The sequence below is a fragment of the Microcystis sp. M061S2 genome (genome assembly GCF_020245605.1).
Classification (GTDB): domain Bacteria; phylum Cyanobacteriota; class Cyanobacteriia; order Cyanobacteriales; family Microcystaceae; genus Microcystis.
In genome coordinates this window covers 1-57250 of record NZ_JADBUP010000058.1, presented here as the reverse complement: position 1 = coordinate 57250, position 57250 = coordinate 1, and the positions used below count along the sequence as shown (strand labels likewise).

Below are 57250 nucleotides of genomic sequence, written 5' to 3'. Positions count from 1 at the left end.
CCATTGATGAACATCTTTACACTGTTGATGGAGATAGCAAACTCCTGAAAACTCTCCGCAATTCCGACCTAAAAAAATACACCGAATCGATCGAAGCCGATTATATTTATCATGCTTTTATCGCCCCCAACGACCCCGACTATAGCAAACAGTGGAACCTAAGGGGAATTAACATCGAACGCGCTTGGGAAGAAAATCACGGTGAAGGGATCACCGTCGCCGTTATTGATACAGGTGTATTAATAGTTCCCGATCTGCGAGAAACCGAGTTTGTCGAAGGCTACGACTTCGTCAACGATCGCGGCAATGCCGAGGACGATAACGGTCACGGAACCCATGTAGCGGGAACAATTGCCCAATCGACCAATAATAACTACGGGGTGGCCGGCATCGCCTACAAAGCCAAAATTATGCCCCTCAAGGTGCTTTCCGGGACGGGTGGGGGAACCGTGGGAGATATTGCCGAAGCGATCCGTTTTGCCGTCGATAATAAAGCCGATGTCATCAATATGAGTTTAGGGGGTGGAGGCGAAACCCAAGTAATGAAAGAGGCGATCGAATATGCCTATAGTAAAGGTGTGGTAATCGTCGCCGCTGCCGGTAATGCCGATGATAATTCCGCCGCCTATCCCGCCCGTTTTCCGCACGTTATCGGCGTTTCTGCGGTAGATGCCTCCGGAAATAAAGCCCCCTATTCTAATTTCGGGGCCGGAATCGATATTGCTGCCCCAGGCGGCTCCGATACGGGTAAAATTATCCAAGAAACCATCGATCCGGCTAAGGGAGGGGAACCGGCGTTCCTCGGTTTTCAGGGAACCAGCATGGCAGCCCCTCACGTTGCCGGCGTGGTAGCTTTAATCAAGGCTGCGGGAATTAAAGAACCCAATGCAGTTTTAGAGGTTTTGCAACAGTCGGCCCGTAAGATCAATGATGATCCCTTTAATCATTTTGGGGCCGGACAATTAGACGCGGGCAATGCCCTACAATTGGCCCTGAAAGGACAGATTACTTTCCGGGATTTTTGGCGTTGGTTGCGCGATAACGGTTATCTCAATCCCCGTTTCTGGATTGATGGCGGTGCGGTGGCAGTTTTACCCAAAATGGCTATGGTTTTGGGTTCTTATCTGCTTGCTTGGTGGCTGAGAAGTTATTTTCCCTTCTCCTGGAACGGATTTTTGAATGCTGGTCTAATTTTTGGCAGTTCTGGCTTATTTTTCCTCAGAGGTCTTTATATCTTCGATTTACCCCAATGGCCTTTCCGAGTGATGGGGAGTTCTCTTTCCGACCTAGGAGGTGTTATTCAGGGAAGTTCTGCCCTTAATCCGCTTTTTGCTAGTGTTATCCTGCCCTTTGTCCTGATTGCTCTGCTTTTGAGTCATCCCCAAGCCAAATGGTTAGCAGTGGGGGTAACTTTAGCCATGGCGGTGACTTTAGGTATCAGTGCTGTTATCCATCCTACTCTGATCTGGTTAGGTTCTGGTACGATCGCTCAGGCATTTTTGGGCGTAAATGCGCTTTTATGTCTCAGTTTAGGTTATTTAGCCCTAAAAAGTGCTACTTCATCCCGATACGCTTAAACAGGGGTTACAATAGGACAACAAAGGTGATTTACCGATAAAAACCTCTTTGGTTTTGGTATCTTCCTTTTGTTTTGCATTGAGTTCTCCTACAACAGCAGCCTCGGACATTAACCGAGGTTTTTTCTTTATGGTGTATCTTAGTTTCTAAGGGTTTTTTGGGAATTCTCAATGCCTATGCCGAAAGTTTTCGCCAATATCCCCTCGAATCATCGAGTTTATCCATTGTCTCTTTTCTCAGGTGTCTATCGTGTCAAATCATAAAATTCTCGTTATCGATGACAGTAAAGTGATTAGGATGCGCGTTCGCGATATGTTACCAGAGGGTAACTTTGAATTTCTCGAAGCTAAAGACGGATTAGAGGGCTATAATCTCATCCGTACTGAAAACCCGAATTTGATTATTTTGGACTTCCTTCTCCCAAAAATGAGCGGTTGGGAGGTGTTTCAGCAAATTCAAAGCGAAGATAATCTCAAAAGTATCCCCCTAGTGTTAATGTCGGGACGGAAAGAGGAGGTAGTAGAGAAAATCCCCGAACCTTTCCAGCATTTTGCCTTTATTGAGAAGCCTTTCGACCAAAAACAATTGCTACAAGCGATTAAAGAAGCGATAGCCAAGGCAAAACAGTATTCTCCCAAACCAACAGTTTCTAGCCCGAAACTAGAGGAACTCACCGGGGATTATAGCACCGATATTCAGACTCTCCATGCCCAAATTGCCCAAATGCAAACAGAAATGGAAACTATCAAGAAACAAATGTCTCAATTAGTGGCTTTTATTAAGAAAAAACTGGACTAGAACTATTCCTACCGATTTTTTATAACTTGGGTAAGCAGTTATTCTTATCGGGCCGTGCTAATCTCTGGCTAATCTCCTATCCCTTTTAAACAAGATTTAGTATAATATGAAGTGGTATTTATTTAGTGAGTGACTAAGTTATTAATTAACTGATAACTAATTATGAATTGGCAAGAAATAGCAGGTAATTGGGTTTTTCTCCCTCGTCGTCCCCGGGGTATCATTCACTTTTTAGGTGGGGCATTTGTAGCGGCGGCCCCGAATATTACCTATCGTTGGTTATTAGAAAGTCTTGGCAATTCAGGATACGCTATTGTTGCGACTCCCTTTGTTAATACCCTCGATCACAAATCGATCGCCCGCACAGTTTTAAACCGTTTTGATAATATTATTGAACGTCTGCGCTGGAATCATAGTCTGTCCCAAGGTTATCTCCCCATCTACGGATTGGGTCACAGTATGGGGTGTAAACTACATTTATTAATCGGTAGTCTCTACGAAGTGGAACGGGCGGGAAATATCCTCATTTCCTTTAATAATTATCCCATTCGTCGAGCTATTCCCTTTATCGAACCTTTGCAAATTGACACCACTTTTAACCTCGAATTTACCCCTTCCCCCGAAGAAACAAACGAGTTAATTTTCCAAGATTATGCCATTCGTCGCAATCTTTTAATCCGTTTTCAAGACGACACGATCGATCAATCTCTGGTATTAAATCCCCTGCTAAAAAAACGCTTTAATGATTTAATTACCCTGCGAACTCTCCCGGGCAATCATCTCACTCCCTTGAGTCAAGATGTCAGTTGGCAAACCGGAGAAGTATTTACTCCCCTCGATGCGATCGGCCAATGGTTAAAACAGGGACTTGCCCGGGATAATTCCCGTCTCAAAGATGAGATTCTCCAGTGGTTAAATCCCGTCCTTCCGGCCTCTCGTTAGCTTTCCTCTAGATTAATCCCCATTGCCCGTAATTGCGCCTCTATGCGGGCTAATTTTGCCTCAGCCAATTCGGCCCGTTGGCGTTCCTGTTGGGCTTGCTGTTCGGCTAATTCAGCCTTTTGCTTGATTTCTAGGGTGGTCAAAAACCGGGAGCCATCGGGATAAAAAATAGCTAACTGGGGACTCTCCAGTTGAAAACGAATCTGTAGAAGCGGACTCTGCCAATTATCGAGCGCGGGAATCATCTCCAATTGATCACCCCTGCGCCACCAACCCTGTAGATAATTAGCATCGGGATCGTAGAGATAATATTCTTCTACGCCAAAACGCTGATAAAATTGCCATTTTCGGCGCATTTCCGCTTTAGTGTTGCCCGGAGAGAGAATTTCAAAGACTACCTGCGGCGCAATCTGGTTCTCTAACCATTGCTTATAGGAACCTCGATCGCCCTTGGGTCTGCCAAACACCACCATAGCATCCGGCGCTTGACAGGTTTTATTATCCCCCTCGACGGGATACCACAACAGATCGCCGGCGATAAACACATGGTCATTCTCTGCGAATAAACATTCGAGATTTTCCTTAATCGTCACAATCCAGCGAAATTGTTTGGTATTATCGGCCATCGGTTTACCGTCACTATCGGGATAGATAATCTCCGAGTCAGAGAAAGATATCGCTTTTACCATCGTTCTACTCCCTAGTGTACTAGCTATTTAGTATAGCGTTAAATTCCCTGACGAAAGAGGGCAAAAGCCGAGGTATAACCGTGTAAAAAAGTGCGACCGGCCACCGGCCCGATTTCTCCGTTGCAAAAGAAACCGGCGAGGGGAACATTGGCGAAATAACGCTGAAAAAGACCCGAATCAAAGTCCGGTTGTTCGTAGAGATTTTCCCCGCGACCGAGACAGGAAAAGATTAAAGCACCTAGTACCTCTGAACTAGCGAGTTTTTCTTGGGGAAAAGCTTGCAAAAGTAATTCTAAATCTAGGGCGGAAGTCTCGGCATCGCGCAGGTGAAATTGTACCCGCTGCCCCGGACGAACTCGATCGCCAATTGCGATCGCACCTTGGCGAGGATCTACTCCCAAAAGATTGCGAATTAAGAAATCCCCGGGCCGCAACTGCATTTTAAACTCATCCCTAGCAATACCGATAAAAAGGGAGTGTTGCGCTAATTCACGGTCTTTTTCCCTCAAGGAGGCAATTAAATCCCGCAGTAGATTTAAAGGTGGTTGCGGAGTCCCATCGGCCCCTTTACCGGTCATGGAGATGATAATATTGCGTTCTCCCTCACTCACCTGATAAATCGGTCCGATGGGACGACAACCCTGGGCGACGATAGTTTCGACGATAATATGGCCAGAAAGGGCGATTCCTACGGTTCCCTGACGATAGAGATAGCTATTACGCGGTTTTTGTTGATCGTGGTAGAATAGACCCCCAGAACGTTCAATCATGCCACCACTGACTAAACCGCCGATTTTGGCCGAACCGGGGTAGGCAAAATCCAAACCCTCTAACAGATCATTGATGCGACTGGAAAAAGGATCGGCTAAAAGGATAAATTGGGGATTTTTAGCCGCTTCTACCCCTAATAATTCTGTCCAACTAGAGGGGGAACTGTCGAGATCGGGCATTTCCGCCGCTTCGATATAGAAGGGCTGCACTTCCACATCGGGCAAATGGGCGACGGTGAGACTTAAAGCTGGACTCGCTTCGATTTCTCGCGCTTTTTCCCTCTCACCCATGCCGACAATCCCCGCCCCACCGCAGCCGATCAGCACAGGAACGGGGAGTTTATCCAAGATTAAGGGAACTAAACGGGGATAGTCGCTGGCATAGGCAGAAGAAATAAAAATTATGGCTAAATCTGCCGATCCAACTAACTTATCTGTCACTTTTTCCACTACCTCCGTCACCGCCGCTTCTAGGGAGGGACGGGTTGATAGGGCATTAATCCACTCGATGCGATCGCTCATGTTTCTTGACCCCAAATTTGGTCTCAATGGTCAAAGATGATCATCTTAACAATAAATTAACCTAAAAATCCTATCCGCGCCCCTAGATGTGGGGATAAATTGTAAAATTGTCATGACCTGAGCCAATAGGGACGCAGGGGATTGTCAGTTATTTTAATCATATTTAATCTTAAAATAGAGAATTGTCCCCGCTAAGATAAAAGTAACAAAATTAGCGACGATAATCGGTTTGCTGCTCACATAAATCCCGTAGATTAGCCAAAGAAAAACCCCCAGACAAAAGCAAATAAACATAGTTAGGGACAAGTCCTTAGCCGAACGATAACGCCAAGTTTTAATCACTTGGGGTAAAAAGGAGACAGTGGTTAATATTCCCGCCACGATCCCGATTAGTTCAATAATATTCACCGCTTATCCTCTTGGCTTAGTTTCTCTCATTTTAAACTGTTGACTATCTAAATTACGCCTGACTTGAAAGAGGGTGTAGGGTGTGGGGTGTGGGGTGTAGGGAAGGAAACCTCTTTCATCTGTGGGGGTGAAAATTTTTTCATCAGGACTGACGACCGACGACCGACTCCTAACCTCACCAACAAACTTTTTCAGCAGACCCTACTTATTGAGCGATTACTATCACTGAAGTGCCGATTTGTACCTTTTCAAATAAAGCCTTTATATCTCGATCGCGCATCCTAACGCAACCGTGGGAGACGGCCCGGCCGATGAGATTTTCTTGGGGTGTACCGTGAAAACCGATAAAATTCGCGCCATCGGTCCAAAATCCGATCCAACGCGCCCCTAAAGGGTTGTTTTTTCCCGATGGCACCAGTTGCCCGGTGAAAGGATGTTGCCAGACTGGTTCCCGCACCATCTGAATCACCCTAAATTGTCCCGTCGGGGTTTCCCAACCCCGACGACCGATCGCCACTGGGTAAGAAGCGATTATTTTCTGTCCTTGGTAAACAAAAACTCGTCTTTTTTTTAAATTTAGCAGCAAACGAGTTTCCGTTCGAGTTACCGTGGTTGCGGGAAGGGAATTCCCCAGACTAATCGGGGGATTGAGCAAAAATTCCCCTATTCCTAGACATAAACAGAGAATCGGCAGCAAAACTCGCATCTGATACCAGCAAAGTCAAAATTTTTTATCCGTATTCTAATCTGATTGTCAGGATCTCAAACCAAAGTCGATATGGTGAGTGCGGGAGGGAAAGATAAAATCGGAGTCGAGTTGGGCTAATTCGGTTACACTAATCCATAGCTGGAATATTAACTTTTGTAACTATGACCGCCGCTATTGCTCTCGATCGCGTTTCTAAAATCTATAACAATCTCCCAGTAGTTAACGAGCTTTCCTTTGCCATCGAAAAAGGGGAAATCTTTGGTTTACTCGGTCCCAACGGTGCGGGAAAATCGACGACAATCCGCATGATTATCACCCTAACCGAAGCAAGTCAAGGAGAAATCGCAGTGGCGGGGTATGATGTGAAAAAATACCGCGATCAGGTGAAAAGAAATATAGGGGTAGTCTTGCAACAGATTAGCGTTGATGGGGAATTAACCGTCTGGGAAAATATGGAATTTCACGGCCGGATGCACCATATCCCCAATCCCCAGAGACAGGAATTAATCGATCGCTATTTAGATTATGTCAGTTTAAGCGATCGAAAATCTGCCCTTGCCAAAACTCTTTCCGGAGGGATGAAACGACGTTTACAGATTGCTCGCGCTCTTCTTCACGAACCAAAAATACTCTTTCTCGATGAACCGACTGTCGGTTTAGACCCCCAAAATCGTCGTCGTTTGTGGGAAGTAATTCGCGATTTAAACCGGCAAGGAATGACAATTTTATTAACCACTCACTACATGGAAGAAGTGGAATTTCTCTGTCAGGATAACGCCACGGGAAACCCAGGCAGAATTGGCATTATGGACGCGGGCAAATTAATCGAATTAGGAACTCTAACGGATTTTCGCACTAAGTATGGCGAGGGCTTAGTTATCAAACAAGTTGGCGATAAAATCGATTATAAATTCTTCCCCACCGTGGCTGATGCCAATGCCTATCTCGACACTTTGAGCGATAAAACTGGAGTAATGTGTCGCCCTTCCAACCTCGAAGATATCTTTGTGGAACTCACGGGACATCAATTAGATTAAATTCTTGGTTTGGCTGTTAGGAAGTTGTTCAGTTATCGGTTTTTGACTCTGGTTTTTCTGAGATTAGCTGTGTTTAAATCGGCATTTCTTGACTTTTAAGCTAAGACGCATTTAAACCGCTTATTCTTAGATTATCCGAACCTCCCCCAATCGCTTTACTGTTGTCTTTTGCCTCTTGCCTCTTGCCTCGTCTCAACAAGCAATTTAAATTACGAACAGCTTATCTGATGTCTATTTTATTGGCAAACCTGCTAGAGTCTAGGTCAATTAGCTGAGGCTATCCCTAAAAACCGAGTTCAACCCTAAAAAAAGAAGTTTTTAGCGGTTTTTAAGCTTCTTGGGTCAGATAAATGGCCCAGGGAGGGAACTTTTTCCCGAGAGGGAAAGTCGTCGGGAACTGGATAAAAACTAGAGTCCCCTTTCGCTCGATAGACAAAATTGACGGTAATCGTTTAGAATAGAGCACTGAATACTGACGAGATGACAATTATCCCTATGACCGATCTCCAGACAAAAACTAGATGGTCAACAGCGCGGCGATATTACGAGTTGCTTAGTGTTTTAGTGGAACGTAATCTCAAGGGACGCTATCGGGGTTCTTTTCTGGGGGTTTACTGGTCCTTGTTAAATCCCCTGATTATGACTGCACTATACACGGCAATTTTCGGCACGGTTTTCGCCTCTTATTTTGATAATTCTATAGTTAACTATGTCCTAGCGGCTTTCACTGGTTTAGTAGTAATAAATTTTTTTAATGCTTCCACTAACCAAGCTTTACCTAGTATCGTTGGTAATGGCAGTATTCTAAATAAAATTCGTCTGCCGGTTAGCATTTTTCCCGTTTCCATGGTAGTGGCAAATATTTTTCAATTTGCTATTAGTATCTTTCCCCTTTTGGCTATAGTAACTCTCTGGAAATCTCAAAGTTTACTTAATGTAATTGCTCTGATTTTTCCCGTGATCGGTCTTTCTCTGGTTTGCACGGGAGTGGGTTTCTTTATCAGTACCCTCTACGTTTTCTTCAGAGACTTACCCTATTTTTACGAAATTGTTTGTTTTGTCGCTTGGATTAGCAGCCCGATTTTCTATCCCCCAGAAATTATTCCTCCTTCCGTACAACCATTCCTCCTATTAAACCCATTATTACCGGTAATCGAAAGCATTCGCCAATTGTCCCTTTCCCCCGGATTACCGGATTTTAGTTTGATTTTTCAATCTCTACTCGGTGGGATCATCATCTTAGGAATTGGTTGGACTTGCTTCCGACTCTGGCGACATTTATTTATGGATTTATTATAAATGACAGAAGTAATTCGACTCGATCAAGTGTCTCTCCAAAGACGTACTCAAGAAGAATTCTCCTACGATCTAAAAAGGACAATCTTCTCTATTCTTGAAGGTAAATATCGTCAACCGGCCAAAAAATTAGTTCTAGATGATATAGATTTAGTCATTAATTCTGGAGCAAAATTAGGTATCATTGGAGCTAATGGCGCAGGAAAATCTACTCTCTTAAAAGTCATTTGTGGTATTCTGGAACCGACAAAAGGACAGGTGAGAGTCAGGGGACAAATTGCCTCTCTAATTGAATTAGGAGCGGGTTTTGATCCAGATTTACCGGTAAAAGATAATATTATTCTCTATGGGGTAATGCTGGGATTTTCTCGTCAGGAAATGAAGGAAAAAACCAAAGACATCCTTGACTTTGCTGAGTTAGAAGAATATATGGGAGCGCCGGTGAAATCTCTTTCTTCCGGGATGGTGGCTCGTTTAGGATTTGCGATCGCCACGGAGGTTCACCCCGATATTCTTATTCTTGATGAAGTCCTTTCCGTCGGGGATGAAAGTTTTAAAAATAAGTGTAAACGACGTTTAAAAAAATTCTGGAATTCTAACGCTACTATTTTAGTAGTTTCCCACGATTTGACTTTAATTCAAGAGTCCTGTGACCAAGCAATTTGGCTGAATAAAGGCCAGTTGCAATCTCAGGGTACACCAGAAGATGTAATCAAGTTTTATTTGGATTCTGTACATCAAAATGAAGTTAATTTTTAATTAAGTAGGTAATCTCAATTAATTCTTAGATAGCCATAATTTATCTACGTTTGACTTAGTCGAAAACGCTGTAACAAAATAAAAAACCTCGGTGTCCAGCCGAGGTAGCGCTAAGTTATGTAGGAGAACTCAAGCAAATCTGTCAATGGGGCAAACCCAAACCCCGAAAACTTTTTTAAGCTAGTCAGCCCAGTTTTTTGCCGTTGTCTCGGACTCAAGGAATCATCTTCTGTCCTATACTCTTCGAGACAATCTGAACCGGCTTGCTGTCTTGGCTATTTTGCTTTAACTTTTAGTTCATGTAAATAAATGTAACAATATTTTTACGAATTGTAAAGAAGAATTGACAAAATAAAACTTATATGAAGTATAAGCTGAGTTAATATTTTTCGCCGATCGAAGCTAGGGAGGTAATATATAGGGAGATTGGTTCACTAGCATGACAAGGTGTACCCAGAATGTCCTATTTGTTTTTGTTACCACTGTTCACCGCTGCCTTGGCTGCCTATTTCTGGCAGCAGTCCAGTGATGAGATCGCTTATCTGGCCAGTGCCGCCACGGTAATTAGTTTAGTGTTGAGTCTGGTTTTGGCTCCTTGGCAGATTCAGCTATTAATTCTCTTGACAGTTGTGATTGTCGTCACCTTTTTATGGCAAGGACGAGAAGAGCAAAAGAATGTCCCCGTCCCCACTCCGGAAAGCGCCGGCGAGAAAAAGTATCGTGGTGCCACCTATATCGAGCCAACAGTCGCCGAAGCTCCTGTCAAGGAGCGAGGGGGTAAATATCGGGGTGCGGAGGTTAAAATCACCAATAATCCCACGGTGGCCAACCCAATTCGCTCCTCATCTCTCAAATATCGCGGCGCCGGTTCGGCAAACAAAGACCAGTAATCAGTAATCAGTAATCAGTTATCAGTTATCAGTAATCAGTTATCAGTAATCAGTTATCAGTAATCAGTTATCAGATTTGAGTTTTAATGAGATGCACCCCACTTCCCAATTCCCAATTCATAATTCATAATTCATAATTTATAATACCCACTTATCTACTGGTCTTGAATATAAAGCTGATTATTTTTGAGACAATTGTATGCCTTTTGTAACTCGATTCCCAGATAACCGATATGTTCGGGAATAATTGCGGGATTGGTAGCGGCAAGCTCGCGGATTAATTTGAGGGGATTTTTGCCTTGATAACAAGCGACAACTTCCCCACTGCCGGGGGTAGTTTGTTGGACAAGAATTTGTTCTTTTTCCACAGAAATCAAAAAGTTACCGCTAGGGTCAAAAAAGTCGCGCTGATTGACAATCTTATCGTACTGGGTGGCGATTAATCGTTCGACATTCTCCCAAGTATCATCGTATATATGGGCCGATTGACTAATAGTAATTAATGGACCCAAGGTTAAATTATACTGGGAGCGTTGATTGATTTCTTGGCAAATATGTTGCTGTAAAGCACGCAATCCCATGGCATTTGCTGGCCAAGCGGCAAACATATCATTACTTCTAAATATTGCGGTGAGAGACAATTCATTTTCCACCACTCGCACCCAAATATGATTTAAACAGGGACTACCTCCCTTTTCGTGGTCTTTCACATCCCAAAGGGACATAACTGCACTAGCTGCGTCAATTTCTGAGATTAATTTATTAATAACCTGTTCAATTTGGTCTCGTCCAAACCAAGAGCGCAATCTTTGACCGTAGGTGTATTTAACTCCTTGGTGTATAGGAGAATCATCGAGAATTTGTCCGATATATTCGGTAAGAAAAGCTCTATCTATAGGCAAATAATTAGGTTCAGGAAAATAAAAGTCTGGGGGTTCATCGGTGACAACGGCCATTAGGTCAATTAATTCTTGCCATTTACCATCATATCCTGTCGGTCTAATTGTGCCAGTGGTTTTAATCTTTTGGAGAATTTTTACCCAAGTTTCGGCAATAGTTTTTCCTTCAATGCGATGACCGTATCTTGTCCCGGGTAGGAGAGAAGGAAGATTTTCTGAGATAGGAAAGGTTAATGGTTCTCCCCAAGTTGGTAAGGGAGATTGTTCTGCATAATTTTTGACAGTTTCAATCGCTTCTGGGATGGATTTAACTGGTTGGTATTGAATTGATTGACGTAATTTTTCGAGAATTTCTCGGTCAATTTCTTTGTCAATATATCCAGTGGTAGAAGAATTAATTAGCCAACATTCTTTACCTGTGTCACTTTTTCCTAACTGGAATCCTTGACTAAAAAAATCTAGCAAACATTGACAGCTACCGGAGTTCTTATCTTCCTTAGTCGCGTTGAGAATAACTAAGTATCTAACGTGGGGATTTGCTATTAAGTTTCTCAGCAGGGGACTAATTCCTCTGGTGGGACTATAAAGATTACCAATCACCGCGTATTGGTCGGGATTTAAATGTTTAGCAAGGGACTGTTTTACTGTCCATCCCGTGATAATTGCTGTTTGGCCGTGACCGCAGATTAATTGATTGGGTTTATAGTGGGGTTGGTAGGTGAATTTTGTTAGTGAGCTTGTCGAACTAGGGGTGGTTTCTGTACTAAGCATGGATTTAAATTAATCGTTCAAGATAATTAATAATATTTCGGTGAAGGTTTTCTATTGTATCACTGCCATCCAGTTGTAAACAATTATCTTTATATTCTTTAAATATCTCGATAAACATCTGACGAACTTTCATTAATTTTTCTTGTTTTTCGTACACTTCTGTGATGGCTCTGTTTTTAATTCTTGCTAGAGAAATATCGGGAAGAACATCGATATAAATAACTAAATCTGGATTGGGAAAATGTTGATTTAACTGCCGAACAAAAGCAAATTCTTCGGGATTATTGCAATTGTAGGCCAGGGAGGAAAAATAATAACGAGTAGTGATAACGTGGGTTTGTTCTTGCTGAATAAGTTGAAAAACGCCATCGTGATCATTATATAAGTGATCATGGCGATCAGCTGCAAATAAATAGGCCATTTGTCGGTCAAATTTATTTTGATCTTGGATAGAAATAAGATTAGTTTGCATTATTTCTCGAATCAAACGACCGATGACTCCCTCGGAAGGTTCCGGACTTAAAACTGCTTTTTCCCCTCGCTTTAAAAAATATTCTTGTAAGAGTTTTGCTTGGGTACTTGTTCCCGATCCGTCAATACCTTCAAAGACAATAAACTTCGGTTTCATAATTTAATCTTCCTTCTCGATCTAATTATCTAAATAATTGTTTTAGCCAAGTTAACCAAGATTTTTTCGGGGGGATTAATTGCGTCATTTCTCCGATAATCTCTCCCATACTTCCCCAAGCATAAATATTTTTATTGAGGGATTGTATGGTTAAATTTTCTTGTAAAGCTAAACTGATAATACTAATCATTTCTGCTGCTTGATTACCGACTATTTGCGCTCCCAGTATTTTACCATCTTGTCGGTAGATTAATTGACAAAATCCCGTGGTTTCTCCCCAGATTTGCTGTGGGACTATATTTTTAATTGGATACTTGATCATCTTTACATCCTCACCATAGCTCTCCTGGGCTGCTTTTCCAGTTAAACCCACCCAAGCAATAGCAGGATCAAAAGCAATAAATGAGGGAATTTGCTCGGGATTAAAGTTAAATTTTTCTCCCGTGAGCAGATGCTTGACTAACCCAAAAGCGGCCCGGTGATTTAAAGTAGGATCGGGATAATTATTTCTGAGCAAATTTAGGGCATAAATGCGGGAATTATCGGTTTGTAATTGCTGATTAACCCTAATTAATCCCTCCTCTAGTTTAACTCCCACCCCGGCCAAATTTAATCCCTGTTCATTGACTTGATAATTACCGGCAAAAATGAGATCATCGACTTCGATAATACGATTGCCTAATTGTAACCATTTTTGACCCTCGATCGCTTTCACTTGACTAGGACAATAGCTGGGTAAAATCTTAATTCCTTCCGCTTCTAAAATAGCAGTAACTAAATGGGAGATTTCCCGATCAATATCCGGCAGTAGATAACTATCCTCGATAATTAAGCTAATTTCTTTCCCCAAACGTCGGAGAATTTGGGACAAACTCACAGCCATGCTGCTGTTACCAATAATCGCTAAATGTTGTCCTAAATTGTCTAAATTTGGCTCTTGCCAAAGGGTTTGAGCGGTAAAATAATTAACCTCATCTAAGCCGAAAATTTTCGGGACTTGCGGATAAAAACCAGTAGCGATAAGATAGTGTTTAGCCAACAATTGCCGACCGTTAACCACGAATCCTAAATGGGGCAGCCGGACAAATTCCCCCCCACCCAGGATCACATCTATTCCTTCCGTGGCTAATCTCGCTAAAGAATGATGTTTATTAATAGTTTTATCTACTTCCTCTAGCCATTGCCGCAACCGTTGCCATTGGGGATAAATGGTCGTTTCTTGCCAATGATTGAGCAGTTTATAGAGATGGATAATTTGGCTGTACCCCTTGCTAAAAATGTCCTCAGATGCCTCTAAATTGCCGCTAGAAGGCTGTTGCACTAAAGCCACCCTTTTTTTGAGGTGAACAGCCAACAAAGCCGCTTCTATCCCCGCAGGAGTGGCACCGATAATTACTAAGTCGTAAACCACAAATATTCGGTCGTCAGGAATCGGAAACTTAACACTTAAAACTCAAATCTGATAACTGATAACTGATAACTGATAACTGATTACCGGCGCCGGTCTTGCAGTTTTTTATAGACATCTCGCAGGGGGACTTGATGATAGGCGAGGGCGACGAGGGTATGATAAAAAAGATCGGCCACTTCTGCAGCAATAGCATCGCCATCATTATCTTTGCAGGCCATGACCACTTCTGCCGATTCTTCGCCGATTTTCTTGAGAATTTTGTTATCTCCCCCAGCCAAAAGTTTACAGGTGTAGGATTCCGGATGAGGATCGTCTCTGCGATCGCAAATTATCTTAAACAATTCCGAGAGGGTGTCGGCCGCTGGCGGTGATTTTTGCCAATTTACTTGATGAAAACAGCTTCTTTCGCCGGTATGACAGGCAATATCACCGATTTGCTCAATAGTCAGTAAGATAGCATCACTATCGCAATCGTAGCGAATTTGACGCACCTTTTGGATATGGCCAGAAGTAGCGCCCTTGTGCCATAATTCTTGACGAGAACGACTCCAATACCACGCTTCCCCAGTGGTGAGGGTTTTTTCGAGGGATTCCCGATTCATCCAGGCCATCATTAACACTGTAGCATCAAGATAGTCTTGAGCGATCGCCGGTACTAAGCCCTGGGGATTATAAGCGATTGCGTCGAGGGGAATAGCGGAGAGTAAAGAGGACATCAGTTTTTTGCGGTCAAGAATTATGCTGGGATAAATTACCCAAAGCTTAATTATATAGCCTTGAGGAATTCCCCTAAATGGCCGCACAGAATTACACTGTACAATACTCTAATTTTTCCCACCCTAGGGGCTAATTGCCTTCGCCAGGCATTGCCTTGGCAGGGAGGGCCGACGCCATACGCCCCGACAGAAGCTGATTAAAAACAAAAATCAGGTCAAGACCTGCGTTATAATCAACGCGATAAGAAAAAGCTAAAAGCTAGAAATCCCCATAGGGCATCTAACCTTTAGCTATTCTTGTTCAACGTCACAGTTATCAATGTGTGCAAGACATTGGTAACTGTTATTTTTGTTTCTTGAAGCGGGAAACCAATCCTAAACCACCCACTGCCAAAAGTCCGAGGATAGTACCCGGTTCGGGAACGGATTGGTGGAAAGAATTTTGTAATTGGAACAGACCTTCAGTGGGGCTACCAGTATTATTTAGGGTATTTGTGACGGTCAACAGTTTCTTGGGGGCGATAGGGTAAAAACCGACAGCAGGATCCGCTGAGCCGTTAACTGAAACTAAGACATTAGGTACCTCAACAAATGTCTCGGTTACAGTCCCGTAGTTGGATGATACGTTTGAATCTAGGTCAACCCCGACAATAAACTTGTTGGGGTCAGTCACCTCGATTGTATATGTGAAAGACCCGGAACTAATATTGGGATCAGGGGAACCCCCAGTCGTGGCATCGTATATGAAATAATAATGATGGCCCATCCCCATCAGCTCAACATCATCCAGCGGATCAGCCCCAAAGTTATTGTGCGAGACGTACTTAACTATTTTGTCCCCAGCAGCAAGAGGAGTTCCGCCCGTCCATTGCGCCCAAGTTAACATGCTGGCGGCACTCGCATTGGTAGCGGTAAGCACCGCGCCGGCGAGAACCCCGATGGCTAGAGAGCCAGAAGCAAAAGTTTTGGTTAATTTGTTTGTTGTCATCATAACTGAATTATCCAGCGTTAATTGTGTGTACTATAGCCATCAAAAGAATTTAGGCAAGGGTTAAGCTCGCTGATAACTTTTTGTTTGACTTAACAGAACTATAGCGAAACTTTTCAAAAAAAAACAAGTGGTTTAGAAAACTTTTTTTGGCAACATTTATCTATTTTTTTGTCCAATTTATAGCAGTTTTTTTCTCAAAATAACTACCCAGAAGTTGACAAATATACCCAAGCTTTTTGGTGAAAATTGGACAAATAAACAGGCTCTAGTTCAAAAAAAATCTCTCAAATTGTTACAAAACTTAATCAAGATAGGTACAATGTATAAAATTTAACAGTTTTAATGATCAACACTGGAGTTGCAGAAGAATCAATTCCCTGACGGGAGAAAACAGGGCGAAGGCAATTCATCCCTACAGCAACGTCTTTTTAGTCCCATAAGAATGTCACCCCAAAACCCCCGGACAAACTAAAGTTTTAGAAAGACCAAAAATCCCCTTCACTACCTCTATCTAAAGGGGGATGATTAATTTTCCTAACTCATGGATAATCACTGGTGGAGTCTAGTAACATTATGAACGTGGACAACTGACTGTCTAAAGTTGGACAAACTTACCTCGATAAATTTCTTTAATTAAAACCGGGTTCTATATTATGAATACCCTCATTACTATTCGAGAAGCCTCGGATTTGCTTGGAGTTAGCATTAAAACCCTCCGGCGCTGGGAACAACAGGGTAAAATTGCCTCAATTCGTACCGTTGGCGGTCATCGCCGATTTCGACGGGGAGATATCTTACAATCTGTACAAGAAACTGGATTTATTGTGGGCTATGCTCGTGTTAATCGACCTGAACAAAAACCCCAATTAGACACCCAGATAAAAGCGTTAGAAGACTTTTGTAGTCAGCAGGGTCAACCCTTTGAAATTCTCACCGATATCGGCGACGGAGTCAGCCACAATCGCCCTAATTTTATGCGTCTAGTGAAGATGATTTGTCACGGTGAGGTGAAATCTCTAGTTTTAACCCATGCGGAAAGTGTGAGTCGCTTTTGTCATGATTTTATTTTGGGTTTGTGCAGTCTCTTGAATATCCAAGTCATTCTCCTCAATCAACCCCATGAATCGATTGCAGCTGAGGATTTAGTGGACGATCTGCAAGCCCTCGTCACCATCTGTTACAATCGTCTGTACCCACTACATAACCCGGATCATCGGCAATTAATAGAATACCTAGGGGCGCTTAAGAATCTCCCCCCGGCTTAAAATTATCCTTGGTCTGGGTTTCTCATCCCTCTTTTTAGTTGTCTGATGCCGCCTCTACTGTTCCCCGAACAACGGCCAAAAATAGTAATATTTTAGCTGACGGCTAACGGCTATAATAACTCTACATTGACGGCAAATGAAACTAGAAACCACGGCGATTAAACGGATTCTCGATGCTAACCTTGACCGCGCCAGAGAAGGACTGCGAATTATCGAAGAATGGTGTCGTTTTGGCTTAGATAATCCCGATTTAGCCCAAGAATGTAAAGAAATGCGCCATCAATTAGCTAGTTGGCACTCGATCGATCTTAAACGACATCGGGACACGGCCGGCGATATCGGCAGGGATTTAAGCCATCCCAGGGAAGAAATCCGGGAGACTGTCGAGGGACTGCTGCAGGCCAATCTGGCTCGCGTACAGGAGGCTTTTAGGGTTTTAGAAGAATACGGTAAACTCTATGATCTAGAGCTAGGGATAGCCTGTAAACAGCTGCGCTATCGGGTTTATCAGCTAGAGAGTAAACTATTAATCTCGCCACCTCTGGAAAAACTGAAAGCATCTCCCCTCTATTTAGTCACTTCTCCCGCCGAAAATCTGCTAGAAATCGTCGAATTAGCCCTAAAAGCAGGTTTAAAATTGGTGCAGTACCGCCATAAAACCGCCGCTGATACCATTCGTTTAGAAGAAGCTGCTAAACTCTGTGAGTTATGCCACCGTTACGATGCTTTGTTTATTATGAACGATCGCGTCGATATTGCTCAGGCCATTCATGCCGATGGTGTTCATCTCGGTCAAGAGGATGTACCGATTTCCCTAGCGCGGCAATTTCTCGGCCCGACGGCAATTATCGGCCGGTCCACCACTAATCCCCAAGAGATGGCCAAAGCAATCCAAGAAAAGGCCGATTATGTGGGAGTCGGGCCGGTTTATGCCACCCCCACCAAAGCGGGAAAAACCCCCGCAGGATTGGAATATGTCCGTTATGCGCGGGAAAATTGCCCTTTACCCTGGTTTGCGATCGGTGGTATTGATAGTAGTAACATTAAAGAGGTTTTAGAGGCAGGAGCGCAACAGGTAGCTGTAGTCCGGGCCATCATGGAAGCGCAGCACCCCGATGTGGTGACACAACAATTATTAACCCAATTAAAGTAGGGTGTAGGGTGTGGGGTGTAGGGAGGGGGAATTATGAATTATGAATTATGAAGTGGGGTGTGGGGTGTGGGGAGAAAAAAGCTGCCTCCTGTCTCCTGTCTCGACTAGGAAATTAATTTTGCACGACTACTTATCCAAATCCATGTCAGAAATAACCTTGCAAATTAACGGCAAAACTCAAACCTGTTTACCTGCAACTAAACTAGGGCAAATGTTAGAAAATTTGGGCATGAATCCTCGGTTAGTTGCGGTGGAATATAACGGGGAAATCCTCCATCGTCAGTATTGGGAAAACACGGAAATCAAGGAGGGGGATAAATTAGAAATTGTTACTATTGTCGGAGGGGGATAAAATAATCAACAATCGACACTTGAGGGGAAAAAACTTGTTAGTTATCGGTTTAATGAGTGGCACATCGGTGGATGGTATCGATACCGCTTTAGTGGAGATTAGCGGTACAGTGGAATCTCCACAGGTGCAGTTATTAGCAGGGGAAACCTACCCCTATTCCCCCCGATTACGCGAGACAATTTTACAAGTCTGTGGGGGAGAAAAGCTATCTATTGAAGCTTTAGCCAGCTTAGATGATGATATCGCCGCAGAATTCGCCCGTGCCGCTTTAAATATCCAAAAAGAAGCCCCAAAAGCCCAATTAATCGGCAGTCACGGTCAAACCGTTTTTCATCGACCCCCCAAAAACGATCGCCTCGGTTACACGGTACAATTAGGACGGGGAGCAGCGATCGCAAAAATCACCAGTATTCCCACCATTAGTAATTTTCGCGCTGCCGATATCGCCCAAGCTGGTCACGGTGCGCCCCTAGTGCCGAAAATTGACGCTTATCTGCTTTCTCACCCCACTAAAGCCCGCTGCGTCCAAAATATCGGCGGTATTGGCAATTTAACCTATTTACCCCCCCGACAAAGGGAAAATTGGCAGCAAAAAATTTTCGGTTGGGATACCGGCCCCGGCAACGTCCTCATCGATTTGGCCGTACAATTTTTGAGCCAAGGACAACAAACCTACGACCATAACGGTCAATGGTCGGCCCAGGGTCAACCCTGCTCCGAATTAGTTCATAAATGGCTACAGGAGCCTTATTTTCAACAATATCCCCCTAAATCCACCGGCAGAGAGTTATTTAGTCCCGCCTATCTAGCCCAATTGCGCGAGGATGCCCAAGCTTATTCCCTCAGTGATGCCGACTGGTTGGCGAGTTTAACCGATTTAACCGCCATTTCGATCGCCCACAGCTATCAAACCTTTTTGCCAGAAATGCCCGCGGAAGTGCTGCTCTGCGGTGGTGGCGCTCGTAATTCCTACCTGCGCCAACGACTCCTAGCACATTTGGGGTCAAATGTCAAGCTTTTGACCACCGATGAGGTAGGATTAAATAGCGATTTTAAAGAAGCGATCGCTTTTGCCCTTTTGGCCTATTGGCGCTGGCACAATTTCCCCGGTAATTTACCGCAAGTCACGGGGGCAAAAGAGGCGGTTTTATTAGGAGAAATTTATCTATGAGCAGCATATATGAAATATTTTCAACAATTCAACGCCAAAGGGTCAGCGATGGGCAAATAGTGCCAATTTTAAGCGATTGTGCCGACTACAAACGTCTTTTAATTCTTGTTTGGCCGCAATTGGGAGATTTTGACAGTCTCGAATATGCTTGGTGGTTAGAAAAAGAGGCAGCCCTTTGGCAAAATGCCGGGATCACCATTCGTGCCATCGGTATCGGCGATCGCAATTCAGGTTTAAAATTCGCTGAATATACGAAATTTCGGCAAGATTGGCTTTTTGTTGACCCCAAAGCTGAATTACATAATTTATTAGGACTGTATCGGGGTTTATCGTTAAAATTACCCAGATTTTCCCCCGGACAAAATGCCTGGTTAAATCTAATTTTGATGTGTGCGGGTGTGGGTAGTCCGGGGACTCTGGCCGAAGTGCTGCGGGGTTATCGTGGCGATCGCAAAGCCCCCCAATTAATTGCCGAGGAGGAAACAATACAAGCGCGGCCTTTACCACCTTTCCAGGGTTCCCTATTCAATCTTGCCGGGGGTCAAGGTTTTCAGCGACCTTTTGAATTAGCCACCCTGAGACTCCGTAATATGGGTCAAGTTTTGGGCAATTGGTCAACCTATGTCCCCGATAGTAGTTATCTCACCCAACGGGGAGGGACTTTTTTATTTGATAGTCAAGGAAAGTTACTCTATGAGCATCGAGATGGAGGTATCTTAGGCTTTGCTGAGAATATGAGTTATCCTCTCGCTTTTTTGCGGGATTAAGCTTTTTTCTTCTCCATATATAGATTTTCGATTAAATGATACCAGTCCAAAATTTTAATCCTTTCCTGTTTCTCACCGATTTCAGGGAATAATTATCACAATAACCCTTTTGTAGGGCTTTTTGTTTCCCCATCGGGAATTATCATCTTACCTTGGCAGACCAGAACTGATGCACCACCCACAGAAACTTCCGTAATTTTACGGTTGTTTTTCTGGAACTTTAATTGTAAACTGCTGGGTCTGCCCATTTCCACCCCTTGGATTATTGTCCATTGATTCATCCCTTCCCTAGAAGATTCTAACCCCCCTAGGTAGCCCGCTAAAGCGGCCACAGCCGAACCGGTGGCGGGATCTTCCATAACTCCCAAACCGGGGGCAAACATTCGGCCATAGAGACGAGATAGGGGTGATTCTGGGTCAAAACAGCAGACAAAAAGGGAATTAGCGGGGGATTGACCTAATAATGATGACCAGAGAGTTAGATTTAGTTTTATTTTCCCTAAAATGTCTCGATTTTTAACGGGGATGAATAAAAAAGGGAGACCACAGGAAAAAGACCGGGGGGGATAACCGGGTAAGAAATCGGCAACGCTTAGGGAAAGAATCGCCGCTAAATAATCGAGAGCATAAGTGTCCGTCACTAATTCTGGCAATTGTGCCACTTTTAACTCACTATAGACCGGTTTTTCTCCCTCCATGATAATTTTCACCGGTACTAAACCGACTCCTTCCTCTAGATAAATCGTGGTTTCTTGGTAGGGGGGAATAGCACCGATTAGGGCTAAAATATAGGCTGTGCCGACGGTAGGATGACCAGCAAAGGGTAATTCGGTACTGGGGGTGAAAATCCGGACTTTTTTAGTGCCTTGGGGCGTTTCTGGCGGAAAAACGAAGACTGTCTCCGAGAAGTTAAATTCGGCGGCGATTTTTTGCATCTGGGTGCGGGTTAATCCAGATGCTTCCGGAAAAACCGCCAAGGGATTACCGCCAAAAATGCAATCGCTAAAAACATCGGCGGTATAGTAGGAATAGGTAGGCACGCGGGGGATAGGGCAACAGTTATCGGAGAATTTTTTGATCTTACAACTATTTTCACCTCTGACCGCCCCCCGGTTGTCTGTCTAGGGATAGATTCTCCTTGTCAGTCCTGTTAGTCTTTGTTGACTAAGAAATAATGAAAATACAGAGTTTTTCCTAAAGATAAGGCATATCTTGAATCGTCTCGGAGTCTCCTAATAACTGCTATAGGCTCTATTACTTATTCGGTTCTAATCTGGCTAATAAACTGACTAACTTATCTCTGACGGAATTGTGGGTGTATTCGTCTTCAGGGTGAGGTTTTTGATGGGGTTTTTGAAAATAGGGACGTTCCCCGTATAATTGTCCCCATTTCACATCGACTCGGTGTACTAATTCATAGAGTAATTCTTGATTGTCTAAAATTTCTTCTAGGATTAACTCTAAAGCTTGAACGGGATTATCTAAATTTTGACTGACTTTGGTTAATTCTTCATCGACGATAAGCTGTAAAATTATCTGCAAAGCTCCCGAAGAATCCCCTAAATTAGCGGCAATAAATTGTTTAATCTCTGTGGTAACTTGCACCAATTTGGGGACGGGAGATTCCCCTTTGAGGAAATCCGCCCCCTCTTGAGCGATAAAATCTGCTAGGGTAAACTCGCGCCTTTCGATGATATCTTGGGAAAAATCCGGTTCTTCAGGGGTCATAAACTAAAAAGATTAGCGATAATAGACTCTAAGACTTATTGTGACATTTTTAGGAATATCTATGGGCATCGATCGCAGAGAGTTTCAGCACCGTCGTCAGCAAGTAATGGAAAAAATCGGCCATGGAACCGCAATTTTTCGCAGTGCGCCCATGGTGGTCATGCACAATGACGTAGAATACACCTATCGTCAGGATAGTGACTTTTTTTACCTGACAGGATTTAATGAACCGGAGGCGGTGGCGGTTTTAGCACCCCATCACCCCGAACATCAGTTTATCCTGTTCGTACAGCCAAAAGACCAGGAAAAAGAAACCTGGACCGGCTATCTCCACGGTGTGGAAGGAGCAAAGGAGATTTTTGGTGCTGATGAGGCCTATTCTATCGAAGAATTGGACGAAAAATTACCGCAATATCTCGAAAAAGCCGAACGAATTTATTATCATCTCGGCCGGGACAAAACTTTTAATACAAATGTTCTAAAGCACTGGCAAAAATTAATCGCCACTTTTCCCCGTCGCGGCACTGGACCGACTGCTTTAGAGGATACTAATTTTATTCTCCATCCTTTGCGCTTACTGAAAACCGAGGCCGAATTGGACAATATTCGCCAAGCAACCGCTATTTCAGCACAGGCACATAATCGGGCCAGAGAATTTACCAAAGTTGGTCACTATGAGTATCAAATTCAAGCGGAAATTGAGCATACTTTTCGTCTAGAAGGGGGTATGGGTCCTGCTTATCCTTCTATTGTCGCTAGTGGTGCTAATGCCTGTATTCTGCACTATATCAACAATAATCGCCAAGTACAAGAAAATGAGCTTTTGTTAATTGATGCCGGTTGTGCCTACAATTACTATAACGGTGATATTACCCGCACTTTTCCCGTTAATGGTAAATTTACCCCCGAACAAAAAATTATCTATGAAATTGTTCTGGAAGCTCAATTAAAGGCGATTGAAGTGGTAAAAACCGGTAATCCTTATAATCTTTTTCATGACACAGCCGTGAGGACAATTGTGGAGGGATTAGTAGATTTAGGGCTATTGGTCGGCGACATTGATGAGATAATTAAAGAGGAAAAATATAAGCCTTTTTATATGCACAGAACCGGCCATTGGTTAGGATTAGATGTCCATGATGCAGGAGGTTATAAAGTTAACGAAGAAACTTGGCAAACTTTGCAACCCGGTCATGTTTTAACCGTGGAACCCGGTATTTATATCGCCCCCGATATTAAACCGGCTGAAGGACAGCCGGAAGTGCCGGAAAAATGGCGAGGTATCGGTATCCGTATCGAAGATGATGTGTTAGTTACTGCCACAGGAAATGAGGTTTTAACTGCAACAGTTCCCAAAAAAGTTGAGGATATCGAATCTTAAGTAAAAAGCTAGGTGTTAAAAATTGTCAGTTCCCCCCTAACCCCCTTATTGAGGGGGGATTAAAGGCAATATCTATCCTCAAAAAGGAGATTAAATTAAGTTTTTTTTAGAGATTATTATGGTTGCTACCCAACAAAAAATATATACCTTTGCGGAATATTTAAATTATCAGGAATCCACAGATAATAAATACGAATTATTTAACGGAGAATTAATTTTTATACCTCCCGCTAGTGGCTTTCATGCTTTGATACTTAGATATATATTTAAGGTGTTAGAAAGGGAAATAGAGAGGCTACAATTAGACTGGCAAGTTATGCCCGCTACGGTGGGAATTCGCACCGATAAAGCTAAATCGAGAATTCCAGACTTAATGATTTTAACTGCTGAACAATGTCAAGAGATTAGAAATATGACCACAGCAGTGATTGAATTTCCTCCCCTGTTAGTTGTAGAAATTGTTAGCCCCAATAATGCCGATGATGACTACCGTTATAAGCGTTCAGAATACGCAGTGAGAGGCATTCCTGAATACTGGATTATCGATCCTATGGCTCTAAAAATATCGGTTTTAAACCTAATTTCGGGATTTTATGAACTGGCAGAATTTAACAACGAAGATAGAATAATATCGGTGACATTTCCCGATTTAAAATTAACTCCTCAAATGGTTTTTGAATAGTAAAATCTCGGCTGGAGGTTATCATGATTGCTACCCGACAAAAAATATATAGCTTTGCAGAATACTTAAATTATCAGGACTCCACAGATAATAAGTACGAATTATTTAACGGAGAATTAATTTCCATGCCTCCCGCTAGTGGCTTTCATGCTTTAATTCTTGGCTTTCTTTATGATTATTTAATGGCAGAAATTAAAAGATTAAATCTAACTTGGAAAGTTATGCCCGCTACGGTGGGAATTCGCACCGATAAAGCTAAATCGAGAATTCCAGATTTAATGATTTTAACTGCTGAACAATGTCAAGAGATTAGAAATATGACCACAGCAGTGATTGAATTTACTCCCCTGTTAGTTGTAGAAATTGTTAGCCCCGGTAATGCCGATGATGACTACCGTTATAAACGTTCAGAATATGCGGTAAGAGGCATTCCTGAATACTGGATTATCGATCCTATTACTCTAAAAATATCGGTTTTAACCCTGATTTCGGGATTTTATGAACTGGCAGAATTTCACAACGAAGATAGAATAATATCGGTGACATTTCCCGATTTACAATTAACTCCTCAAATGGTCTTTGCCCAGTAGCATTATTAACGATTATGACTATTCCCTTAGAAATCCAACAACGCTGCCAACAACTAAAAACAGAACTACAAAGAGCCAGTTATGCTTATTATGTTCTTGATGATCCTTTTATACCCGATAGCGTTTATGATCAACTTTATCGGGAATTAGAAGACCTAGAAAAGCGTTATCCGCAATTAATCACCCCCGATAGTCCCACCCAAAGAGTCGGGGATAAAATCTCTAGTCAATTTGTTTCTGTTCGTCATAATATTCCCCTGTATAGTCTCGAAAATGCCTTTAACCTCGAAGAATTAAATAAATGGGGCAACCGTTGGCAAAGATATATAAATGAAACCCAAGACACGGAATATGTGTGTGAATTAAAAATCGATGGTTCCGCGTTAGCTTTAACCTACGAAAACGGCTTTTTCGTCAGAGGTGTTACTAGAGGGGATGGAGTCACTGGCGAAGATATTACCCCCAATGTGCGGACAATTCGCTCTATTCCTTTACGCTTAAATATAGACAATCCCCCAGCAATTGTGGAAGTGCGCGGCGAAGCTTTTTTACCCCTCGATACCTTCGATAAAATCAATCAAGAAAGAGAAGAAAAAGGGGAATCTCTCTTTGCTAATCCCCGCAATGCGGCAGCGGGAACCCTACGACAATTAGATCCGAAAATAGTTGATAAAAGACGCTTACAATTTTTTGCCTATACCCTGCATTTAGACGATAACCATATCACCACTCAATGGCAATCCTTAGATAGATTAGAAACCCTGGGATTTCTGGTTAATCCCCACCGTCAACTCTGTCCATCCCTGCAAGAAGTGGCGCAATACTATCAAGATTGGCAAGAAAAACGTCATCAATTAGCCTACATGACCGATGGTGTCGTAGTCAAAATCAACGATTTACAGCGACAAAATCGCTTAGGATTCACTCAAAAATTCCCCCGGTGGGCCATCGCTTTAAAATATCCCGCCGAAGAAGTCCCCACGGTAGTTAAAGATATTATCGTCAATGTGGGACGCACCGGTGCGGTTACACCCATGGCGGTGATGGAACCGGTACAGGTAGCAGGAACCACCGTACAAAGGGCTACTTTACATAATAGCGATCGAGTGGCCGAATTAGATATCCGCGTCGGTGACACGGTAATTATCCGCAAAGCGGGGGAAATTATCCCAGAAGTGGTGAGAATCCTGCCCGAATTGCGTCCTAGCCAGACTGTACCCTTCCAGATGCCCACTAATTGCCCTGAATGTCAATCTCCCCTAGTTCGTCCGGTGGGGGAAGCGGTGACGCGCTGTGTCAATAGTTCCTGTCCAGCGATTTTGCGGGGAAGTGTAGTACATTGGGCTAGTCGCGATGCTCTCGATATCCGGGGATTAGGGGAAAAAGTGGTGATTTTGCTGATTGAACAGGGATTAGTTACCGCTATTTCTGACCTCTACAGCCTCGAAAAAACGGAAATTGCCAAATTAGACCGAATGGGCGAGAAATCCGCCTTAAATTTGATTACAGCTATGGCTCAAAGCAAAAATCAAAGCTGGTCGAGGGTACTTTATGGGCTAGGAATTCGCTATGTGGGCAGTGTTAACGCCAAAATTCTCGCCGAAAGTTTTCGGACAGTGGAGGAGTTAGCTAACGCCAGCGTGACTAATTTAGCCTCTGTCTATGGTATCGGTGAAGAAATCGCTCAATCGGTCTATGATTGGTTTAGAATCGCCGCTAATCGGGATTTAGTCGCTAAATTACAGGCTGCTGGTTTACAATTTGCCGCAGCAGCAAAAACCACCACCACTAAAGCGACTTTAGCAGGGAAAACCTTTGTGATTACTGGCACTTTACCAACTCTCAAACGGGAGGAAGCGAAAGAATTAATCGAAAAAGCCGGGGGGAAAGTGACGGGTTCTGTGAGCAAAAAAACTGATTATTTAGTGCTAGGAGAAGCGGCGGGTTCTAAGCTAGAAAAAGCCCTAGAATTGGGCATTACTCAGCTAACCGAAGCACAATTACTCGAATTAATCGGGGATTAAATATAATTATTTGACGTTAAAAAGACTTGTTCTGAGAAAATATTACAGAAGCAAAGTTAAATAATTTTACATACCATTTAGAGGCAAATGTAATTGTTTATATTCTATAGAGGAGTTAATCTTATGAGAGCTTTTATCTCGTGGTATAGTTAATGTATTATATCTTCCCTTTTCTAGCAATCGAGTAAAAGTAAGCCAAGAAATCACCCTAGAACGATAATCTCTAAGGGTTTTATCTTTGGGTCGTTTACCAGAAGTAGAAGTACAGATACTAGCAATAATTTCTTCTACTCGCCAGGGGGTTATTGACTTATGAATTTCTAATTCTTTATAGATTTCTTGTATAAGAATATGTTTTTTGAGGGCGAATGATAAATATTGAGAAATATCATCTTCTCCTTTACCTATAAGCTCTCTTGCCGCTAAGATTTTTTTCTCATGATTGATGAATATCATGTCAAAATTTTCCAAATCCCAAATAAGACTATTAATTGTTGTGTCTCTTCGTTCTAATTTTTGCTTAAGTTCTTTTTTGGTTATACCTTTGTAGCCACTTGTTTGAATTATTTTTAATGCTTCGATTACTGTAGTAATTGAATTTCGTACCATATAAGTTGATAAGGAAGGTTTATCTACTAGAAATTCTAAACTTAGAGATAAAGTTAGCTGTTCGTATTTGGGTTTGTAATTATTATGCTCTTGTTTTAGTAAAAGGTTCCATTCATAACGAGTAATAAAGTTTTTTACCGACCAAAGAGATAAATTTTGTTTAGTAAAGACATATTTTTGGGGAGATTGAGTAATAATTGCATCAACTGGTATGGCCAAACCACACTCTACTTCGATGGCTGATTCAATATCTGAATCGTATTGACGCGCATTCTGAAAAATAGTAGGTGAACCTTCACAGATATGAAATCTAGACTCCAGAAGATTAATCAATTTATCAGCATCTTTTGATGAATTCATACTGCTCAGGGTATAAACCCTTTGAACGCACGGCCTAGTTATATAAAAAATTATTTCTTGAGATTGATGGGGACTTTTAATAACCTCCCAAAGCTTCCTACCCGACTCACATGATTTATTACCTGTACGATTAAGCAATATTTCTGTGATTAAATCTTGGTCAATTAAAACTTTCATTAGTTACACTCCTCTCTACTGATATATTCGGAGTTAACTTTTTTCTCTATTACTTCAACAGGATTTTCAGTACCCATAAGTTTAAATAAATCATCTATTTCTGGGATATTTGGATGAGTAAAACTATCCAAATCTACTGAAGTATTATCGATTAACTGAGCAACAGCATCAAGATAATCATTAAGTTCCATTTTGTGAGCTTGGGCAAATAAATTAAGGGTTTCTACCTTTGTTCCTTCCCCCTGTTCAATGCGTCTCACTTGGCGCTCGGATACTCCTATAATATCTGATTGTCGCAGTTGATGCTGTTTGCGTAAAGAGGCAATCGCTCGACCAAAAATCTGATCATGTTCTAATTTAATCGCTGCAAACTTTTGTTTTGCTTTTGGTTCAATCACACTCAAAAAAGCCTCTACATCAAGATGAATGTCCACGACTGGCCAATGAATATAACTACCATCTTCTGCTATAATAAACTTCTCTCTTTCTTCTAGAGGAATACGCTGTAAAGCTGGCATAGATGCAAAGGGAATTTCTAGCTCATTGAGATCACAGCGACTGATTAATAAACTTTCCCCAATAACTAAAGCTGTGGCGATTAAATGCTCTTGCGCTCCCCAAATCCAAGCATTAATTACCCTTGTCGGTAAAATAAAATCTCGATAAACGAGGGTATTTCGCAGGGTGCGTAAATTGGCCCGTTTAAATAGTTGCGGCAAGCAGATAGAATCAATGTCTGCTCGGATAAAAAGACCTCGCAGATGATGTTTATCATTAGCATTTCTGGCAATATCTGTCACTGCTTTTAAACTGGTCAAAGAAGTACAAATAAAGATGTTTTTTAAGGAATCAATATTCTTTAAATCTGGTAAAGAAAGAATTTGCACAGATTGAAACTCTGGCAAGAAATTATAAATTTCTTTATCTTCAATTATAACAGTAATTTCTGGCTTGTTTAACATGATTAATTCCCCTAGGTACAGACTTTTACCTCCCATTCAATCAGGAGCGCAGAACGATTGGCTAAAACGTGGTCAAGAATTTGCTTTTTTTCCTTACTAGATATTTTGGCATTGGCGGGCCATTTCACCTGAAAATTTAGACCATTTTCTTGATTACAAAGTAAGAAAAAAACTCTAATTTCCCATTGGCCCGGTTTACGAACATGAAAATGAGGTGGCAAATGATCGTGAGAATTGAAAAACAGATCTAAGCCATCTAAATTAAAGGATTCCACCTTGCCCAAATCTTCACCTCGCCTACCTCAACTCTGGTCACTTAATGCTATTATACACTTAACCAGACATTTTGTCCCTAAATTCTGAAATATAATGTCTGCTTAACCTAGAACGATCAAAGCGTTAGATTAGAGAGAGTCCTTTTTTGAGAGATATTTAAACCTGATGGTCTGGCCTTTTAAACCGAAAACCCGCAAACAAATCGCTCGAATAGAAATTACAGGTGCAATTGCCTCCGATACCCGCAAAAGGGTCTTAAAAGCCCTAGAAATCGTCAAAGAAAGGCAATATCCCGCCCTACTTCTCCGCATTGACTCCCCCGGGGGAACCGTGGGGGATTCCCAAGAAATTTATGAAGCATTGAAGCGGTTACAAAAAAACACGAAAATAATCGCTAGTTTTGGCAATATTTCCGCCTCTGGCGGCGTTTACATCGGTATGGGGGCCAATTATATTATGGCTAACCCCGGCACGATTACCGGCTCGATCGGTGTTATCCTGAGAGGGAACAATCTAGAAAGATTGTTGGATAAGGTGGGAGTTTCGTTTAAAGTGATTAAATCGGGCCCTTATAAAGATATTCTCTCCTTCGATCGAGAATTAACTGATGAAGAAGAAAGAATTCTCCAGGATATGATCGATACCAGTTATCAGCAATTTCTGCAAACCGTCGCCGGAGCGAGAAATTTAGATGTCAATCAGGTGAAAAGTTTTGCCGATGGGCGCATTTTTACCGGTCAACAGGCGTTAGAATTAGGAGTGGTTGATCGCCTGGGAACCGAGGAAGATGCCCGACTTTGGGCGCTAGAATTGGCAGGATTACCCCCAGATAAAACTAAATGTCAGACTATCGAAGAACCGAAACCCCTGCTCAGTCGTCTGACGGGCAATCGTTCCCAAATACCCCCAGGATTACAAAAAACCCTACAGCGTCTAGAATTTGAATTGGAAGTTAACGGACAACTATTGTGGTTATACCGCCCCTGATGGCTAGATTAAAGTCGAGAAAAAGGGCGCGTTAACCCCTAAAATTGACTCATCAGGATTAGCGGAGGATGACAATCGTGCAGTGGAAGATTCGAGCCATTCGGGGAGCAACAACAGTAACAGCTAATACTATTGAAGCTATACGAGAAGCAGTAACAGAACTCCTCGAAGCGATCGAAATCCACAATAGTCTCGATCCCGATGATATTGTTAGTATTATCTTTACGGCAACTCAGGATTTAGACGCGATTTTCCCCGCTGCTATCGCTCGCGAACGTCCCCATTGGCAAAATGTCCCCCTCCTCGATGTGCAACAGATGCACGTCGCTGGTAGTCTGGACAAGTGTATTCGGGTAATTCTCCACGTTAATACTCCCAAACTGCAAAGCGAAATGCAGCACGTCTATCTGCAAGGGGCGAAAAATCTTCGCCCCGATTGGCAGATTTCTCCAGTAACTATTAATCGCTAAAATTTTCGATAACTGACTAAATCCCCATTTCCGACAGCCAACTCAAAATTAATTGATTGACTTTTTCGGGATGTTCATCGTGGGGACAGTGACCGGCTTTGGCAATCGGATAAAATTGGGTATTATTTCCCATTTTAGCTCTTTCTTGGTAAATTACCGAACCAGCGATCGGTGTCCAAGGGTCATCCTCTCCCCAGAGTACCAATAAAGGGCGATCGATTGGCGGTAATAATTCCTGGGGAGAAGGTCCGGGGGGTGCTGTCAACACCGATGCAAACACTCCCCACGCACCCGCATCACAGGAGGGTTGATAGAGAATTTCGACTAATTCCTCGGTAATCGCGGTATGGTCGCGATAAACCTGTTTTAAGGTGTTACGGATGCGATTTTTCTGCCTTACCTGTTCAAAAATAAACTTTCCTGTCACGGGAGAACTAACTAAACCGGTAAAGGCAGCCATGATTAAACGCAAAGGGAAATTTAATTCTTCGGGACGATGGTTTAATCCTCCAGCACAGTTAATAATTACTCCTCCGGCAGTGATTTCGGGAGATTCTGCCATCAGCATTAAGCTAATCAGTCCCCCGATGGAATTACCGACAAATACGGTCGGTTTTGCGATTTTTTCCCGCCAAAAGTCTTGTATTTGCCGCAGCCAAAGGTTGAGACTATAATCTAAAGCGGGCTTATCCGCACCCCCAAATCCCAAGAGATCTAGGGCATAGACTTGATAGCCATTTTCCGCTAAAACGGGGATATTTTTGCGCCAATGACCGATAGATGCCCCAAAACCGTGAATTAATACTAGGGGTTGTCCTTCTCCCCGCACGGTGTAGGGGATGGTGTGACCTTGCCATGTCCAAGACAATTGTTCTAAGCTAGTCGCAGTGATCGGAGATTGTAGTGCCATTGTATGAAGTTTTATTAAGTGATATTTAAATTATAGAGTAAAAATCAGCCGAGAATTTATGCCACAACGCCAGACTTTTACCAATAACTCGATGGCAATTTCCTATTTACAATGGAGCGATCGAGGTATGCCTCTATTATTATTGCACGGCATGGCGGATCATGCTTTGGTTTGGTCAAGTTTGGGCGATTATTTACGCTCAAATTATCAAGTTATTGCCCCAGATTTGCGGGGACATGGGGAAAGCGGTAAACCAGCAACGGGTTATCACTTTCAGGATTATATCAGCGATTTAAGGGCTTTAATTAATCATTTAGGTTGGACGCAAGCACATATTTTAGGTCATTCTTGGAGTGCTAAAATAGCGGCAATTTGGGCAACTCAACAGCCGGAAGTATTTAAGAGTTTAATTTTAGTCGATCCCTTTTTTATCGATAAAATGCCTAATTGGATTAGGATAACTTTTCCAATTCTCTATCAAGTTTTGCCCTTTTTAAAGATTACTCGCTCCTTTGATAGTTATCAGAGCATAGAAGCGATCGCTCGTCAATTAAAACAATATAAAGGTTGGTCAAATTTACAGCAAGAGGTGTTTAAAAATGCCATTGAACAAAAAGCGGATGGCAGTTGGAGCAGTAAATTTACTTTATCGGCACGCGGGGAAATTTTTGAGGATGTCATGGGGTTTGCTGGATTAACTAAAGCTTTAGATATTCCCAGTTTATTAGTCCTTCCCCAACAGGGATTAAATCGCACTGCTTGGCAAATTCAATCCTATAAAAAGTATTTAACTTCTCTAGAGATTAAAAAAATACCGGGTAATCATTGGGCATTTTTAGGGGAACCTGAAACTTTTAATCAAGCGGTGGCCGAGTTTTTATCTGTTCAGGAAAATGACGATGTTTAATTAGAAGGTAATTGAGTTAATTTTAAGCTGGATTACGCTGCCCTAAGTAGGTAGGTATTAAAAACTTTCAGCTCCCCCCCTTATCAAGGGGGGATTAAGGGGGGATTAAACCTAAAATCCATTTTTAATTTAATTATAACCAGCTACTTAACACCCTAAGTTTATATAAATTTCTTCGGCAATCTTCCTGCTACCTCCAGATTCTCCCACTCTAATTTTGCCATTCTCTAAACATCTGTGTAAATAACGAGAATCTGCCAAAATATCGATAATTTTAACCGCAGCATTTTTAAATAAATTTACCTCCGTGGGTTTCTTTCCAATAGTTATTACCGATTCCCCTAATAAGCGCATTTGTGCCTCAGCAAAAGGGTAGGTAAATTGGGGGCCAAATCCCGGTATTTGTAGGACAGGTTTTCCTAATCCTACCGCTTGTTCTACTGCTGTCCCCGCCATGGCTAAACAAGCGTCACAATGGTGTAGAATATCGGCAAAAGCATCACGATAACAGCACAATAAAGCCCCATTTTTCTCTAATTTTCCCGCTCCTAAATAATGCCATCCCTCTTGTTTAGCCAAATTTTCTAAGTCGGTTTCTCTGATACTAGGAACAATAGCAGCCCGAAACTGCATCGGTTTAATTTTAACTATTTCCTCACAGACTTGTAACTGTAAAGCCAAATTACTCAAAGCTTCGGGTAAACGACTCCCCGCTAATAAAGCAATCATGGGAATTTGACTATCTAATTCTAAATCTTTACCCGTTGGTGTTAAGACATCCATAATCGGATAACCAGCAAAAATCGCTTTTTTAATACCCCGATTTTGTAAATCTGTTGCTGTATATTTATCCCTAGTAAAAACCCTTAAACAATTCTTCGATCTTAAACATAATTCTGTGAGTAAAGGTAATTTAATTGTGCCTTCGTAATAACTGGAAGTAGAAACAATAAAAGCCACAAAAGGACGACCAGTTAAACGAGCGATCGCAATCGGTACAATATCCCCCACTGCTATCAATAAATCACAATTCTTGCTAACTTTAAAAGCTGCCTGAATTTGTTTAATAGTTAGACCAATTAATCCCGCACCAATATCTTTAATCCAATTAAAAGGATTAGTATAAATAATTCCCCCCGATGGCATAGTGGCAGTGGGGGCAATAATTGGTACTGGCAATTTTTGATAAGCTTTTCCCTCTCCCACTAAAGGCAAAGCAGCTATAGATAATTGGGGCTGAATTTTTTGTAATTCCCCCACAATTAAACTAGCATTTAAATCCTCGCCATGACCATTACTAAGAAATAAAACCTGTTTAAGCATCGATTTGGTATCCTCTCTATTCCCTTGCCGCCAAAGAAACCGCCACCGTCACCGATTTGGCTTCTATTTGCTTGCTGACTAGCAAAGTCTCGCCCATTTTTAAAGCGGCAGCCTCAGCAACGCTAGGAGTTCCCCCTTTCTTGTTGACAATGGCCGAGGGATTGGGGACATTAATATCTCTCAACTCCTCGGCAGTAAAGGTTTTTAGGGGTAATCCTTTCTCCTGACAGTAGGCAATTAAACCCCGTTCATCAGCTTTGATGTCAAGGGTGGCGATACCAGCAATAGCGGCTAAAGAGAGGTGATAACGCTGAAAAACAGCCCTAATTGCCCTATCTATGACCGCTTTCTCCGTCCCACGGATGCAACCTATGCCTAGCCATAATACTCGTCCATGCCATTGCACTTTTGCCCCGGAAGAATCGGCGGGTGAGTGGAAAGCAGGGGAAGCGCCAGTCATCATCGGTGTTGCCTCTAATTGTTGCGGGATTAGGGTTGCCAACGGGGAGAATCACCTTGGGGCTGTTTGGTCAGCTAAAAAACATTAAAGAGAGCGTTTGTAAATTTACAAACAGTCTCTATGGATTCTTTCTCCCCGCTCCCCAATACCTTTTAAACAGGATTTAGTTTAATACATCTGTGCTACTAGGGCGCAGATTCTGCGCCCTAGATACCTTACTATCCTAGCGGGTTAAGGCCGCGCCTCTTGCGTATAAAGTGCGGGCATAATCGGTCCAAGTACCCTGGCCCCAATAACGGAAACAACTGGTTTGCACGAGCAAATTATAAAGCAGTGCCTCCAGATAATCTGGCCGTCGGGTAAAACTAGGATCCGCCTGTACTAAAGGATCATATTTCTCGTGGAATTGAGCGCTTAATTGGTTCATCGGTTCGAGGACATTTTCGTAACCGCGCACCCAACTGAGATCATTTGTCCAAGATGCCCCATCCATGCTAAAACGGTGGTCGGACTGTTTTAACTCAGCGATCGCCTGTTCTACCGCTTCCGGGGTAGCGGCATCCGGATTAACTCGCTGCCAGATTTTATGCTGGTGTACGGCTTGAATTGGGGGATAATCTTGGGGATTAACGCCAGCAGCCTCGATTAACTCCAGATATTCCGTACCGTTAAATCCTGCCACACTGGAACCCCCCTGCATTTCCCGCCAAGGATTGGGAAAATCGCGAGGAAATTCATTCATCATCACGCCACCATTTTCACCGTCGGCAATCTGGGAACCTAGGGAAGGAACCCAAACGCCGCCGATTTGCTGTTTACCGCGGCATTTAGCCTCGTGGTAGGGTTGCATTTGGGCAACTAATTTGGTGTCGGAACCCTGGGTTTTAATCAAAGCAGTAATCGCAATCACTTCACCGCGAGAATTACGGGCCACCAGGCGATTAGGAATATATTTTTGTTCCTGACTCAATCCCGAACCGTCGAGATTTTCCACCGAGTGTTCCTGTACCAATAACCAACGATAGCCGCATTCTTTCAGGGCTTTAATATACTCGTAGAGGGTATCGGGATGGTTAGGAAGGTGCATTTCCGGGGGAGAGAACCCTTTGACTCGTTTCAGGGCATCTGGGCCAAAAATCGAGGCAAAATAGGTTTGCCACGCTTGCATCTGTAATTTTAGATCAGGAATCGGTGTGGAAGGAGCCACCGCATGACTCCACATCGTCCCCAACCATTCCACATAGGGTTGATATTGACTGTTACAGGTGATTAATTTGAGTTTATCGAGGATATCCTGCCGTCCCATCTGCACCAAACCCCAGAGGAGATTGCCGGAATAATCGAGCATAATCCGGGGATTACAGCCTTCCGCCACCAATTCCGGGATAAAATCGCCCATGCGACTGTAACACCAAGCAAAAACACTGGCATTATGGTTATCGCCATCCCCCTGATTCTCGAACATATGCTGGAGATTGCAGATTAATTCCCCGTTAACACCCGCCGGGATAGTGGGTTGGTGCATATGCAAGGCACAGGCAAAACCAGCCTTAATATTGTCTAATTTGAGATTTGTTGTCGGTAAAAAGATCGGATCATCGTGATTGACAATCGCTGCGATTTCCTGTTCCCAACCGCAAATAGTTGGTAGTCCGGGGCGTATTTCCGTGATAGGGTTCGATTTCGATGATACGGGTGTAGCGATCATAATTTTTCAGGCGAATAGATTGAGAGAGTTTGTCCCCACTCTCCCAGGGACAACTTTTTTTTACTGGCAACAGGTCACTCCTGACTGTTCACTGCTAACTGAGCTAAGAGTGCGGACTTGATCCTATCCCATTTATACTGAGAGTACCCCCTCTCCAGACACAAGCCTTCGTAACTCGTTAAAAATCAAGATGATTCTTTACTGAACTTAACCGATCCTCGCACTATGATCCAAACAACTATCCGCCCTTTTACCTGTAACTTTTAACCATGTTCTCGGCGACTACCGAAATTCTTGTTATCCTCTTCCTGATCCTCCTCAATGGAGTCTTTGCCCTCTCGGAAATTGCCATTGTCTCGGCCCGCAAAGTCCGTTTAGAACAATTAGCCAGAGATGATCGAAGGGCGGCGGTGGCCTTAAAATTGGCCAATGATCCCAATCAAATTTTATCTACGGTGCAGATTGGCATTACCCTAGTGGGAATCTTTGCTGGGGCCTACGGAGGAGCGAATTTATCAGTCAGTGTGGCGCAATTATTGGCGCAAGTTCCCGTTTTAGCCCCCTACAGTCAAGCTTTGGGATTAGGATTAGTGGTGTTAATTATTACCTATCTATCCCTAGTGGTGGGGGAATTAGTGCCGAAACGGTTAGGTTTAAGTAATCCTGAAAAAATCGCTATCCTCGTTGCTGATCCTCTCAATAGGTTATCAAAAATTGTTTCGCCCATTGTCCATCTTTTGAGTCAATCGACTAATCTGATTCTCGGTTTGTTGGGGATTAATACTAATAACAATGATTCCCCAATTACGGAAGAAGAATTGAAAATTATGCTTAAACAGGGAACCGCAGCGGGAACCTTTGAGGAAGCAGAACAGGATATGGTGGAAAGGGTGTTAGGATTGGGCGATCGCCGAGTAAGCCAGATTATGACCACGCGCCCAGATATTATTTGGCTAGATTTGGAAGATAGTGCCGAAATTAACCGCCAGAAGCTAATTGAGAGCAATCATAACCGTTTTCCTGTGTGTCAGGGCAGTTTAGATGAGGTTTTGGGGGTAATCGAAGTCACAGACTTATTGGCAGATTGTTTAACCGGTGAAAGTTTCGACCTGACGAAGGATTTACAACAGCCGCTTTTTGTGCCGGAAAGCACTAGGGGTTTAAAAGTTTTGGAATTGGTGCAGCAAAGTGGTCATCATATTGCCTTGGTAGTGGATGAGTACGGGGTGATTCAAGGATTGGTGACGCGCAAGGATATTTTAGAGGCAATTGTCGGCGATTTACCCCAATTAGATAATATTGAAGATGCTCAGATCGTGCAGCGGGAAGATGGTTCTTGGTTGATCGATGGCACAGTGGCGATCGAAGATTTTAAAGAATTATTTGAAATCAGTGAATTACCCGGGGAAAAACAGGGCAATTATCACACTTTAGGGGGTTTTATTATTACCCATCTTGGTAGGATTCCGGGGGCTGCCGATCATTTTGAATGGCAAAGGTTGCGTTTGGAAGTGGTGGATATGGACGGTAATCGTGTCGATAAGGTGTTAGTCACGCTCTTGTTGGATGATTTGTAAGTAATTGTTAGTAAACATCTAGATTTTTTCAAGCTTGTGAAGACCGATACAATTTTTTATCAACTCTTGCAAACCTTTCCGGGGTTAATTTTTGAATTACTGGGAGAATCAACCCAGAAAGCTGAAAATTATCAATTTTCCTCCCGAGAAATCAAAGAATTAGCGCGTCGTTTTGACGGTATTTTTTTACCGACCACAGCAGCACCGGAACTAATTATTTACTTTGTTGAAGTGCAATTTCAGGATAAAAGTGATTTTTATTGGCGATTTTTAACAGAAATTGTCATCTATCTCAATCAGTATAAACCCGTTCAGGATTGGATAGCTGTAGCTTTATTTGCCTCCAGGAATCTGGATAATAACTTTCCCTATCAACTGCGGGGATTTGAGATAACGGGACAGATCAGACCTATTTATTTAGATGAATTAATCGATAATCCGGATCCGTCTCTGGGTTTAGGAATTATTCAGTTAATCGTCGCTACACCCCAATTAGCACAGCAACGAGGAAAACCACTTTTAGAAAAAGCGATCGCTGAAATTGATGATCTAGTTTTCCAGCAAAAAGTTGTAGAATTAATTGAAAGAACCTTAGCCTATAAATTTACTAATCTTAGTCGCGCGGAGTTAGAAGCTATGTTCGGATTAGATGATCTCAGACAAACTCGACTTTATCAAGAAGCTAAAGAAGAAGGTCGTGAAGAAGGTCGTGAAGAAGCTAAAACTGAAGCGATCGCTGGTTTACTAGCTTTAGGTTTAAGTATAGAACAGATTGCCGCTGCTTTGCAATTAGAATCTACCAAAGTACAAGAGACGGCAGCAAGATTATCCCCCCCGAATTAGAGGGGTAAATTATCCAGTTTCTCCCCGATTTTACCCTATTCATTCATATTACGATAGGTAGCCACTGCCGAGGGAGAAATGCGATTGAGATAACGGAAAATCCAATATTTTAAGACTGTATCCAAGATCACGGGAAAAGTGGCGATAAAGAGAAAATTAAACTCGCGATTTTCCGGTAAACCGAAATGACGACTTAACCCTTCTAGGATCACTTCCCAACCGTGGGGAGAGTGGAAACCGACAAATATATCGGTAAAGAGAATAATTAAAAAAGCTTTAGCTGAATCGCTAAGATTATAGAGAATGCCATCAAGAAAAGACTTGACAATCTCGATTTCCCGACGACTAAAAGCGATAACAAAACCAAAGGCAATCAGGGAACAAATATCGGCGAAAATATTAGCGATCGCATTTAAACCTCGTTGGCGAAATTCTTCACTTAGTACCGCCGCTTTTTTAGTAATTTCTCCCTCGATTTCTTCGTTAGATAATTTGGGTGCTAAACCAATCATACCTCGAAAATGTAAAGCTTCCTCAAATCTTCTCAATTCCGAAAAAGCTTCTTCTTCTAAATCCTGATTGATAAAAATAAACTGTTCCTGTTCTTGGAAATATTTATTAACCAAGGGGGTGATCAGGAAAGTTTTGGTTAATTGCTGGGTTAATAAAGGAACAATAATTAACAGTAAAATAAACTTGAGAGAAATGGCTGTTTTATAACGAGAATTGCGAAATTTCTTTAAAACTGCCTCCTCCGATTCCTCCGCTTGCGGATCGATTTCCTGCTTAATGCGATTAAAAGTATTGACAAAAGAACGGGGTAAAACTCCCGGTTTTTCCGTAGCTTTTTGGGATTTATTACTTTTGCTCATTTCCTCATCTTCAAGACTACCCGCCGCTAAAAAAGAGCGATTTCTGGAAGTCTTATTTTTGGCTGTTTCCTGCTCAAAATTTCGGTTCTGGAGACTTTTGGGGACATCTTCAATATCTTCTTGCCAATAATTATCTTGATATTTTCCGATAATACTATCGATAAACTGAAGTTTTTTCAGACAAACATCTGTGGTGACAGTAATCACCCCATTATTAATTGTCGGTTGATTGGGTCCGAAGGTATTAACGATCGAGCGACTAGCTTTAAACTCCGTCAATCTGACTTTAATTTTTTGCAGATAACCTTTAACTTCTGCGATAAAATAGGAATTAGTGCTGCTGCCATAATTCGAGAATTCATTCGCCACTTTTCGCCCTTGAAAATGCTTGTCTTCTATCTCCTTAATCTTTAAAGCCGCATGATACGCCTCATCTAAAGAACGTTCAGGAGTTTGTAATAACCATTGATTAACACCTTGCAAAATCCGATTAAGATTCATAGGAAACAATTACTTCCACAAGGAAAAAAGCTAGAGTACCGATCAGTCATCTTAACAAATACAATCCAGAAAAAACGATGTCAATCATACCAATTTGGATCGAAGGTGGGACTCGATCGGGAAAAACCACCGCTTTAGTCGGGGAATTTCGGCGCTGGGTTGTTTCTCAACGTCAGTCCCAGGATTCATTGTATCTCGATCGACCGAAATCATCGCCCCTTCCCCGATCGATCTTAGTTTTCGCTGCCAACGATGATAAGAAACGGGAATTAGCCGATCAATTGGCCCTTGCTGTTAAGGGTAGCTATCCGATTCTCTGCAAAACCCCTTTAGGTTTTCTCACCGATGAAGTCATCCTGTTTTGGCCGTTAATTTTCGAGTTTTTGGGGCTAAAAGCGCAATTTCCCCGCCGATTACACCCAGAAACGGAACAGGAACTCGCCACCCGTCTCTGGCAACCAGCGATCGCTAAATTCTTCCAGCCTACCAGCATAAATGAATATCGTTTCGTCCGTCAAGTTCTCGATTTGTTACAATTAGCCGGCGCTAGTGGTGTTCCCGCAGAAAAGATACCCGAAAGATTAGCCGACGGATTATCAGAAACAGATTTAAAACGAGTTTTAGCGATTAATGAGCAGGAAACACCAGAAAAAGTGGGAGAATTAATCATTCAATGGCGTGATTGGTCTCTAGAACGTGGTTTATTAAGTTATGGTATCATCTACGAACTCTATTGGCGCTATTTATTTCCTGATAGTCGTTATCAGCAGCAACTATTAAAACGCTTCCGGGGAGTTTTTGCGGACGATGTGGACGATTATCCGGCTATTGCCAAGGATTTACTCAGTTTTTTCCTCGATCATGATTGTTTTAGCGTTTTTACCTACAATCCCCAGGGAAAAATTCGCTTAGGATTAACTGCCGATCCCGATTATCTACAAAAATTAGCGGCACGCTGTCAAATTATGCCATTATCTACCACTAACGGGTTAGCCGCTCAGTTTAGCGAGACGATTCTCTCCTTAGTCAGCGAAGGTAACTATCTTGGCAATCTTCCCGATCAATTCATCTCCCTGCAAACCACCTCTCGCGCTGAATTGTTACGGAAGACAGCCACAGCTATTATTCAAGCAGTCAAGCAAGGAGCAGTAAAACCCGAAGAAATCGCCGTTATTGCCCCCGGTTTAGACGAAATCGCCCGTTATAGCCTGATGGAAATTTTAACCGGTGCCGGGATAGCCGTTCAACCCCTCAACGAACAACGACCCCTGATCAGTTGTCCTCTGATTCGGGCATTATTGACCCTTCTCGCCCTTGTTTACGAAAATTTGGGGCGTTTAGCCCCCCAAGAGGCCATAGCGGAAATGCTGGTGATTTTTAGCCGTTATCGCTGGGATGAAGAACGAAATTTAATTCCCGATATCGATCCAGTTCGCGCTGGATTAATTGCCGATCATTGTTATCAAGTGGATCCAGAAAATCCCCGCTTATTAGCGATCAAAACTTTTCCCCGTTGGGATCGCTTAGGACAAAAAGCTTGTACTGCCTACGAAAGAATTTGTCACTGGATCGAAGGGATGAAAAAACGGCAGCAGCAAGCGAAACTTTTCCCGATTTTTGTCTTAAATCAAGCGATCGAACAATTATTAAACGATGGGGAAAATTTGCCCTTCGATCACTTGGCAGCTTTGCGAGAATTAATGGAAACTGCCCAACATTTTTGGGAGATTGATCGCCGTTTGCGTGAGAGTGAACCCTCTTTTCAAAGTCCCAGCGACACTATTAATCAGTTTATCCAACTTTTGCGCCGTGGTACAATTACCGCTAATCCCTATCCTGTGCGACAATTTATTAAATCTTCCTCGGCAGTTACCCTAGGCAATATCTTTCAATATCGTTCTTTTCGTTCTAGTCATCGTTGGCATTTTTGGCTAGATTGTTCCTCTCCACTCTGGGAACAAGGAGGTGCTGCTACTCTTTTTGCTGCGCCAATTTTTTGGCGAGAAAGTCCCTATCAACGCTGGACAACAGAAGCAGAATTAGAGGAAAATCAGGCCCGTTTACAGAGAGTTTTAAGGGATTTATTGGCAAGGGTAAGCGAAAAAGTTATCCTCTGTCACAGTGATTTAAGTGTATCGGGAACCGATCAAACTGGACAACTTTTATCCTTAGTACAAGCGGCAAAAGAATATAATTACAGCGTTTCTCATCAAGATGAAGTATAACCTAAGTTGCTATTAAGGAAAACTTCCTATCTCACCATCACCAATGCAGCCTGGCGATGGATAATAGAGAGAACCCTGTCTTGGTTGCATAAATCTAGAGGATTATGTGGGAATTAAGTAAGTAGTTATAATTAAATTGAAGATAGATTTTGTCTTTGATCCCCCCTTGATAAGGGGGGTGACGATAGGCGGGGGGAGCTGACAGTTTTTAACACCTAACTACTTAATCCCTTTCAGGTAATCCCTAGAATTAATAGTAACAATCTCACCCCCCCTTATCCTGATCGGTTAGCCAAAAATTGTCACCTTTCCGATTTAACCCTCTGCTAACCAGCGCACGGCATCCTTAGCGTGGTAGGTTAAGATAATATCGGCACCCGCCCGTTTAAAGCTGGTTAAAGTCTCTAAAGTCACCCGTTTTTCGTCAATCCAGCCATTTAACGCCGCCGCTTTAATCATTGAATATTCCCCCGATACATTGTAGGCAGCCACGGGTAAATTAGTCATTTCCTTGATTCTCCAGATAATATCCAGGTAAGATAGAGCAGGTTTAACCATTAACATATCTGCTCCCTCTAATAGGTCTAATTCCACCTCTTTTAAAGCTTCCCTGGCATTACCCGGATCCATTTGGTAGGTTCTGCGATCGCCGAATTGGGGGGTAGAATCGGCGGCATCCCGAAACGGACCATAATAGGCAGAGGCATATTTAGCCGTATAGGAAAGAATCGGTGTATCACTATAACCCGCCTCATCCAATCCTTGACGAATTGCCTGCACAAAACCATCCATCATTCCCGAAGGTGCAATGATATCCACTCCCGCTTTTACCTGAGAAACGGCGGTTTTTTGCAATAATCCCAGAGTAGGATCGTTTAATACCCTGCCGGTTAAATCTCCCGTTTGCAGATAACCACAATGACCGTGGTTGGTATATTCACACAAACAAGTATCGGCGACAATGAGTAGATCGGGAACTGCCTCTTTAATTGCTGTGGCCGCTTTTTGGACAATACCATGATCGTGCCATGCTCCCGTCGCCTCTGTGTCTTTACTTTCCGGCAGCCCGAATAAAATAATCGCTGGAATTCCTAAATCCCGCACTTCCTTGGCTTCATCAACAATTTTATCGATTGATAATTGGTACACCCCCGGCATCGATTTCACTTCCTGGGCAATACCTTCCCCCGCCGTGGCGAAAAGAGGATAGATAAAGTCATTGGCTGTCAAGACGGTTTCACTCACCAGACGGCGCATTTGAGGGGTTTGACGCAGACGACGGGGGCGATGAATAGGAAACATAGTTTTTTGTGATTAAATCGGGAATCTGGTCTCGATTCTTTAGTTTAAATCTTTGCTGAGGATGAACACAAATCAATTCAGCCAGCTGCTGGCTGCCGGCAGCTATAGGCAATATTTAGTTATTTTGAGCTTAATCAAACTATTTAGGTCATTTTTGACCTAATAAACCTCTATCGTCGTTTTGAGGGCGAAAAATCAGCAATTTGACTAAAATTTAATCTTTATAGCGATCAATTTTGCTGTCGCCACCACCTCCTCTCTTTACAAAACTTTACCTCATCAGTTTTCAGTTCACCGATGGCTCTCTTGGATAGAGGTGCAAGCGTTCACTGATTACTGTTTACTGTTCACTGTTCACTGACTCCCAAAACCCATCTCCATTTGCGAGAAGGATCGTTTATTCTAGTAGGTAAGAGCGATCGATTCAGGATTTTTGCTATGGCCAACTTAGGTGATTTAGTCAAAAAAGCAGTTTATTTGGGCGTAGGCATTGCTACTTATGCCGCCGAAAAAGCTGAAGTAAATTTACAAGAATTAAGAAATCAAGCCCAAAAATTAGCCGATGAAATGATTTCTCGCGGCGAAATAAACGCGGAAGAAGCGCGGAAATACGTTGATGAGTTGGTGAAACAGGCACAACAGCAAACGGTAGAAGGTAACGAATCTAATATTCCCCATGAACCCCGACGGATAGAAATTATTGAAGATGAGGAGGACACCAAAGCAGCTGATCCCAAAGTAGATGAATTGCGGCAAAAGGTGGAACGTCTTCAGGAGGAATTACGGAAACTGCAACAGGATTAAAACCTAGATTTTAGGGACAAATAATTAATTATTACCAGACAAGGGATGCAAGTATAAACATGGACGATTGGCAGAAAGATTTTTGGGAAGTTATCGAAACTGTCGCCCTGGGAATTGAAACTTTTTTCCAAGAAGTAGCCCAAACTATCGAAGAAATTAATGAGGAGATTATCATCGATCTGGAACAGTTTATTCAAGAGGTTTTACCCCAGGAATTAGAAGAATTCTTTAACCTCGATGAGTCCTTATTTTCGGAATTAGATGACCCCTCGGATTTTACCCTCACTCCTAAGGTTAACCCCGATCCTAACACCCATGCTGCTTGTATCGGTTGCCGTAATTATCACGGTTATATCTACGGGGGTAATCTTCTCGTCTGCGGTTTCCATCCCTACGGTTGGGATAGTGATAGTTGTCCTGATTGGCAAGCAGAGGATTAATTATTTTTCTATAAAATCAGGTAGGGTTATTATCCCTACCCATAACTTTTATCTCAAAGCAATTATCCGTCATTTTTAGTTAAGAATTACCCTTGGGAGCATGGTAAGGTTCAGAATCAAAAGGCTGCATCCCCACATCGGGATATTCATCATTGTTGGGACTAAAAATGCGAGCGAAAGCCTCTGTTAGGTACTGGACAAAATTGTGTAATGTATCCTTGATATTCATTGCTTTTCTCTCCGACTCTCGACAACAATCTCTTTTTCGGATCAGGTTGATTCACCCCTCCATCCCCATTATCTGTCCAGAATCTCATCAATTGTTGACTTTTGAGATAATTCTTGAATAATCTTCATAAGACTTTATATTTTTTCTTGTTTATCTAAACTTTTATAATAATTCTTGTCTTTTTGTAAAGGAAAGATTATTCAATTAAATCGCTGAACAGATATTTGATTGTTGTCCAGAAAACACCGTATCTTTGTTGATCATCTAAGCATAAATATACATTGACAAAAACTTTTCATTGAGCATTATCTATCTCCTCATCCAAAAAAAGCTCGATGGCTTTCTGACGAAGTTCTTTAATTTTGTTGAGGTTTAATCCCAACTTTTCGATAGTATTAAAAGATGGGGTCACTAAAATAGATTCAGATAAATAGTTAATCGTGAATATAAGCTTTTTACAGTTGTTTTTTTTCGGGGCGATCTCGCTAACCCTAACTTTCACCCTCGGCTATGTTAGCCTGAGAGCGATCTCGCGCTTTACCGTCAAGGAATGTATGGCCCTTGCTGGTGCTTGGGGAATGGCTTTACAATCAGCGATCGCTTTCGTTAATTTTCTTTGTGGCTTTTCCGGAAGAACTTTTTTCCTGTTAGCGACGGCTGGTTTATTTATTATCTCTCTATGGTTACTGACGCGACAATTGTGGCAAGCGGAAGAAAGAGAAAACTATCGATGGCTATACCTAGCGATCTTGTTCTGGCTCGTCCTACTAGGGATGCAATTCTTCGTCGTGCTTTACAGTGGGGGATTTTACTACGGGGATTGGTGGATGCACTTCGATATCGCTCAAATTTTTTTGGGACTTCAGAAAACCGATACGGTTTACTTTGGAACTTATAATGTTACTTCTAGAACTCCTTTATTCAATCTATTTTCCAGTTATTATCTGGCACTTTTAGAAAATTCATTTGCGGTTTATCAAATTACTGCGATTTTACCAGGAGTATTCCTGACCCTCCTAATCCCTCTCTTTCTGCGTCCGTCGTTAATTCCGTTAGCCTTTTTCCTCGTGGCTTTCAGTCCCTATTTGAGTAATATGATCACCTACCCGTGGCCGAAGGTATTGGCCACGGTCTATATCTTAACCGGCATCTATTTCTATCTCGACTTGAGAAACAATCCCCGCACAAGAGTCTATTCGCCTTCCTGGATTGGCTGTGGAGTTAGTTGGGGATTAGCTTTTCTCAGTCATCCTTCTGCCATACTCTATGTGATCGCCCCGATCATCGATAATCTCTGGGTAAATCGTAAAAATTTAGCTCTTGTAGTCCGTCAGTTATTTTTTCCATTAATCCTCATGATCGCCGTGTGTCTTCCCTGGTATTTATGGGGAATCTCTCACTTCGGTCTCGCTTCTATCTTCCAGACGGCAATGGGAACGACGGGGGGGGCGACCGCGAGCGTTAGAATTTCCGATGCTTTCAACAATGCCTGGTCCAGCGTTTATCCCCTAGAACTTTCCGACGCGGTTCAAGATCGAATCCAGAAAGGCCCCGGAGAGGGGAGCGAGCTTTACATCTTACGCTATCGGCTGTGGAATTCATGGTTTCGCTTGTATTTTAGTGTTTTAGCCGGCTCTATAACGATAACCCTGAGCGCCGTCCTTCTGACGGTTTTCGGGAAACGAGTTTTCGGAAAAGTTAAGGGTAAACCTTTGTTTCCCAGATCATTTTTAGTATCGGTACTCGCGAGCGGTTTTTTGGGAGGTTGTTTCCTGCAACCCGGATTTCATCGCGGGGGAATTATCGGCGAGAGTATGACTCCTATCGTGGTTCTGTTGCTCTTGATCGTTACCGAATATCTGGCCATGTTACCCGTGAGACTGAAACAGTTAATTATCTTCACTATCGTGGGAGAGTTCGTTCTTTCTCGGGGGATTCACTTGTTATTTCTCGGTGCGGAAAAAACGGTAGTTTGGGATGGAAATGCCGATCTAAAAACTAACTATAGTTTACAATTCGCCCGGGATATGATCGGTACTCTGATCGGCTTATTTATGGCGATAGTTGCTTTAATCATTTTCCTGGTGATCGGTTGGAAAACCGTATCGGAAGGCGGTGATCCTGGAGAATCCTTGCAATAACGATTTCCCTTTGCGGGCGATCAATTTTTTGCAAGCAGGATTAGCAATCAATAGAACTGCAAGTGAAATCAATCGAGTGACCGAAAAACCATTTTTATTTTGCTACTCCTTATCATTCTTGGGAGTTAATCGTACTATTAAAAAGGGATTTAGTATCATACCCTATTGACAATTGGCAAATTGTGTGGGCATTTCAAGTGATACCAGTCAATCAGAATAGTTATACTAAATCCCTTGAGTATAGGCTACTTATAAGAATAGGCAAAAGGCAAGAGGCAAAAGGGGGAATAAATAATCAGTTTTTAATAACCAGATTTAGTATGACTATCGTACCCCGAATGGGGTATTCTCTGAAAATAGATCAGACGGTGATGCTATTCAGACTTGAACTGGCGGTTTATCCTTGATGTTCAGTAATTTGCCGTTGTTTTTCATTGATTTTTGTATCGGCAAGAGCTGCTTATATTTGAGATAATTGTTAGAGAATGACTCTCGAATAATTGCCAGTAAAACTTAGATAGGCTTAAGAGACAGTAGGACAAGGAATAGAAAAAAATATCGACCAAAGAAATAATATCTAATTTTGGCACAGAACCGGATAGTCATAATGATTATTTATCATTTACCCTCGACCAACTCAAAAAAAACCCGGCTGACTTTCCCGTGCCGTCTGTGAGACAATCGATCGAGTGTTATCCTAAACTCCGCCAATTTTCATGTCCGACGACGCTACTATTCGCACTGCTGTACAACGTCTCTACAATACCTATCCTTTCCCCCCCGAACCGCTCCTAGACGAACCCCCTCCGGGTTACAATTGGCGCTGGAATTGGATTGCTGCCTATAACTTTTGTTATCATCGTAAACCCGAACGAGAGGATATCCGCATTCTCGATGCAGGTTGTGGTACTGGTGCGGGAACCGAATATCTGCTCGCGCTCAACCCTTTTGCTAATATAGTCGCGATAGATATCAGCGAAAAAGCGCTAGAAATTGCCAAAGAACGCTGTAATCGTTCGGGAGTCGCACCAAAACACCGAGGTTCTCTGGATTTTCACCATTTACCCCTTGAATCAGCCACTAATCTCCCGGGAGAATTTGATTTAATTAACTGCGTCGGGGTGCTGCACCATCTCCCGGACCCGATTCAAGGGATTCAATCCCTCGCACAAAAACTGGCCCCCGGTGGTCTGCTGCACATTTTCGTCTATGCACAATTGGGACGCTGGGAAATCCAGTTAATGCAATCTGCGATCGCACTTTTGCAAGGAGACCGGCGCGGGGATTATAAAGATGGGGTCGCTGTCGGCCGAGAGATTTTTGCCTCTCTACCAGAAAATAATCGCATTTTGAAACGGGAAAAAGAGCGTTGGTCAATGGAAAATCATCGCGATGAGTCCTTCGCTGATATGTACGTTCACCCCCGGGAAGTGGACTACAATATCGATACCCTCTTTCAACTGATTGATGCGTCAGGATTAGCCTTTATTGGCTTTTCTAACCCTTCCTACTGGCAATTAGACCGTTTATTGGGTAAATCCCCCGAATTGATGGCTAGAGCGCAAAATTTAGGGGAAAGGGAACGTTATCGCTTGACGGAATTATTAGACCCGGAAATCACCCACTATGAATTTTTCCTCGCTAAACCACCGATTTTGACTGCCGATTGGTCCGGGGATCAAGTCCTAGAGAATGCAGTGGCCGAAGTTCATCCCTGTCTTTACGGTTGGCCTAGTGCAAGTGTTCTAGACTACGATTATCGGCCGGTTAATCTCTCGGAGAGAGAATTTGCTTTTCTACAAGCTTGTGATGGTCGTTTAACCGTGGCAGCAATCGACGCTCAAGTTGCTTTGGGATTAACCGGTGTGCGTTCTTTACAACAGCGCCAACTACTGATTTTAAGTTAGAGAAAATTCTGGGATGTTAGAGATAGCTTCCCTTGGCAATGGGTAACTTTTAAACTAACTTGGCTAAATCTCACAAAAACTTCTTTTTTCTTAACAATTATCCCCCTCCTGTCCCCATAGTTTCAGCCCCAGAACTAACTGGGGCTGAATTATAATAGTTAAGAAAGTGGACAAGGCTGCTAAATTTCTGATCAGTCCGCTTTTTGCCCAGATCGGCAAACGGGAGAATTTAATCATTATCCCAAGATTCCGAGGCGATTAAGTCACCAATTTGATCCCTGAGAAGGTAGTCACACCGTTCTAGTTCACATTCAACACAAACCCACTCCCGGGGGGGAATGAACTGACAGAGAGTGTAGATCGGTTGGTGTCTGCTCACTACCCCCTGTTCTACCATCTGACGGACTTCGTCCTTAATCATCCTGATAGAGTAAGCGGTGGGAGCGGTGGAGAAAGTTATGGCACTCATGGGAGATTTCCTGCAAGATCTACAAAAGAAGTCTTATCACTAACTATAGTCTAACCTATAGAGGGACAAAAGAGATTTTTTGCTGTATCGACGATTACAATTTTTTATATATAGCGAAACCCTCTCCCCTTACCAGTTTAGGCTTAGGTTAAGAAAAGTTAAATTTATTGGCTAAAAGCTGTCGAGTCCCCTTATGCCAAATCAGTTATCAGTGATCAGTGATGACTGATCAGTTAAGCTGTTGACTATCTAATATTACTGGTTAAGACTGCACCGCAGTGCCGGAGTTGGCAGCAGGGAGAGGAAGTTCGAGCATTTGTACTGAAGTTTCCCCTACGCATTTTAAAATCAGTACAGCTTATCAGTGATCAGATTTGAGTTTTCAGTTCACTGTTCACTGTTTACTGTTTACTGGACGGCTACGCCGTGCCTTTGGCAACACTGAAAAAAGCTTCCCACTTAAACTAATAAATGGGGAATAAAAATAAAAGCCGCTACGAGTAAAGCGGCGATCGAGGCGATTAAAACGGCACCAGCGGCACAATCTTTCGCTATTTTGGCTAAATCATGGTAGGATTGCCCCACCGTCAGATCTACCACTGATTCTAGGGCAGTGTTGATTAATTCTAAGACCATCACCAAAGCGCAGGTAAGGGTGACAATCGCCATTTCCATGGCATCAACCCGCAAAAATAAGCCCCAACTAATCGCTACTAGGGTAATCAGGGTGTGAATGCGAAAATTTCTCTGACTAACAAAAGCATAACGAACTCCTGCCCAAGCGTAGCGAAAACTGACTAATAGATTCGAGGCGACTTGCCAAGCGTATTCTCTTTGACTGGGATTGTTGCCCTCACTCACCTGTCCCGATCGAGGGATAAAATTATTGTTGAGATAGGGATTAGATAGGCTGGCAGATTGGTTGGCTTTATGATAGTTTGTCTTCATATTCCTCAATAATGCTTGACAAAAACAACTAACTATGTATCGGCATTTCGACGGCTTTTAACAAAGTTTCCTGTAAAGATAGCATTTCTAACAGACTTGTTTCATCGGGATGGTCCCAACCCAAAAGATGTAAACAAGCGTGGGCAGTTAACCAGGCCAATTCTCGCGCCAAAGGATGATTTTGTGTTAAAGCCTGTTGTTGTGCTGTCTCGACAGAGATGATAATATCCCCCAAATATAAAGGTTCTGTCTCTAAAATGCCCTCATCGACTGGGAAATCCACTTCGAGAGCGGCAAAAGCGAGAACATCCGTCGGTTGATCTTTGTGGCGATACTGGGAATTATAGGTCCGAATTTCTCGATCGTCTGTTAAACGCAAACTTAGTTCATAACCGGCGGCAACGGGGAGATAATCCGATAGATAGCCTAACCATGTTTCTAACCAATATTGCCAAGTTTCCCCATCCACAGGACTATTTCCGGGATCAAAATAATTATCCTGTAGGCATAAATCCACCACTAGGGGCAAAGTCTCACTCACCAGATTTCATCCTAGGGACGCGTCAGATAGGAAATACCGACAAAAAAGCCTAATAGGGCTGCTGTAGTCAAAAAAAAGTGTTTTAACGAGACGCCTTTTTTCTTGACCATATTCCGCATCGCCAGCTTGACGTAACTGGGTTGCGCTTCGGTGGCCGTTTCTACTGCGGGGTCAGTGGTGCTAACAGGTTCAGTCATCAGTAATTCCCCAGACAAGGATTGATCGCTATAAGTGTAACAGATTATTAAAGAAGTGCAAAAAAAATTCAAGTCCAGGGAAAAATTGTTACCCTTCCGGGATAGTCAAAACCGCTCAACTCCCCCACACCCTACACCCCACACCCCACACCCTAAACCCCACACCCCAGCAGTTAACCCATGTCTTCCCACAATACCGAAAGCATCCAGACTATTTTTCAGAAAATTTGGGGCTATGATAGCTTTCGCTTTCCCCAACAGCAGATTATCGAGACAATTTTAGCGGCAAAGGATGCCCTGATTGTCATGCCCACGGGATTCGGTAAATCTATCTGTTTTCAATTGCCCGCTTTATTAAAAACCGGCTTAACCCTAGTGATTTCTCCCCTAGTGGCCCTGATGGAAAATCAGGTGGAGGAATTATTAGCCAAAAAACTACCCGTCGCCCTGATTCATCACGAAATCCCCCGACAACAGAGAAAGAAAACCTTAAACGCGATCGCAGACCAAACCCTGCGACTTCTCTATCTTTCCCCAGAAACCCTCTTAAGTCCGCCCCTCTGGTCAAAATTAACCCTTCCCCACGTTAAAATTAACGCTCTTATCCTCGACGAGGCCCATTGTTTAACCCAGTGGGGCGATAATTTTCGTCCTGCTTACCGTCGTCTCGGGGCTGTCCGTCCCGCTCTTCTACAATCGAAACCGGCCGGCAGCCAAATAGCGATCGCTGCTTTTACCGCCACCGCTAACCCCGCCACCCGTGAGACTCTCACCCGCGTCTTACAACTAGAAAAACCGCAGCTTTTCTTAATAAATCCTTACCGTCAAAACCTTGACTTAAGCACCAAAATATGTATTAGCCCCGGTTGTCGTCGTCATCAACTATTAAACTTCCTCACCAGTCAACCTCGACAATCCGGCCTGATCTATACTCGTTCCCGTCGCCATAGTGAAAATTTAGCGACATGGTTGCAATCTCTCCACTATCGCACCAGTGCCTATCATGCCGGTTTATCGCCCTTTCAGCGTCGGGAAATAGAACAAAATTGGCTGCGGGGGGATTTAACTTTTGTTGTCTGTACCTCAGCTTTTGGCATGGGTATCAATAAACCCGATGTGCGTTGGGTTGTCCACTACCAACCCCCAGCTTTACTATCGGAATACCTACAGGAAATCGGCCGCGGTGGTCGCGATGGGGGTAAAATGCAGGCTCTCACCTTAATTAGTGAACCGACGGGATGGTTAGATAATAGCGATAAAAACCAGCAAAAATTCTTTAACTCCCAACAGGAACGCCAATACCGACAAGCTTGGCAAATTTTAGCCCAAATTCCCCTAGAGGGCAAAGTAGAGGCGATTAGTGCCGAATTTCCCGATGGTGCGCTCATTCTCTCCCTTTTACACAGTCTTGATCGCCTAGAATGGCTCGATCCTTTTCATTATCGGCTTATTTATCCTCATAATTCAGCCAAGATGACTTTTAAACCCAAAAATGAGATGTTTCCCTACCTCTATACCCGTCGCTGTCGTTGGCACTTTCTCTTAAATGCCTTTGGTTTTCAGGAAAATGCCGATAATTTTCGCTGTGGTCATTGCGATAATTGTCGTCGCAATCGACCTCTGGTAAGCTAGGGAGCGCCAGAGCAGGGAGAGCAGAGCTTTTGTACTAAATTTTTCTGTCTTTTTTCTCCTCCTGTCTCGGATTCTCCTCACTTAAGGTCAGATTTTTGATTTTTGCAGGAGATCTATAGCGGTTTTCCCAGAAGTTAGTCCCGATTGAATCTATCAAGGGATTTACCATACCTTACCCGAAATAATAGTGAAATTCTGTGACAAAGTACAGCCAGATATAAGAATCTTTGCTAGATTTCTAGAAAGCTTCTGTGATAAGTCTCCTTAAAAAGAGATTGTTTGCAGTAAGCTAATCTGGCTAACACGCTTTTGGGCGTGATATGGGGAAAAGTTCTTGCAATTGCGCCTAAATAGAGTGATATACCGAAAGTTGACCCATATTGTTACTCTGGAGAGTGTTATACGGAAAGTTTCCCTGTACTATTCATGAAACTAGGTTCCAAAGATGATTAAGTTTAATGTAAAGCGTCGAGAGATAGTAGCCGATCTTGTAGGGTGCGTTCCCTAAGGCGACTCCTACTGCTCCAGCGATCGATTTTTGGGGAACGCACCATGCACATTTATTGAAGTTGTGATACCAAATCCTGTTATAATAAAACGAGATATAGGGTGCGTCCGACGCAGCCTTGACCTTTTTGAAAACACTTTCAATGATGTAGCTATGGACTGGGAAACTCGAATTACACTAAATCCCGATATTTTGGTGGGAAAACCTATCATTAAAGGAACAAGGATTGCGGTTGAATTTATCATCGATCTTCTCGCCCAAGGTTGGAGTATTGATGAAATTCTGCGAAACTACCCAGGTATTACAGTAGAAGATATTCAAGCTTGTCTTAGCTATGCTAGTGTAATGCTCAAGTCTGAGAAAGTCTATGCTATTCCTGCTTAACTGATGCGTTTTCTAGCGAACGAAAATTTCCCCCTTGATGCGGTTGAAGCCCTACGACAAAATGGCCATGATGTCCTGTGGATTAGGGTGGAATCCCCCGGAATCTCGGACCGTGAAGTTTTAAGTCGCGCCCAAGCAGAAAATCGTATTCTCTTGACATTTGATAAAGATTTTGGAGAACTCGCCTATTTAATTCGCAACAAGTCTAATGCAGTGTAAACAGTATTCGGTGCCAAAATATCTCGATTAGAAGGAGAAAACACTAATGGCTTTTTTTGATGTCCTACAGTTTCGGATTCATAGTGTGGAATGTGTACGAGAAACGCGAAAAGAATTTCCAGAGATAGATCCTGATGCAATTGACGTAAGAATTATCGCGATTGATGAAACAGGAGATACAGACGTTTCTAGTCCTATCCTGGCAGGCACTAATTTTAGGACAGGTTCTCGCGTTGATTTTCCAGTTCCTTTAGTTATATATCAGTTTGACCTAAACGAAGTAACCAGTTATCCTCGTAGTTACACGGCTCTATTAACGCTCACTGAAAGAGATGACGAACCGTTTGGCAGCGGTGTTAATGACGCAATCCGCGATGTAGCTCGTGCGATTAATAGACTAATTGGTGCGGTAGTTGGTGCCGTTACCTCCTATGGAACAGTAGCATCTATTGTCGCTGGAGCATTGGACTTTATCCTAGATCGTGTTTTTGGTGCTTTGGGAAGCGATACGTTTCCTCCACAAGCAATTCGGCAAGATATGGATTCAGCCAGCTTTTCGTTTTCGGGTCGCCCTGAAGGACCGCTACTTACAATTACCTGTGATGGAGTCGGTGGTTCATACCGTGTCGGTTGTTCTTGGGCACGTCGCAGCTTCGATATCCCTCTCGACAGCACTGACCCACTCGTAAACCAAGTATCGGTCATTTTGCGAACAGGCGGTGACGACTTGCGGCGTGCGTCAGAAGTCGATCTCATTCTTGGAAGTAGTGATTCGGATTTACCCCGTCGTCGAATCCCCACACCAGATGCATTAGGCGGTAATACAACCTACTCCGCTCCAGCGATCGCCATTAGTCCACCCAGGCGTCTTTCACAAATCCAGCGAGTTGGTCTTCAATATTACTCAGGTCAAGACTTGCCTTCTGATACAACTGACAATTGGAATGTTGACGAGCTAAGTATTCGATGGTCTAGCTCAACAGGTGCATCAGGTTTACTCTTTAGCAGTGCTGGTGTTCCCTTACACCGTTTCTCTGGTGAACAGCCGATCAGAGTTTGGGCGATAACCCCAGGCGTGGGACGTGACACCAGCATCCGATTCAGGAGCTTTGGTGGACAGTTTGTTCGGCTAGCGGGAACGAGTGGTATTACTGCTACAGGTACTGGCTCTGAAGCACAAAGTCGCTTTACTTTTAGACCTGTTGGTGAAGGAAAGATCGCATTACAGGCATCTAATGGTAGATTTCTCGCGGTTGCTGGTTCGCCAGATGCCACGATTCAAGCTACTGATGCGGCAATTGGCAGAAACAGTATTTTTGAATTCATTCTGACGGGTGCATTAACCTTTACCCTCCGTGCTTTTGATGGGCGTTATGTTATGGCACGAGATGGTGGTGGTGGTAGATTAGAAGCGGTGGCACTGCTACCGCGGGAATGGGAAACATTTAGACTTGTTTTGTAGGAGGCGATCACTGTAGTGGATTGTTTCAGCTAATTTGGTGTATTAGAAAAATGCTAGAAATTCTATAATCTAAGACTTTAAGCCGAAATCTATTGCCCTATTTTAGCTGAAACAATCCAGTAGGGTGCGTTCCTTAATGGAAGATCTTGTAGCAATCTTGTAAGCTGCGTTCCCTAATGTGTCTCCTACTGCTCCACTAATAGATTTTTGGGGAACGCACCATGCACATTGATTGCAGCTGTATTCCTTGATGGGAGAGGTAGATTTAGGAAGATGCTATGATCCAAATTAGATAGCAACACCAGATGTTTAATATGTCCCTTATCGAACTCCTGCCAACTGTCAGTCAACTAACGCATCAAGACAAGCTCAGGCTTATTCACTATCTTTTGCTTGCAGTAGCCAAAGAGGAAGGATGTAGCCTAGACACTGCAAGTAATGAGCATAATGAAAATATGCTGATCAAGCAACTAGCGGTTACTAACGCGGTTGTCTGGTCGCCTCAAGCAGATCATCAAGCTGTTCACGCTTTGTCTGAGCTTTTGGTGTCGGCAAAGGGAGTATCAAATGCTTGACGGTCATCGCTTTTCTTTTACAGAACGGACTGACAGTTCTGGTCGGTCTAGCATCTTGCCATACTTGCCGCTAACCTTAACTGATGGACAACAGTCAATAGAGGTTATGGCTTTATTGGATACGGGTGCTAGTGTTAATGTCTTACCCTACGAAATCGGATTACAGTTAGAGGCGGTCTGGGAAAATCAAACTGTTCAAATTCCCTTAAGTGGAAACCTTGTCCATAGTGAGTCACGAGGGCTGGTTGTGACTGGGACAGTTGCACATTTTGCTCCTGTTTTACTTGCCTTTGCGTGGACTCAATCAACAGATGTACCAGTAATTTTAGGTCACATGAACTTTTTTGCAGAATTTAATGTGTGCTTTTATCGAAACGAATTAGCTTTTGAGATTTGTCCGATCCAGAAATAAACTGTTGCCAACCAATCCGCTGAACTTGTCATTTGCCGAACTGTTTTTACTTCGTAGCCAGTGCGATGCCGAAGGCACTGCGTAGCAGTACGCAATCGCTGTAGGGTGCGTTCCCTAATGTGGCTCCTACTGCTCCAGCGATCGATTTTTGGGGAACGTACCATGCACATTGATTGCAGCTGTGGGTTTAAATGCGATGCTGCTCCTCCCGCTCAAACCCCGGAACCCTCTGCCCTCGTCGGTCTGGGGGCTGTCGTCGCTCTGGGGGCTGGCTTCAAGCGCCGCCCCACCCAGGCAGACAAAAACTAAGCTTTAATTGAAGGGATTACAACAGGAGAACCGCAAGGGTCTCTTTTTTTGCTATTTAAAAGAGGATTATTTGATATTTGCTTCTTTTTAATGGAGATTGGAGAAATCATAAACCTCCCTCAAGGCACTAAACACAAGCGAGCTATCATAAAACCATCGCTGATTTGACAATCGCCAACCCCTAAAAATTATGAGCGTAGTTATTCCTAATGACATACTGACCGCATCAGGACTCTCCGAAGACGAGCTAAAACTAGAAATCGCCATCATGCTCTTTAAACAAGACAAAATCAGCATCGGCAAAGCCCGTCATCTCGCAGGTATGAACCTCCTCCAATTTCAACACGAACTTAATCTAAGAGAGATTTGTGTCCATTATGACCTTGAAGAATTAGAAGAAGATATCCAAACCTTACAAAAACTAGGCAGACTATGATCGTCGTGAGTGACACCTCACCCATTACCAACCTAGCCACCGTTAACCAGTTAACCCTTTTGCATCAACTCTATGGAACAATTATCATTCCTCAAGCCGTTTATAGCGGGTTTCAGTTGAATGAGGTACAGCATGGATGACTAGGTAGGCTCTTTAAAAGGGGTATCGCAATAGCAACAATGGGTAAACCAGTGATGGATGTCTCGCAATGTAATCTGACTAAAGGCTTGAACGATCGCTT

Annotated in this window: 60 protein-coding genes and 1 pseudogene (1 of these 61 cut by a window edge); 35 read left to right on the top strand and 26 right to left on the bottom strand. The window is 42.9% G+C overall.

All coding sequences use genetic code 11. The features are described from left to right. The 3 genes from IM475_RS10745 to IM475_RS10735 all read left to right on the top strand — a co-directional run. Positions 1-1577: the 3' portion of a S8 family peptidase gene (locus IM475_RS10745; RefSeq protein WP_287727530.1), read on the top strand. It extends 202 nt beyond the left edge of the window; 1577 of the gene's 1779 nt are visible here — the last part of the coding sequence; its start codon lies off the left edge, out of view; it ends in the stop codon at positions 1575-1577. A 250-nt stretch (positions 1578-1827) separates the two neighbouring features. Further along, entirely contained in the window at positions 1828-2376 is a 549-nt protein-coding gene (locus tag IM475_RS10740; protein ID WP_287727529.1) for a response regulator, read from the top strand. Between the two features lie 162 nt (positions 2377-2538). Continuing rightward, a complete protein-coding gene (locus IM475_RS10735) occupies positions 2539-3318 on the top strand; it encodes a DUF1350 family protein (protein ID WP_287727528.1) in 780 nt (259 codons plus the stop codon). Here IM475_RS10735 and IM475_RS10730 read toward each other — a convergent pair. The 5 genes from IM475_RS10730 to IM475_RS10715 all read right to left on the bottom strand — a co-directional run bounded on the left by IM475_RS10730 (position 3315) and on the right by IM475_RS10715 (position 6413). Continuing rightward, positions 3315-4007 carry a Uma2 family endonuclease gene (locus IM475_RS10730; RefSeq protein ID WP_287727527.1) on the bottom strand — a complete coding sequence of 231 codons (693 nt, stop codon included), beginning with the start codon at positions 4005-4007 and terminating at the stop codon, positions 3315-3317. The genes IM475_RS10735 and IM475_RS10730 overlap by 4 nt on opposite strands. A gap of 38 nt (positions 4008-4045) precedes the next feature. Then, entirely contained in the window at positions 4046-5299 is a 1254-nt protein-coding gene (locus IM475_RS10725) for an FIST signal transduction protein (RefSeq protein ID WP_287727526.1), read from the bottom strand. A gap of 153 nt (positions 5300-5452) precedes the next feature. Then, entirely contained in the window at positions 5453-5707 is a 255-nt protein-coding gene (locus IM475_RS10720) for a SemiSWEET transporter (RefSeq protein ID WP_079207481.1), read from the bottom strand. 3 nt (positions 5708-5710) lie between these two features. Continuing rightward, positions 5711-5902: a hypothetical protein gene (locus IM475_RS23150; protein ID WP_502865591.1), complete on the bottom strand. Its 192-nt coding sequence runs from the start codon at positions 5900-5902 to the stop codon at positions 5711-5713. Between the two features lie 10 nt (positions 5903-5912). Next, positions 5913-6413 carry a L,D-transpeptidase gene (locus IM475_RS10715; RefSeq protein WP_287659795.1) on the bottom strand — a complete coding sequence of 167 codons (501 nt, stop codon included), beginning with the start codon at positions 6411-6413 and terminating at the stop codon, positions 5913-5915. A 164-nt stretch (positions 6414-6577) separates the two neighbouring features. On the opposite strand from IM475_RS10715, the gene IM475_RS10710 reads away from it, so the two are divergent. The 4 genes from IM475_RS10710 to IM475_RS10695 all read left to right on the top strand — a co-directional run bounded on the left by IM475_RS10710 (position 6578) and on the right by IM475_RS10695 (position 10398). Beyond that, on the top strand, positions 6578-7453 hold the full coding sequence (locus IM475_RS10710) for an ABC transporter ATP-binding protein (protein ID WP_287727525.1): 876 nt from the start codon (positions 6578-6580) through the stop codon (positions 7451-7453). A gap of 495 nt (positions 7454-7948) precedes the next feature. Next, positions 7949-8752, top strand: coding sequence for an ABC transporter permease (locus tag IM475_RS10705; protein ID WP_287659823.1), 804 nt, complete (start codon positions 7949-7951; stop codon positions 8750-8752). After that, positions 8753-9508 carry an ABC transporter ATP-binding protein gene (locus IM475_RS10700; RefSeq protein WP_287659792.1) on the top strand — a complete coding sequence of 252 codons (756 nt, stop codon included), beginning with the start codon at positions 8753-8755 and terminating at the stop codon, positions 9506-9508. 458 nt (positions 9509-9966) lie between these two features. Then, positions 9967-10398: a DUF4278 domain-containing protein gene (locus IM475_RS10695; protein WP_287659791.1), complete on the top strand. Its 432-nt coding sequence runs from the start codon at positions 9967-9969 to the stop codon at positions 10396-10398. A gap of 155 nt (positions 10399-10553) precedes the next feature. On the opposite strand, the gene IM475_RS10690 is transcribed toward IM475_RS10695, so the two are convergent. From IM475_RS10690 to IM475_RS10670, 5 genes are all read right to left on the bottom strand, one after another. Further along, positions 10554-12068, bottom strand: a complete 1515-nt coding sequence (locus IM475_RS10690) for a thymidylate synthase (protein WP_287727524.1) — start codon at positions 12066-12068, stop codon at positions 10554-10556. 4 nt (positions 12069-12072) lie between these two features. Continuing rightward, positions 12073-12696 carry a dTMP kinase gene (tmk, locus tag IM475_RS10685; RefSeq protein ID WP_287659788.1) on the bottom strand — a complete coding sequence of 208 codons (624 nt, stop codon included), beginning with the start codon at positions 12694-12696 and terminating at the stop codon, positions 12073-12075. A gap of 25 nt (positions 12697-12721) precedes the next feature. Next, positions 12722-14107 (bottom strand): dihydrolipoyl dehydrogenase family protein, encoded by a 1386-nt coding sequence (locus IM475_RS10680; protein ID WP_287727523.1) that lies wholly within the window; start codon positions 14105-14107, stop codon positions 12722-12724. Positions 14108-14187: 80 nt separating this feature from the next. Next, the gene (gene hisIE, locus IM475_RS10675; protein WP_002739884.1) at positions 14188-14823 is read right to left on the bottom strand and encodes a bifunctional phosphoribosyl-AMP cyclohydrolase/phosphoribosyl-ATP diphosphatase HisIE; all 636 of its coding nucleotides are present in this window, start codon (positions 14821-14823) and stop codon (positions 14188-14190) included. A gap of 343 nt (positions 14824-15166) precedes the next feature. After that, positions 15167-15814 (bottom strand): PEP-CTERM sorting domain-containing protein, encoded by a 648-nt coding sequence (locus tag IM475_RS10670; RefSeq protein ID WP_287727522.1) that lies wholly within the window; start codon positions 15812-15814, stop codon positions 15167-15169. A 653-nt stretch (positions 15815-16467) separates the two neighbouring features. On the opposite strand from IM475_RS10670, the gene IM475_RS10665 reads away from it, so the two are divergent. From IM475_RS10665 to IM475_RS10645, 5 genes are all read left to right on the top strand, one after another. Then, complete coding sequence (locus IM475_RS10665) at positions 16468-17079, top strand: IS607 family transposase (protein WP_287727521.1); 612 nt, start codon at positions 16468-16470, stop codon at positions 17077-17079. A gap of 136 nt (positions 17080-17215) precedes the next feature. After that, a complete protein-coding gene (locus IM475_RS10660) occupies positions 17216-18232 on the top strand; it encodes a thiamine phosphate synthase (protein WP_287659782.1) in 1017 nt (338 codons plus the stop codon). A 142-nt stretch (positions 18233-18374) separates the two neighbouring features. Beyond that, positions 18375-18584, top strand: a complete 210-nt coding sequence (gene thiS, locus IM475_RS10655; protein ID WP_043999042.1) for a sulfur carrier protein ThiS — start codon at positions 18375-18377, stop codon at positions 18582-18584. Positions 18585-18618: 34 nt separating this feature from the next. Further along, positions 18619-19755: an anhydro-N-acetylmuramic acid kinase gene (locus IM475_RS10650; protein ID WP_287727520.1), complete on the top strand. Its 1137-nt coding sequence runs from the start codon at positions 18619-18621 to the stop codon at positions 19753-19755. Continuing rightward, positions 19752-20522: a peroxiredoxin-like family protein gene (locus IM475_RS10645; RefSeq protein ID WP_287727519.1), complete on the top strand. Its 771-nt coding sequence runs from the start codon at positions 19752-19754 to the stop codon at positions 20520-20522. The genes IM475_RS10650 and IM475_RS10645 overlap by 4 nt, the downstream gene beginning before the upstream one ends. Positions 20523-20617: 95 nt before the next feature. On the opposite strand, the gene IM475_RS10640 is transcribed toward IM475_RS10645, so the two are convergent. Together IM475_RS10640 and IM475_RS10635 are read right to left on the bottom strand one after the other, a co-directional pair. Continuing rightward, entirely contained in the window at positions 20618-21562 is a 945-nt protein-coding gene (locus IM475_RS10640) for a PhzF family phenazine biosynthesis protein (protein ID WP_287727518.1), read from the bottom strand. A 214-nt stretch (positions 21563-21776) separates the two neighbouring features. Then, positions 21777-22250 carry a hypothetical protein gene (locus IM475_RS10635; RefSeq protein WP_002784701.1) on the bottom strand — a complete coding sequence of 158 codons (474 nt, stop codon included), beginning with the start codon at positions 22248-22250 and terminating at the stop codon, positions 21777-21779. A 61-nt stretch (positions 22251-22311) separates the two neighbouring features. Between IM475_RS10635 and IM475_RS10630 the strand changes: the two genes are divergently transcribed. The 4 genes from IM475_RS10630 (at position 22312) to ligA (ending at position 26927) form a co-directional block, all read left to right on the top strand. After that, positions 22312-23631 (top strand): aminopeptidase P N-terminal domain-containing protein, encoded by a 1320-nt coding sequence (locus IM475_RS10630; protein ID WP_287727517.1) that lies wholly within the window; start codon positions 22312-22314, stop codon positions 23629-23631. Between the two features lie 118 nt (positions 23632-23749). Further along, on the top strand, positions 23750-24313 hold the full coding sequence (locus tag IM475_RS10625; RefSeq protein WP_287727516.1) for a Uma2 family endonuclease: 564 nt from the start codon (positions 23750-23752) through the stop codon (positions 24311-24313). A 23-nt stretch (positions 24314-24336) separates the two neighbouring features. Further along, entirely contained in the window at positions 24337-24903 is a 567-nt protein-coding gene (locus tag IM475_RS10620) for a Uma2 family endonuclease (protein WP_287727515.1), read from the top strand. A gap of 14 nt (positions 24904-24917) precedes the next feature. Continuing rightward, a complete protein-coding gene (ligA, locus tag IM475_RS10615) occupies positions 24918-26927 on the top strand; it encodes an NAD-dependent DNA ligase LigA (protein WP_287727514.1) in 2010 nt (669 codons plus the stop codon). Between the two features lie 66 nt (positions 26928-26993). Here ligA and IM475_RS10610 read toward each other — a convergent pair whose 3' ends face one another. The 3 genes from IM475_RS10610 to IM475_RS10600 are packed head-to-tail and all read right to left on the bottom strand — an operon-like array spanning position 26994 to position 29310. After that, on the bottom strand, positions 26994-28073 hold the full coding sequence (locus tag IM475_RS10610; RefSeq protein WP_287727513.1) for a hypothetical protein: 1080 nt from the start codon (positions 28071-28073) through the stop codon (positions 26994-26996). Further along, a complete protein-coding gene (locus IM475_RS10605; RefSeq protein ID WP_287727512.1) occupies positions 28073-29035 on the bottom strand; it encodes a DUF2442 domain-containing protein in 963 nt (320 codons plus the stop codon). Before IM475_RS10605 ends, IM475_RS10610 begins: the two co-directional genes overlap by 1 nt. A gap of 11 nt (positions 29036-29046) precedes the next feature. Then, positions 29047-29310, bottom strand: a complete 264-nt coding sequence (locus IM475_RS10600) for a DUF4160 domain-containing protein (protein ID WP_287727511.1) — start codon at positions 29308-29310, stop codon at positions 29047-29049. A 166-nt stretch (positions 29311-29476) separates the two neighbouring features. On the opposite strand from IM475_RS10600, the gene sppA reads away from it, so the two are divergent. Then, positions 29477-30298: a signal peptide peptidase SppA gene (sppA, locus tag IM475_RS10595; RefSeq protein WP_104398235.1), complete on the top strand. Its 822-nt coding sequence runs from the start codon at positions 29477-29479 to the stop codon at positions 30296-30298. A 68-nt stretch (positions 30299-30366) separates the two neighbouring features. Next, positions 30367-30768 (top strand): chorismate mutase, encoded by a 402-nt coding sequence (gene aroH, locus IM475_RS10590; RefSeq protein WP_287727509.1) that lies wholly within the window; start codon positions 30367-30369, stop codon positions 30766-30768. A gap of 16 nt (positions 30769-30784) precedes the next feature. Here aroH and IM475_RS10585 read toward each other — a convergent pair whose 3' ends face one another. Then, positions 30785-31678, bottom strand: a complete 894-nt coding sequence (locus IM475_RS10585) for an alpha/beta fold hydrolase (RefSeq protein WP_287660512.1) — start codon at positions 31676-31678, stop codon at positions 30785-30787. Between the two features lie 58 nt (positions 31679-31736). Between IM475_RS10585 and IM475_RS10580 the strand changes: the two genes are divergently transcribed. Next, complete coding sequence (locus IM475_RS10580) at positions 31737-32585, top strand: alpha/beta fold hydrolase (protein WP_287727508.1); 849 nt, start codon at positions 31737-31739, stop codon at positions 32583-32585. A gap of 147 nt (positions 32586-32732) precedes the next feature. Here the strand turns inward: IM475_RS10580 and IM475_RS10575 are convergent, their stop codons facing one another. The 3 genes from IM475_RS10575 to IM475_RS10565 form a co-directional block, all read right to left on the bottom strand. Continuing rightward, positions 32733-33908 (bottom strand): lipid-A-disaccharide synthase-related protein, encoded by a 1176-nt coding sequence (locus IM475_RS10575; RefSeq protein ID WP_287727507.1) that lies wholly within the window; start codon positions 33906-33908, stop codon positions 32733-32735. A 16-nt stretch (positions 33909-33924) separates the two neighbouring features. Further along, on the bottom strand, positions 33925-34368 hold the full coding sequence (locus tag IM475_RS10570) for a cobalamin biosynthesis protein (RefSeq protein ID WP_287727541.1): 444 nt from the start codon (positions 34366-34368) through the stop codon (positions 33925-33927). A 223-nt stretch (positions 34369-34591) separates the two neighbouring features. Further along, positions 34592-36076, bottom strand: coding sequence for a polysaccharide deacetylase family protein (locus IM475_RS10565; RefSeq protein ID WP_287727506.1), 1485 nt, complete (start codon positions 36074-36076; stop codon positions 34592-34594). A 269-nt stretch (positions 36077-36345) separates the two neighbouring features. Between IM475_RS10565 and IM475_RS10560 the strand changes: the two genes are divergently transcribed. Next, positions 36346-37653, top strand: coding sequence for a hemolysin family protein (locus IM475_RS10560; RefSeq protein ID WP_287727505.1), 1308 nt, complete (start codon positions 36346-36348; stop codon positions 37651-37653). 36 nt (positions 37654-37689) lie between these two features. Further along, positions 37690-38496 carry an Rpn family recombination-promoting nuclease/putative transposase gene (locus IM475_RS10555; RefSeq protein ID WP_287727503.1) on the top strand — a complete coding sequence of 269 codons (807 nt, stop codon included), beginning with the start codon at positions 37690-37692 and terminating at the stop codon, positions 38494-38496. Positions 38497-38531: 35 nt separating this feature from the next. Here IM475_RS10555 and IM475_RS10550 read toward each other — a convergent pair whose 3' ends face one another. Next, positions 38532-39869, bottom strand: coding sequence for a proton extrusion protein PcxA (locus IM475_RS10550; protein WP_287727502.1), 1338 nt, complete (start codon positions 39867-39869; stop codon positions 38532-38534). Between the two features lie 77 nt (positions 39870-39946). Between IM475_RS10550 and IM475_RS10545 the strand changes: the two genes are divergently transcribed. Next, positions 39947-42094, top strand: coding sequence for a PD-(D/E)XK nuclease family protein (locus tag IM475_RS10545; RefSeq protein ID WP_287727501.1), 2148 nt, complete (start codon positions 39947-39949; stop codon positions 42092-42094). A gap of 315 nt (positions 42095-42409) precedes the next feature. On the opposite strand, the gene hemB is transcribed toward IM475_RS10545, so the two are convergent. Beyond that, positions 42410-43396 (bottom strand): porphobilinogen synthase, encoded by a 987-nt coding sequence (gene hemB / locus IM475_RS10540; protein ID WP_287660503.1) that lies wholly within the window; start codon positions 43394-43396, stop codon positions 42410-42412. 438 nt (positions 43397-43834) lie between these two features. Between hemB and IM475_RS10535 the strand changes: the two genes are divergently transcribed. Then, positions 43835-44200 (top strand): phasin family protein, encoded by a 366-nt coding sequence (locus IM475_RS10535; protein WP_286826221.1) that lies wholly within the window; start codon positions 43835-43837, stop codon positions 44198-44200. Positions 44201-44259: 59 nt separating this feature from the next. Beyond that, entirely contained in the window at positions 44260-44640 is a 381-nt protein-coding gene (locus IM475_RS10530) for a hypothetical protein (RefSeq protein ID WP_287727500.1), read from the top strand. A 79-nt stretch (positions 44641-44719) separates the two neighbouring features. Here IM475_RS10530 and IM475_RS10525 read toward each other — a convergent pair whose 3' ends face one another. Continuing rightward, complete coding sequence (locus tag IM475_RS10525) at positions 44720-44869, bottom strand: hypothetical protein (RefSeq protein ID WP_002752187.1); 150 nt, start codon at positions 44867-44869, stop codon at positions 44720-44722. A gap of 440 nt (positions 44870-45309) precedes the next feature. Between IM475_RS10525 and IM475_RS10520 the strand changes: the two genes are divergently transcribed. Both IM475_RS10520 and IM475_RS10510 read left to right on the top strand, forming a co-directional pair. Continuing rightward, positions 45310-47010 carry a hypothetical protein gene (locus IM475_RS10520; RefSeq protein WP_287660500.1) on the top strand — a complete coding sequence of 567 codons (1701 nt, stop codon included), beginning with the start codon at positions 45310-45312 and terminating at the stop codon, positions 47008-47010. Positions 47011-47726: 716 nt separating this feature from the next. After that, the gene (locus tag IM475_RS10510; RefSeq protein ID WP_287727499.1) at positions 47727-48917 is read left to right on the top strand and encodes a class I SAM-dependent methyltransferase; all 1191 of its coding nucleotides are present in this window, start codon (positions 47727-47729) and stop codon (positions 48915-48917) included. Between the two features lie 229 nt (positions 48918-49146). Here the strand turns inward: IM475_RS10510 and IM475_RS10505 are convergent, their stop codons facing one another. The 4 genes from IM475_RS10505 to IM475_RS10490 all read right to left on the bottom strand — a co-directional run bounded on the left by IM475_RS10505 (position 49147) and on the right by IM475_RS10490 (position 51072). Then, positions 49147-49386, bottom strand: a complete 240-nt coding sequence (locus IM475_RS10505; protein WP_002738935.1) for a DUF4327 family protein — start codon at positions 49384-49386, stop codon at positions 49147-49149. A 459-nt stretch (positions 49387-49845) separates the two neighbouring features. Continuing rightward, positions 49846-50334, bottom strand: a complete 489-nt coding sequence (locus tag IM475_RS10500) for a diacylglycerol kinase family protein (protein ID WP_287659330.1) — start codon at positions 50332-50334, stop codon at positions 49846-49848. Positions 50335-50362: 28 nt separating this feature from the next. Beyond that, positions 50363-50875 (bottom strand): rRNA maturation RNase YbeY, encoded by a 513-nt coding sequence (ybeY, locus tag IM475_RS10495; RefSeq protein WP_287727498.1) that lies wholly within the window; start codon positions 50873-50875, stop codon positions 50363-50365. 11 nt (positions 50876-50886) lie between these two features. Then, positions 50887-51072: a DUF3285 domain-containing protein gene (locus IM475_RS10490; protein ID WP_002752941.1), complete on the bottom strand. Its 186-nt coding sequence runs from the start codon at positions 51070-51072 to the stop codon at positions 50887-50889. 180 nt (positions 51073-51252) lie between these two features. Between IM475_RS10490 and IM475_RS10485 the strand changes: the two genes are divergently transcribed. The 9 genes and pseudogenes from IM475_RS10485 to IM475_RS10445 all read left to right on the top strand — a co-directional run. Beyond that, positions 51253-52704 carry a RecQ family ATP-dependent DNA helicase gene (locus tag IM475_RS10485; protein WP_287727497.1) on the top strand — a complete coding sequence of 484 codons (1452 nt, stop codon included), beginning with the start codon at positions 51253-51255 and terminating at the stop codon, positions 52702-52704. Positions 52705-53365: 661 nt separating this feature from the next. After that, complete coding sequence (locus tag IM475_RS10480; RefSeq protein WP_002779924.1) at positions 53366-53596, top strand: DUF433 domain-containing protein; 231 nt, start codon at positions 53366-53368, stop codon at positions 53594-53596. 3 nt (positions 53597-53599) lie between these two features. Next, a complete protein-coding gene (locus IM475_RS10475) occupies positions 53600-53815 on the top strand; it encodes a DUF5615 family PIN-like protein (RefSeq protein WP_287727496.1) in 216 nt (71 codons plus the stop codon). Between the two features lie 46 nt (positions 53816-53861). Next, a complete protein-coding gene (locus IM475_RS10470) occupies positions 53862-55277 on the top strand; it encodes a fascin domain-containing protein (RefSeq protein WP_104396551.1) in 1416 nt (471 codons plus the stop codon). A 314-nt stretch (positions 55278-55591) separates the two neighbouring features. Further along, on the top strand, positions 55592-55852 hold the full coding sequence (locus tag IM475_RS10465) for a hypothetical protein (RefSeq protein ID WP_043996091.1): 261 nt from the start codon (positions 55592-55594) through the stop codon (positions 55850-55852). Then, positions 55845-56264 (top strand): pepsin/retropepsin-like aspartic protease family protein, encoded by a 420-nt coding sequence (locus tag IM475_RS10460; RefSeq protein ID WP_287659324.1) that lies wholly within the window; start codon positions 55845-55847, stop codon positions 56262-56264. The genes IM475_RS10465 and IM475_RS10460 overlap by 8 nt, the downstream gene beginning before the upstream one ends. Before the next feature lie 162 nt (positions 56265-56426). Continuing rightward, the gene (locus tag IM475_RS10455; RefSeq protein WP_353737446.1) at positions 56427-56573 is read left to right on the top strand and encodes a PEP-CTERM sorting domain-containing protein; all 147 of its coding nucleotides are present in this window, start codon (positions 56427-56429) and stop codon (positions 56571-56573) included. A gap of 190 nt (positions 56574-56763) precedes the next feature. After that, complete coding sequence (locus IM475_RS10450) at positions 56764-57009, top strand: UPF0175 family protein (RefSeq protein WP_002770883.1); 246 nt, start codon at positions 56764-56766, stop codon at positions 57007-57009. Further along, positions 57006-57113, top strand: a pseudogene (locus IM475_RS10445) (PIN domain-containing protein); the annotation flags it as partial. The gene IM475_RS10450 and the pseudogene IM475_RS10445, both read left to right, overlap by 4 nt. Positions 57114-57250 lie beyond the last annotated feature (137 nt).

What these genes read in the sequence shown, in the direction of transcription:
- IM475_RS10550 (WP_287727502.1), bottom strand. Translation starts at nt 39,869, where the DNA reads ATGAATCTTAATCGGATTTTGCAAGGTGTTAATCAATGGTTATTACAA.
- IM475_RS10535 (WP_286826221.1), top strand. Translation starts at nt 43,835, where the DNA reads ATGGCCAACTTAGGTGATTTAGTCAAAAAAGCAGTTTATTTGGGCGTA.
- ligA (WP_287727514.1), top strand. Translation starts at nt 24,918, where the DNA reads ATGACTATTCCCTTAGAAATCCAACAACGCTGCCAACAACTAAAAACA.
- IM475_RS10620 (WP_287727515.1), top strand. Translation starts at nt 24,337, where the DNA reads ATGATTGCTACCCGACAAAAAATATATAGCTTTGCAGAATACTTAAAT.
- IM475_RS10670 (WP_287727522.1), bottom strand. Translation starts at nt 15,814, where the DNA reads ATGATGACAACAAACAAATTAACCAAAACTTTTGCTTCTGGCTCTCTA.
- IM475_RS10465 (WP_043996091.1), top strand. Translation starts at nt 55,592, where the DNA reads ATGTCCCTTATCGAACTCCTGCCAACTGTCAGTCAACTAACGCATCAA.
- IM475_RS10625 (WP_287727516.1), top strand. Translation starts at nt 23,750, where the DNA reads ATGGTTGCTACCCAACAAAAAATATATACCTTTGCGGAATATTTAAAT.
- IM475_RS10665 (WP_287727521.1), top strand. Translation starts at nt 16,468, where the DNA reads ATGAATACCCTCATTACTATTCGAGAAGCCTCGGATTTGCTTGGAGTT.
- IM475_RS10660 (WP_287659782.1), top strand. Translation starts at nt 17,216, where the DNA reads ATGAAACTAGAAACCACGGCGATTAAACGGATTCTCGATGCTAACCTT.
- IM475_RS10690 (WP_287727524.1), bottom strand. Translation starts at nt 12,068, where the DNA reads ATGCTTAGTACAGAAACCACCCCTAGTTCGACAAGCTCACTAACAAAA.
- IM475_RS10450 (WP_002770883.1), top strand. Translation starts at nt 56,764, where the DNA reads ATGAGCGTAGTTATTCCTAATGACATACTGACCGCATCAGGACTCTCC.
- IM475_RS10725 (WP_287727526.1), bottom strand. Translation starts at nt 5,299, where the DNA reads ATGAGCGATCGCATCGAGTGGATTAATGCCCTATCAACCCGTCCCTCC.
- IM475_RS10610 (WP_287727513.1), bottom strand. Translation starts at nt 28,073, where the DNA reads ATGAAAGTTTTAATTGACCAAGATTTAATCACAGAAATATTGCTTAAT.
- IM475_RS10570 (WP_287727541.1), bottom strand. Translation starts at nt 34,368, where the DNA reads ATGACTGGCGCTTCCCCTGCTTTCCACTCACCCGCCGATTCTTCCGGG.
- IM475_RS10645 (WP_287727519.1), top strand. Translation starts at nt 19,752, where the DNA reads ATGAGCAGCATATATGAAATATTTTCAACAATTCAACGCCAAAGGGTC.
- IM475_RS10500 (WP_287659330.1), bottom strand. Translation starts at nt 50,334, where the DNA reads ATGAAGACAAACTATCATAAAGCCAACCAATCTGCCAGCCTATCTAAT.
- IM475_RS10735 (WP_287727528.1), top strand. Translation starts at nt 2,539, where the DNA reads ATGAATTGGCAAGAAATAGCAGGTAATTGGGTTTTTCTCCCTCGTCGT.
- IM475_RS10470 (WP_104396551.1), top strand. Translation starts at nt 53,862, where the DNA reads ATGGCTTTTTTTGATGTCCTACAGTTTCGGATTCATAGTGTGGAATGT.
- IM475_RS10710 (WP_287727525.1), top strand. Translation starts at nt 6,578, where the DNA reads ATGACCGCCGCTATTGCTCTCGATCGCGTTTCTAAAATCTATAACAAT.
- IM475_RS10705 (WP_287659823.1), top strand. Translation starts at nt 7,949, where the DNA reads ATGACCGATCTCCAGACAAAAACTAGATGGTCAACAGCGCGGCGATAT.
- IM475_RS10580 (WP_287727508.1), top strand. Translation starts at nt 31,737, where the DNA reads ATGCCACAACGCCAGACTTTTACCAATAACTCGATGGCAATTTCCTAT.
- IM475_RS10585 (WP_287660512.1), bottom strand. Translation starts at nt 31,678, where the DNA reads ATGGCACTACAATCTCCGATCACTGCGACTAGCTTAGAACAATTGTCT.
- IM475_RS10565 (WP_287727506.1), bottom strand. Translation starts at nt 36,076, where the DNA reads ATGATCGCTACACCCGTATCATCGAAATCGAACCCTATCACGGAAATA.
- aroH (WP_287727509.1), top strand. Translation starts at nt 30,367, where the DNA reads ATGACAATCGTGCAGTGGAAGATTCGAGCCATTCGGGGAGCAACAACA.
- IM475_RS10455 (WP_353737446.1), top strand. Translation starts at nt 56,427, where the DNA reads ATGCACATTGATTGCAGCTGTGGGTTTAAATGCGATGCTGCTCCTCCC.
- IM475_RS10505 (WP_002738935.1), bottom strand. Translation starts at nt 49,386, where the DNA reads ATGAGTGCCATAACTTTCTCCACCGCTCCCACCGCTTACTCTATCAGG.
- IM475_RS10605 (WP_287727512.1), bottom strand. Translation starts at nt 29,035, where the DNA reads ATGTTAAACAAGCCAGAAATTACTGTTATAATTGAAGATAAAGAAATT.
- IM475_RS10475 (WP_287727496.1), top strand. Translation starts at nt 53,600, where the DNA reads ATGCGTTTTCTAGCGAACGAAAATTTCCCCCTTGATGCGGTTGAAGCC.
- IM475_RS10530 (WP_287727500.1), top strand. Translation starts at nt 44,260, where the DNA reads ATGGACGATTGGCAGAAAGATTTTTGGGAAGTTATCGAAACTGTCGCC.
- hemB (WP_287660503.1), bottom strand. Translation starts at nt 43,396, where the DNA reads ATGTTTCCTATTCATCGCCCCCGTCGTCTGCGTCAAACCCCTCAAATG.
- IM475_RS10490 (WP_002752941.1), bottom strand. Translation starts at nt 51,072, where the DNA reads ATGACTGAACCTGTTAGCACCACTGACCCCGCAGTAGAAACGGCCACC.
- IM475_RS10460 (WP_287659324.1), top strand. Translation starts at nt 55,845, where the DNA reads ATGCTTGACGGTCATCGCTTTTCTTTTACAGAACGGACTGACAGTTCT.
- tmk (WP_287659788.1), bottom strand. Translation starts at nt 12,696, where the DNA reads ATGAAACCGAAGTTTATTGTCTTTGAAGGTATTGACGGATCGGGAACA.
- IM475_RS10695 (WP_287659791.1), top strand. Translation starts at nt 9,967, where the DNA reads ATGTCCTATTTGTTTTTGTTACCACTGTTCACCGCTGCCTTGGCTGCC.
- IM475_RS10560 (WP_287727505.1), top strand. Translation starts at nt 36,346, where the DNA reads ATGTTCTCGGCGACTACCGAAATTCTTGTTATCCTCTTCCTGATCCTC.
- hisIE (WP_002739884.1), bottom strand. Translation starts at nt 14,823, where the DNA reads ATGTCCTCTTTACTCTCCGCTATTCCCCTCGACGCAATCGCTTATAAT.
- IM475_RS10630 (WP_287727517.1), top strand. Translation starts at nt 22,312, where the DNA reads ATGGGCATCGATCGCAGAGAGTTTCAGCACCGTCGTCAGCAAGTAATG.
- IM475_RS10715 (WP_287659795.1), bottom strand. Translation starts at nt 6,413, where the DNA reads ATGCGAGTTTTGCTGCCGATTCTCTGTTTATGTCTAGGAATAGGGGAA.
- IM475_RS10635 (WP_002784701.1), bottom strand. Translation starts at nt 22,250, where the DNA reads ATGACCCCTGAAGAACCGGATTTTTCCCAAGATATCATCGAAAGGCGC.
- IM475_RS10480 (WP_002779924.1), top strand. Translation starts at nt 53,366, where the DNA reads ATGGACTGGGAAACTCGAATTACACTAAATCCCGATATTTTGGTGGGA.
- sppA (WP_104398235.1), top strand. Translation starts at nt 29,477, where the DNA reads ATGGTCTGGCCTTTTAAACCGAAAACCCGCAAACAAATCGCTCGAATA.
- thiS (WP_043999042.1), top strand. Translation starts at nt 18,375, where the DNA reads ATGTCAGAAATAACCTTGCAAATTAACGGCAAAACTCAAACCTGTTTA.
- IM475_RS10730 (WP_287727527.1), bottom strand. Translation starts at nt 4,007, where the DNA reads ATGGTAAAAGCGATATCTTTCTCTGACTCGGAGATTATCTATCCCGAT.
- IM475_RS10575 (WP_287727507.1), bottom strand. Translation starts at nt 33,908, where the DNA reads ATGCTTAAACAGGTTTTATTTCTTAGTAATGGTCATGGCGAGGATTTA.
- IM475_RS10510 (WP_287727499.1), top strand. Translation starts at nt 47,727, where the DNA reads ATGTCCGACGACGCTACTATTCGCACTGCTGTACAACGTCTCTACAAT.
- IM475_RS10525 (WP_002752187.1), bottom strand. Translation starts at nt 44,869, where the DNA reads ATGAATATCAAGGATACATTACACAATTTTGTCCAGTACCTAACAGAG.
- IM475_RS10485 (WP_287727497.1), top strand. Translation starts at nt 51,253, where the DNA reads ATGTCTTCCCACAATACCGAAAGCATCCAGACTATTTTTCAGAAAATT.
- IM475_RS10545 (WP_287727501.1), top strand. Translation starts at nt 39,947, where the DNA reads ATGTCAATCATACCAATTTGGATCGAAGGTGGGACTCGATCGGGAAAA.
- IM475_RS10700 (WP_287659792.1), top strand. Translation starts at nt 8,753, where the DNA reads ATGACAGAAGTAATTCGACTCGATCAAGTGTCTCTCCAAAGACGTACT.